57 protein-coding genes and 1 pseudogene (2 of these 58 only partly in view) are annotated in these 54,225 nt (G+C 67.7%); 32 read left to right on the forward strand and 26 right to left on the reverse strand.

The features are described from left to right. A protein-coding gene (locus tag IEY14_RS13060; protein ID WP_188909075.1) for an FAD-binding protein crosses the window boundary here: on the forward strand, window positions 1-841 show its 3' portion. 779 nt of this gene lie to the left of the window's left edge; the window shows 841 of its 1,620 coding nt (coding positions 780-1,620); the start codon falls outside the window, past its left edge; it ends in the stop codon at window positions 839-841. A gap of 16 nt (window positions 842-857) precedes the next feature. On the opposite strand, the gene IEY14_RS13065 is transcribed toward IEY14_RS13060, so the two are convergent. The 4 genes from IEY14_RS13065 to IEY14_RS13080 all read right to left on the reverse strand — a co-directional run bounded on the left by IEY14_RS13065 (window position 858) and on the right by IEY14_RS13080 (window position 4,941). Further along, window positions 858-1,664 (reverse strand): aspartate dehydrogenase, encoded by an 807-nt coding sequence (locus IEY14_RS13065; RefSeq protein WP_188909076.1) that lies wholly within the window; start codon window positions 1,662-1,664, stop codon window positions 858-860. 69 nt (window positions 1,665-1,733) lie between these two features. Next, entirely contained in the window at window positions 1,734-3,005 is a 1,272-nt protein-coding gene (locus tag IEY14_RS13070; RefSeq protein ID WP_188909078.1) for an alpha/beta fold hydrolase, read from the reverse strand. A gap of 10 nt (window positions 3,006-3,015) precedes the next feature. Beyond that, window positions 3,016-3,990: an alpha-ketoacid dehydrogenase subunit beta gene (locus IEY14_RS13075; protein ID WP_188909080.1), complete on the reverse strand. Its 975-nt coding sequence runs from the start codon at window positions 3,988-3,990 to the stop codon at window positions 3,016-3,018. Window positions 3,991-3,993: 3 nt separating this feature from the next. Next, window positions 3,994-4,941, reverse strand: a complete 948-nt coding sequence (locus IEY14_RS13080; RefSeq protein ID WP_210318395.1) for a thiamine pyrophosphate-dependent dehydrogenase E1 component subunit alpha — start codon at window positions 4,939-4,941, stop codon at window positions 3,994-3,996. Between the two features lie 265 nt (window positions 4,942-5,206). Here IEY14_RS13080 and IEY14_RS13085 point away from each other — a divergent pair, with 265 nt between their 5' ends. Genes IEY14_RS13085 through IEY14_RS13110 form a run of 6 tightly spaced genes read left to right on the forward strand, consistent with a single transcriptional unit; the run spans window position 5,207 to window position 9,471 of the window. Continuing rightward, window positions 5,207-5,530: an NIPSNAP family protein gene (locus IEY14_RS13085; RefSeq protein WP_188909084.1), complete on the forward strand. Its 324-nt coding sequence runs from the start codon at window positions 5,207-5,209 to the stop codon at window positions 5,528-5,530. A gap of 37 nt (window positions 5,531-5,567) precedes the next feature. Next, window positions 5,568-6,473 (forward strand): hypothetical protein, encoded by a 906-nt coding sequence (locus IEY14_RS13090; RefSeq protein WP_188909086.1) that lies wholly within the window; start codon window positions 5,568-5,570, stop codon window positions 6,471-6,473. A 4-nt stretch (window positions 6,474-6,477) separates the two neighbouring features. Further along, window positions 6,478-6,984 (forward strand): cupin domain-containing protein, encoded by a 507-nt coding sequence (locus IEY14_RS13095; protein ID WP_188909088.1) that lies wholly within the window; start codon window positions 6,478-6,480, stop codon window positions 6,982-6,984. Beyond that, window positions 6,981-7,793: an alpha/beta fold hydrolase gene (locus IEY14_RS13100; RefSeq protein WP_188909091.1), complete on the forward strand. Its 813-nt coding sequence runs from the start codon at window positions 6,981-6,983 to the stop codon at window positions 7,791-7,793. Before IEY14_RS13095 ends, IEY14_RS13100 begins: the two co-directional genes overlap by 4 nt. Beyond that, a complete protein-coding gene (locus IEY14_RS13105) occupies window positions 7,790-8,722 on the forward strand; it encodes a 3-hydroxyacyl-CoA dehydrogenase NAD-binding domain-containing protein (protein ID WP_188909093.1) in 933 nt (310 codons plus the stop codon). Before IEY14_RS13100 ends, IEY14_RS13105 begins: the two co-directional genes overlap by 4 nt. Then, on the forward strand, window positions 8,722-9,471 hold the full coding sequence (locus tag IEY14_RS13110) for an SDR family NAD(P)-dependent oxidoreductase (RefSeq protein ID WP_188909095.1): 750 nt from the start codon (window positions 8,722-8,724) through the stop codon (window positions 9,469-9,471). The genes IEY14_RS13105 and IEY14_RS13110 overlap by 1 nt, the downstream gene beginning before the upstream one ends. Here the strand turns inward: IEY14_RS13110 and IEY14_RS13115 are convergent. Then, window positions 9,463-10,224, reverse strand: coding sequence for a pyrroline-5-carboxylate reductase family protein (locus IEY14_RS13115; protein ID WP_188909097.1), 762 nt, complete (start codon window positions 10,222-10,224; stop codon window positions 9,463-9,465). The two genes, IEY14_RS13110 and IEY14_RS13115, sit on opposite strands and share 9 nt — an antisense overlap. 144 nt (window positions 10,225-10,368) lie before the next feature. Between IEY14_RS13115 and IEY14_RS13120 the strand changes: the two genes are divergently transcribed. From IEY14_RS13120 to IEY14_RS13150, 7 genes are all read left to right on the forward strand, one after another. Beyond that, window positions 10,369-11,115 carry a GntR family transcriptional regulator gene (locus tag IEY14_RS13120; protein ID WP_188909098.1) on the forward strand — a complete coding sequence of 249 codons (747 nt, stop codon included), beginning with the start codon at window positions 10,369-10,371 and terminating at the stop codon, window positions 11,113-11,115. A 265-nt stretch (window positions 11,116-11,380) separates the two neighbouring features. Continuing rightward, window positions 11,381-12,490: a branched-chain amino acid ABC transporter substrate-binding protein gene (locus IEY14_RS13125; protein ID WP_188909100.1), complete on the forward strand. Its 1,110-nt coding sequence runs from the start codon at window positions 11,381-11,383 to the stop codon at window positions 12,488-12,490. 85 nt (window positions 12,491-12,575) lie between these two features. Beyond that, window positions 12,576-13,526: a branched-chain amino acid ABC transporter permease gene (locus tag IEY14_RS13130; RefSeq protein ID WP_188909102.1), complete on the forward strand. Its 951-nt coding sequence runs from the start codon at window positions 12,576-12,578 to the stop codon at window positions 13,524-13,526. Continuing rightward, entirely contained in the window at window positions 13,526-14,521 is a 996-nt protein-coding gene (locus IEY14_RS13135; protein ID WP_188909104.1) for an ABC transporter permease subunit, read from the forward strand. Before IEY14_RS13130 ends, IEY14_RS13135 begins: the two co-directional genes overlap by 1 nt. After that, on the forward strand, window positions 14,518-15,363 hold the full coding sequence (locus IEY14_RS13140) for an ABC transporter ATP-binding protein (RefSeq protein WP_188909106.1): 846 nt from the start codon (window positions 14,518-14,520) through the stop codon (window positions 15,361-15,363). The genes IEY14_RS13135 and IEY14_RS13140 overlap by 4 nt, the downstream gene beginning before the upstream one ends. Next, window positions 15,272-16,024: an ABC transporter ATP-binding protein gene (locus tag IEY14_RS13145; protein ID WP_188909108.1), complete on the forward strand. Its 753-nt coding sequence runs from the start codon at window positions 15,272-15,274 to the stop codon at window positions 16,022-16,024. The genes IEY14_RS13140 and IEY14_RS13145 overlap by 92 nt, the downstream gene beginning before the upstream one ends. A gap of 9 nt (window positions 16,025-16,033) precedes the next feature. Continuing rightward, window positions 16,034-17,332 (forward strand): NAD(P)/FAD-dependent oxidoreductase, encoded by a 1,299-nt coding sequence (locus IEY14_RS13150; protein WP_188909110.1) that lies wholly within the window; start codon window positions 16,034-16,036, stop codon window positions 17,330-17,332. 239 nt (window positions 17,333-17,571) lie between these two features. On the opposite strand, the gene IEY14_RS13155 is transcribed toward IEY14_RS13150, so the two are convergent. The 5 genes from IEY14_RS13155 to IEY14_RS13175 all read right to left on the reverse strand — a co-directional run bounded on the left by IEY14_RS13155 (window position 17,572) and on the right by IEY14_RS13175 (window position 20,985). Continuing rightward, entirely contained in the window at window positions 17,572-18,066 is a 495-nt protein-coding gene (locus IEY14_RS13155; protein ID WP_188909111.1) for a DUF427 domain-containing protein, read from the reverse strand. Continuing rightward, window positions 18,063-18,557, reverse strand: a complete 495-nt coding sequence (locus IEY14_RS13160) for a hypothetical protein (protein WP_188909113.1) — start codon at window positions 18,555-18,557, stop codon at window positions 18,063-18,065. The genes IEY14_RS13155 and IEY14_RS13160 overlap by 4 nt, the downstream gene beginning before the upstream one ends. A 232-nt stretch (window positions 18,558-18,789) precedes the next feature. Continuing rightward, entirely contained in the window at window positions 18,790-19,293 is a 504-nt protein-coding gene (locus tag IEY14_RS13165; protein WP_188909115.1) for a hypothetical protein, read from the reverse strand. A gap of 151 nt (window positions 19,294-19,444) precedes the next feature. Next, window positions 19,445-20,347, reverse strand: a complete 903-nt coding sequence (locus tag IEY14_RS13170) for an alpha/beta fold hydrolase (RefSeq protein ID WP_188909117.1) — start codon at window positions 20,345-20,347, stop codon at window positions 19,445-19,447. After that, on the reverse strand, window positions 20,344-20,985 hold the full coding sequence (locus tag IEY14_RS13175) for a pyridoxamine 5'-phosphate oxidase family protein (RefSeq protein WP_188909120.1): 642 nt from the start codon (window positions 20,983-20,985) through the stop codon (window positions 20,344-20,346). Before IEY14_RS13175 ends, IEY14_RS13170 begins: the two co-directional genes overlap by 4 nt. Window positions 20,986-21,101: 116 nt before the next feature. Here IEY14_RS13175 and IEY14_RS13180 point away from each other — a divergent pair, with 116 nt between their 5' ends. Together IEY14_RS13180 and IEY14_RS13185 are read left to right on the forward strand one after the other, a co-directional pair. Further along, window positions 21,102-22,028 carry a LysR family transcriptional regulator gene (locus tag IEY14_RS13180; protein WP_188909122.1) on the forward strand — a complete coding sequence of 309 codons (927 nt, stop codon included), beginning with the start codon at window positions 21,102-21,104 and terminating at the stop codon, window positions 22,026-22,028. 317 nt (window positions 22,029-22,345) lie between these two features. Then, entirely contained in the window at window positions 22,346-23,320 is a 975-nt protein-coding gene (locus IEY14_RS13185) for a sugar-binding transcriptional regulator (RefSeq protein ID WP_188909124.1), read from the forward strand. A gap of 13 nt (window positions 23,321-23,333) precedes the next feature. On the opposite strand, the gene IEY14_RS13190 is transcribed toward IEY14_RS13185, so the two are convergent. From IEY14_RS13190 to IEY14_RS13200, 3 genes are read right to left on the reverse strand one after another with little or no spacing between them, the layout of a single operon-like run. Next, the gene (locus IEY14_RS13190; RefSeq protein ID WP_188909126.1) at window positions 23,334-24,320 is read right to left on the reverse strand and encodes an ABC transporter permease; all 987 of its coding nucleotides are present in this window, start codon (window positions 24,318-24,320) and stop codon (window positions 23,334-23,336) included. 5 nt (window positions 24,321-24,325) lie between these two features. Next, a complete protein-coding gene (locus IEY14_RS13195; RefSeq protein ID WP_210318397.1) occupies window positions 24,326-25,810 on the reverse strand; it encodes a sugar ABC transporter ATP-binding protein in 1,485 nt (494 codons plus the stop codon). A 41-nt stretch (window positions 25,811-25,851) separates the two neighbouring features. Continuing rightward, a complete protein-coding gene (locus IEY14_RS13200) occupies window positions 25,852-26,877 on the reverse strand; it encodes a sugar ABC transporter substrate-binding protein (protein WP_188909129.1) in 1,026 nt (341 codons plus the stop codon). Between the two features lie 268 nt (window positions 26,878-27,145). Here IEY14_RS13200 and IEY14_RS13205 point away from each other — a divergent pair, with 268 nt between their 5' ends. The 6 genes from IEY14_RS13205 to IEY14_RS13230 all read left to right on the forward strand — a co-directional run bounded on the left by IEY14_RS13205 (window position 27,146) and on the right by IEY14_RS13230 (window position 33,532). Beyond that, window positions 27,146-28,129 carry a dihydroxyacetone kinase subunit DhaK gene (locus tag IEY14_RS13205; protein ID WP_244639465.1) on the forward strand — a complete coding sequence of 328 codons (984 nt, stop codon included), beginning with the start codon at window positions 27,146-27,148 and terminating at the stop codon, window positions 28,127-28,129. Then, a complete protein-coding gene (locus IEY14_RS13210; RefSeq protein WP_188909131.1) occupies window positions 28,129-28,734 on the forward strand; it encodes a DAK2 domain-containing protein in 606 nt (201 codons plus the stop codon). The genes IEY14_RS13205 and IEY14_RS13210 overlap by 1 nt, the downstream gene beginning before the upstream one ends. 197 nt (window positions 28,735-28,931) lie before the next feature. Beyond that, the gene (locus IEY14_RS13215; RefSeq protein ID WP_188909133.1) at window positions 28,932-29,921 is read left to right on the forward strand and encodes an autoinducer 2 ABC transporter substrate-binding protein; all 990 of its coding nucleotides are present in this window, start codon (window positions 28,932-28,934) and stop codon (window positions 29,919-29,921) included. 79 nt (window positions 29,922-30,000) lie between these two features. Next, a complete protein-coding gene (locus IEY14_RS13220) occupies window positions 30,001-31,488 on the forward strand; it encodes a sugar ABC transporter ATP-binding protein (RefSeq protein ID WP_188909135.1) in 1,488 nt (495 codons plus the stop codon). 14 nt (window positions 31,489-31,502) lie between these two features. Next, window positions 31,503-32,489, forward strand: coding sequence for an ABC transporter permease (locus tag IEY14_RS13225; protein WP_188909137.1), 987 nt, complete (start codon window positions 31,503-31,505; stop codon window positions 32,487-32,489). A gap of 14 nt (window positions 32,490-32,503) precedes the next feature. Beyond that, entirely contained in the window at window positions 32,504-33,532 is a 1,029-nt protein-coding gene (locus IEY14_RS13230; protein ID WP_188909138.1) for an ABC transporter permease, read from the forward strand. Window positions 33,533-33,541: 9 nt separating this feature from the next. Here IEY14_RS13230 and mtnA read toward each other — a convergent pair whose 3' ends face one another. From mtnA to IEY14_RS13260, 6 genes are all read right to left on the reverse strand, one after another. Continuing rightward, window positions 33,542-34,648, reverse strand: a complete 1,107-nt coding sequence (gene mtnA, locus IEY14_RS13235; RefSeq protein ID WP_188909141.1) for an S-methyl-5-thioribose-1-phosphate isomerase — start codon at window positions 34,646-34,648, stop codon at window positions 33,542-33,544. After that, entirely contained in the window at window positions 34,645-35,916 is a 1,272-nt protein-coding gene (gene mtnK, locus IEY14_RS13240) for an S-methyl-5-thioribose kinase (protein WP_373288972.1), read from the reverse strand. The genes mtnA and mtnK overlap by 4 nt, the downstream gene beginning before the upstream one ends. Window positions 35,917-36,533: 617 nt before the next feature. Then, on the reverse strand, window positions 36,534-37,559 hold the full coding sequence (locus tag IEY14_RS13245; RefSeq protein ID WP_188909143.1) for a rhamnose ABC transporter substrate-binding protein: 1,026 nt from the start codon (window positions 37,557-37,559) through the stop codon (window positions 36,534-36,536). An 83-nt stretch (window positions 37,560-37,642) separates the two neighbouring features. Then, the gene (locus tag IEY14_RS13250; RefSeq protein WP_188909145.1) at window positions 37,643-38,617 is read right to left on the reverse strand and encodes an ABC transporter permease; all 975 of its coding nucleotides are present in this window, start codon (window positions 38,615-38,617) and stop codon (window positions 37,643-37,645) included. Further along, window positions 38,617-41,184: an ATP-binding cassette domain-containing protein gene (locus IEY14_RS13255; RefSeq protein WP_188909147.1), complete on the reverse strand. Its 2,568-nt coding sequence runs from the start codon at window positions 41,182-41,184 to the stop codon at window positions 38,617-38,619. Before IEY14_RS13255 ends, IEY14_RS13250 begins: the two co-directional genes overlap by 1 nt. Window positions 41,185-41,736: 552 nt before the next feature. Then, on the reverse strand, window positions 41,737-42,162 hold the full coding sequence (locus IEY14_RS13260) for a winged helix-turn-helix transcriptional regulator (protein WP_188909150.1): 426 nt from the start codon (window positions 42,160-42,162) through the stop codon (window positions 41,737-41,739). Between the two features lie 82 nt (window positions 42,163-42,244). Here IEY14_RS13260 and IEY14_RS13265 point away from each other — a divergent pair, with 82 nt between their 5' ends. Then, window positions 42,245-42,976: an SDR family NAD(P)-dependent oxidoreductase gene (locus IEY14_RS13265; protein ID WP_188909151.1), complete on the forward strand. Its 732-nt coding sequence runs from the start codon at window positions 42,245-42,247 to the stop codon at window positions 42,974-42,976. A 205-nt stretch (window positions 42,977-43,181) separates the two neighbouring features. On the opposite strand, the gene IEY14_RS13270 is transcribed toward IEY14_RS13265, so the two are convergent. Then, complete coding sequence (locus tag IEY14_RS13270; RefSeq protein WP_188909152.1) at window positions 43,182-43,775, reverse strand: NADPH-dependent FMN reductase; 594 nt, start codon at window positions 43,773-43,775, stop codon at window positions 43,182-43,184. Between the two features lie 73 nt (window positions 43,776-43,848). Here IEY14_RS13270 and IEY14_RS13275 point away from each other — a divergent pair, with 73 nt between their 5' ends. Beyond that, entirely contained in the window at window positions 43,849-44,253 is a 405-nt protein-coding gene (locus tag IEY14_RS13275) for a winged helix-turn-helix transcriptional regulator (RefSeq protein WP_244639466.1), read from the forward strand. 209 nt (window positions 44,254-44,462) lie between these two features. Here the strand turns inward: IEY14_RS13275 and IEY14_RS13280 are convergent, their stop codons facing one another. Further along, the gene (locus IEY14_RS13280) at window positions 44,463-46,157 is read right to left on the reverse strand and encodes a GMC family oxidoreductase (protein WP_188909155.1); all 1,695 of its coding nucleotides are present in this window, start codon (window positions 46,155-46,157) and stop codon (window positions 44,463-44,465) included. Window positions 46,158-46,365: 208 nt separating this feature from the next. On the opposite strand from IEY14_RS13280, the pseudogene IEY14_RS25905 reads away from it, so the two are divergent. Next, window positions 46,366-46,416, forward strand: a pseudogene (locus IEY14_RS25905) (hypothetical protein); the annotation flags it as partial. A gap of 35 nt (window positions 46,417-46,451) precedes the next feature. On the opposite strand, the gene IEY14_RS25910 reads toward IEY14_RS25905, so the two are convergent. The 4 genes from IEY14_RS25910 to IEY14_RS13300 form a co-directional block, all read right to left on the reverse strand. Further along, window positions 46,452-46,772: a hypothetical protein gene (locus tag IEY14_RS25910; protein WP_244639477.1), complete on the reverse strand. Its 321-nt coding sequence runs from the start codon at window positions 46,770-46,772 to the stop codon at window positions 46,452-46,454. A gap of 75 nt (window positions 46,773-46,847) precedes the next feature. Then, complete coding sequence (locus IEY14_RS13290; protein ID WP_188909157.1) at window positions 46,848-47,171, reverse strand: Atu4866 domain-containing protein; 324 nt, start codon at window positions 47,169-47,171, stop codon at window positions 46,848-46,850. After that, window positions 47,171-47,905 carry an SDR family oxidoreductase gene (locus IEY14_RS13295; RefSeq protein WP_373288973.1) on the reverse strand — a complete coding sequence of 245 codons (735 nt, stop codon included), beginning with the start codon at window positions 47,903-47,905 and terminating at the stop codon, window positions 47,171-47,173. The genes IEY14_RS13290 and IEY14_RS13295 overlap by 1 nt, the downstream gene beginning before the upstream one ends. 51 nt (window positions 47,906-47,956) lie before the next feature. After that, window positions 47,957-48,133, reverse strand: coding sequence for a Rossmann-fold NAD(P)-binding domain-containing protein (locus IEY14_RS13300; RefSeq protein WP_188909159.1), 177 nt, complete (start codon window positions 48,131-48,133; stop codon window positions 47,957-47,959). 415 nt (window positions 48,134-48,548) lie between these two features. Between IEY14_RS13300 and IEY14_RS13305 the strand changes: the two genes are divergently transcribed. Continuing rightward, window positions 48,549-49,457 carry a LysR family transcriptional regulator gene (locus IEY14_RS13305; RefSeq protein WP_188909161.1) on the forward strand — a complete coding sequence of 303 codons (909 nt, stop codon included), beginning with the start codon at window positions 48,549-48,551 and terminating at the stop codon, window positions 49,455-49,457. 262 nt (window positions 49,458-49,719) lie between these two features. On the opposite strand, the gene IEY14_RS13310 is transcribed toward IEY14_RS13305, so the two are convergent. After that, on the reverse strand, window positions 49,720-50,682 hold the full coding sequence (locus IEY14_RS13310) for an NmrA/HSCARG family protein (protein WP_188909163.1): 963 nt from the start codon (window positions 50,680-50,682) through the stop codon (window positions 49,720-49,722). A gap of 99 nt (window positions 50,683-50,781) precedes the next feature. On the opposite strand from IEY14_RS13310, the gene IEY14_RS13315 reads away from it, so the two are divergent. The 6 genes from IEY14_RS13315 to IEY14_RS13340 all read left to right on the forward strand — a co-directional run. Further along, complete coding sequence (locus tag IEY14_RS13315; RefSeq protein WP_188909165.1) at window positions 50,782-51,150, forward strand: winged helix-turn-helix transcriptional regulator; 369 nt, start codon at window positions 50,782-50,784, stop codon at window positions 51,148-51,150. Between the two features lie 256 nt (window positions 51,151-51,406). Further along, window positions 51,407-52,174 carry a helix-turn-helix transcriptional regulator gene (locus IEY14_RS13320; RefSeq protein WP_188909167.1) on the forward strand — a complete coding sequence of 256 codons (768 nt, stop codon included), beginning with the start codon at window positions 51,407-51,409 and terminating at the stop codon, window positions 52,172-52,174. Further along, a complete protein-coding gene (locus IEY14_RS13325) occupies window positions 52,175-52,546 on the forward strand; it encodes a DUF1330 domain-containing protein (protein WP_188909169.1) in 372 nt (123 codons plus the stop codon). A 339-nt stretch (window positions 52,547-52,885) separates the two neighbouring features. Next, window positions 52,886-53,101, forward strand: coding sequence for a hypothetical protein (locus tag IEY14_RS13330; RefSeq protein WP_188909171.1), 216 nt, complete (start codon window positions 52,886-52,888; stop codon window positions 53,099-53,101). Between the two features lie 66 nt (window positions 53,102-53,167). Then, window positions 53,168-53,383: a hypothetical protein gene (locus tag IEY14_RS13335; RefSeq protein WP_210318399.1), complete on the forward strand. Its 216-nt coding sequence runs from the start codon at window positions 53,168-53,170 to the stop codon at window positions 53,381-53,383. Between the two features lie 58 nt (window positions 53,384-53,441). Beyond that, window positions 53,442-54,225: the 5' portion of a helix-turn-helix transcriptional regulator gene (locus tag IEY14_RS13340; RefSeq protein WP_188909175.1), read on the forward strand. 722 nt of this gene lie beyond the right edge of the window; 784 of the gene's 1,506 nt are visible here — the first part of the coding sequence; the start codon lies at window positions 53,442-53,444; the stop codon falls past the right edge of the window.

Raw genomic sequence — 54,225 nt, forward strand, 5'->3', positions numbered from 1 at the left:
ATGGGACGAAGCGATGCGCCGCAAGCATTTTCCCGGGCCCCTCGACCGGCTCGGCTCGCCCCGCACCAATACGGGCGACGGGCAGAAGCTCGCCGAAGCGGCGGGCGCGCGGCTCGACCGGATGGACCAGGCCAATATCCATCCCTGCCTGCCGACGCGCTACGAGGGCCAGCCGCACGGCCTGCCCATGGTCTTCCAGGCCGAGCCCCATTCCATCGTCGTCGACCGGCATGGCCGGCGCTTCGTTTCCGAAAGCGACTTCAATATCGGGGAAGCGATGGATCGGCGCGATCCGGCGACGGGCGAGCCGCTGCATCTTCCCGTCTGGCTCATCGCCGACCGGCGCTTTCTGAAGCGCTCGGCGCCCTTCCGTTGGTACGCCGCCTACGAAAAGGACTGGATCGTGGAGGCGCCGACGCTGCGGGAGCTCGCCGCGCGGATCGGCCTGCCGGCGGAGGCGCTGGCGGAGACGGTGGCGCGCTTCAACGGCTTCTGCGATGCCGGGCGCGACGCCGATTTCCGGCGCGGCGAATCCGCCTGGGAAAGCTATAAGAGCCACGGGCCGGAGGGTAAGCTCGGCCGGATCGAGGAAGGCCCCTTCCTGGCGCTTTCCATGAACCGCTCCATCCTCGGCACCAAGGGCGGGGCGCGCACCAATGCGAAGGGTCAGGTGCTGAGGCCCGACGGCTCTGTGATTTCCGGCCTCTATGCCGCCGGCCTCGCCATGGCCAACCCCTTCGGCACGCGCTCCATCGGCGCCGGCACGACGATCGGGCCGAACATGACCTGGGGCTATATCTGCGCCGAGACCATGCTGCGCGAGAACCGGGGTGCCGGCTGAACGAGCGTCATGCCGCTCAGCTTCCGATACGCAACGGGCCGGATAGACCGCGCAGGCAGGCAAGGACGGAAAAGGCCGTCAGCCGGCTGGTGCGCGGATTGTCGGGATCGGGCATCGCCTCGATCGTCAACGCGACATGGGCCGCGTCCGAGCGGATCTCGACATGATGGACATTGCGCAGGAGGGCGGGATCGGCGACGAGGCGCACGCGCGTCCGCTCCGGCCCGATGCCGGCGAGGGCGAGGGCGGCCGCGACATTGACATTGGCCGGAAAGCCGGCCGCCGCCGCGAGAACATCGCCTTCGAAGAGCGTGAGCGGCGCCGCCAGGCCCTCCAGCGAGACACCCGCCGTTTCCAGATAGGGCGCGCCGCGCCAGGCGGCGGGCGGCTTGCGCGTCTCGATCAGCGCCGCGTCGATCCGACCCTCCGCCGCCGCGCGCACCACGTCGAGCCCGCCGAGCGCGCCGGTCGGCACGAGGATGCGCGCGCCCCGCATCCGCGCCGCCTCGACCAGATCGGGCTGGCGCAGCAGCGCGCCCCCGGAACAGGCAACGAGGAGGCGCCCCCGCGCGATCGCGGCCTCGGCGATCGGGCGGAAGGCGGCGGCCGGTGCCGCCTCGACCACGATGTCCGCCGCCTCGGCCAATGCCTCCGGCCCCGCCACGACGGGCGGCGGCATGATGAGATCTGAGAGGAGACGCCGCGTCTTCTCCGCATCGCGCGACAGGACGGCGGCGAGCGCGACGCCCGGCAGCGCGCCGGCATCGATCCGCCGGGCGAGCGCGAGGCCGATGGCGCCGAGGCCGGCGAGGCCGAGCCGCATCGGGGCGCTTCCGTCGGGTCCCCCGGATGGCGGACGGGCGTCAATCGACATCGAGCCTCTCCCGTTGCGTCAGAGCGTGAAGGCCCCGGCCCGCATATTCTCCATGACGAGTCGGGCGACGAGGTCCGGCGCTTCGAGCTGCGGCATATGGCCGGTGCCGCCCAGCCGATGCAGCGCGACGGCACCAGACAGTCGCAGGGCCCCGTCCGGAGGAATGATCGCATCCGCGAGGCCGACGATCACCTTCACCGGCATGGCGAGGCGCGCGAGATCGGCGCGGATGTCGAAGCCCTGCGTCCCGTCCGGGAAGAGGCTGGCGGCGAGCCGCTCCTGATGCGGCAGGAGGCCGAGCTCCCCCCGCTCCCGCAGCACGGCCTCGGCGAAGCCCGCCGGCAGGAGGGCGGGATCGGCGACCAACCGGGCGAGCCAGGGCCGGAGGCTGGCGGATTCCCGCGCTCGAAGGAAGCCCGACAGGAAGGCGCCATCGATCTCCGGTCCGAGGCCGGCGGGCGCCAGAAGGCTGAGCGAGGCGACGGGCAGGCGTCCCGTCGCCGCGAGCCGCGTGGCGAGCGCGGCGCCGAGCGAATGGCCGAGAAGATGCAGGCAGGGCGCGGCCTCCGCCTCGATCCGCTCGGCGAGCGCGTCGACGATGGCGTCGAACTCGCAGAAGGCGGCACCGTTCGCCCCATGGCCCGGCAGGTCGAGGGCGAGCGGCCGGGCGGCGGCGGCAAGGCGCGGCAGGAGACCGGACCAGGAGAGACGGTTCGCCCCGAAGCCGTGCAGGCAGACGAGGAGCGGCCGCCCATCCGCGCCGCCACGCGCGGGCGTGGAGGCGGGAGAGACGGTGGGCGGAGCGAGGGCGCGCGCCGCGGCCGGTGGCGGCAGATCGCGGCTCTTGATGCGGCCGCCCGGCCCCGAGCCGCGGATTTCGGCGAGGTCGAGGCCGCGCGTGGCCGCGAGCCGGCGCGCGAGGGGACTGGCGCGGATCCGATCCGGCCGCTCGGCGGATTCCGGCGCGGCCCCCGGCGAGGTCGCGGCCGGGATCGCTGCGGCGGCCGGCACCGACGGTTCGGCACCGAAGGCCCCGGCCTCCGCCTCGCCCGGCGCGGCGATGCGGCCGAGCACCGTTCCGATGGCGATCTCGGCGCCGATCTCGGCCAATGGCCCGAGAAGGACGCCGCTGGCCGGCGCCTCGATCTCCGTCGCGGCCTTCGCCGTCTCGACCACCGCGAGAAGGGCCCCCGCCTCGACGCGCTCGCCGGGCTTCGCGCGCCATTCCACCAGCGTCGCGCTTTCCATGTATTCGCCGGCGCCGCCGGTCAGGGTGATGTCGATCGGCATCGGCCGGCCCTCAGCGCAGCGCGCGGCGCGCGGCCGCGGCGATCTTGGCGGCGGAGGGCAGGACCGCCGTTTCCAGCGGCTCCGAATAGGGGATCGGCATGTCCTCGCAGCCCAGCCGCTCCACCGGGGCGTCGAGATCGTCGAAGCCCTGTTCCATGATCGAGGCGGAGAGCTCGGCGCCGTAGCCGCAGAAGCGCCAACCCTCGTTGACGACGACGGCATGGTGGGTCCGCGCGACGGAATCGAGCACCAGCGGCAGGTCGAGCGGGCGCAGGCTGCGCAGGTCGATCACCTCGGCCGAGACGCCCTCCTCCGCCAGTTCCTCGGCCGCCTTGAGCGATTCATGCACCATGCGCGAGGAGGCGACGAGCGTCACGTCCGCGCCGGCGCGGGCGATGCGCGCCGCGCCGATCGACACCACATGGTCGCCGTCCGGCACTTCGCCGCGCAGATTGTACAAAAGCTTGTGCTCCAGGAAGACGACGGGATGCTCGTCGCGGATCGCCGCCTTGAGCAGGCCCTTGGCATCGGCGGGCGTCGCGGGCGCGACGACCTTGAGGCCGGGAATATGGGCGACGAGCGCGTCGAGGCTCTTGGAATGCTGGGCGCCCGCCCCCGCGCCGCCGCCGCCCTGCGTGCGCAGCACGAAGGGCATCGTCACCGCGCCGTTCCAGACATAGTTGTAGATCGAGGCCTGGTTCATCAGCGCGTCGATGGAGAGCGGCAGGAAGTCGGCATACATGATCTCGAGCACCGGGCGCGTGCCGCTCATCGCCGCGCTGGCGGCCATGGCGGTCAGCGCCTGCTCGCTGATCGGCGTGTCGCGCACCCGGGCCGGGCCGAATTCGGCGAGAAGATCGCGCGTCACCTTGAAGACGCCGCCATAAACGGCGATGTCCTCGCCAAAAAGCCAGACCATCGGGTCGCGGCGCATTTCCTCGATCAGCGCCTCGCGCAGCGCCTCGGCGTAACGGAGCGATGCCATGGATCAGGCCCTCTCGCGATAGGGCGCGCTCGGCGCGTGGGGGACGAAGGCGGGCAAGGGCGCGGCAAGCGCGGCCTCGAAGGCGGCGTCGACCTCGGCCCGCGCCTCGGCCTCCAGGGCGTCGAGCGCCTCGGCTCCGAGAGTCTCCGACAAATACTCGCGCGAGCGCCGGATCGGGTCGCGGGAGCGCCAGGCCTCGATCGTCGCCGGGTCCTGATAGCCGCCGACATCGCTCGTCGAGAAGCCGACCATGCGATAGGTCTTCGCCTCGATCAGCGTCGGCCCCTCGCCCCGCCGGGCCCGTTCGACGGCCTCGGCCGCGGTGCGATAGACGGCCGCGACATCGTTGCCGTCGACGCTCGCGCCCGGCATGCCGTAGCCGGCCGCGCGCCGGACGAGATCGGCCACCGAGGACTGCGTCGAATGATGGGCGGTCAGCCCATATTCGTTGTGCTCCAGCACGAAGACGACCGGCAGCTTCCACAGCGCGGCGATGTTCATGGATTCGTGGCAGATGCCGGTCTGGGCCGCGCCATCGCCGAAGATCACCATGGCGACGTGGTCCTCCCCGCCCGCCGCCCGCCGCATCTGGAGCGAGACCGCCATGCCGGTCGCCGCCGGAATGCCGGCGCCGACGATCGCATTGCCGCCAAGGAGGCCGTTCGCGGCGTCGGCCACCAGCATATGGCCGGCGCGCCCGCCGCAAAGGCCGCTTTCGCGCCCGAAGATCTCAGCGACGATGCCGGGGATCGGCGCCCCCTTGCCGACGTAATGGGCATGGCCGCGATGGGTGCTCGTCAGGAGATCGCCCGGCCGCAGCATGGCCGTCGCGCCGATGCCGACCGCCTCCTGCCCGTCGCAGCGATGGATCGGCCCACGCGTGCGGCCGGCCTTGTGCAGCTCGCCGAGCCGCTCCTCCATGTGACGCACGGCGACCATCAGCGCGTGCATTCGCCGTTCCTCGGCGGGACTGGGCGTGTTCCTCATGCCGTTCGGAATCCGTTCTGGCATGCCCGGCGGCGGCGCGTCGCGCCGCCGGATCGGGCCTTGGCAAAAAATCTCGCCGCAAGTGTCGACACAAGAGCATGCACTATGCAAGTCTGTTTTTCGAAAGCGAGGTCAGCCGCGTCCCCGCCCCGTCCGCCGCCCTTGTCGCCGCGATCGAAGGCGCGGCGCCCGCCGATCCCCCTCGCCCGCCTTCGCCCGGGAGCCCGCCATGATCTTCGACCACCGCGTCTATACCGCCCGCCCGAACCGGCTCGCCGCCTTCCTCTCGACCTACGAGGAGGTCGGTCTGCCGATGCAGCGCCATTATATCGGCGAGCCCTTCGGCTTCTTTCAGACCCATATCGGCGAGTTGAGCCGCATCGTGCATCTCTGGGGTTATGAGAGCCTCGCCGACCGCGAGGCGCGGCGCGAGACGATGGAGGCCGATCCCACCTGGGTCGATTATCGCCGCCGCGTCGTCGCCGAGGATCATCTCCTCGACATGCGCAACCAAATCCTGAAGCCGGTGTCCTTCTTCGACCCGAAGCGCTGATCCGGCCAGCCGCCCGTTCATCCCCACAGGTTCCGCAATGCAACTCGAATTCGCGCTCGGCGGCGAGCGCTGGCAAATCCGCTGCGCGACCGAGCGGGCGCCCCGAACGCTCGCCCGCCTCGCCGCCCATCTGCCGATGGATCTCCAGCTCCACACGCCGAAGATCGCGGGCAGCCACATCTACTGGCACGCGCCTTTCGTGGAAGGGGTGGAAGGGGCGGTGAACGTCCTCGACGCCGCGCCCGGCGCCTTCATCTACTGGCCGGTGCGCCAGTTCCTAGAGATCGTCTTCGCCCCGCTCCAGGCCGAGACCGCCTCGATCACCGTCCTCGGGCAGCTCGAAGGCGGGGTGGAGCGGCTCGCCGCGCTCGGCGCGCGGCTGCGCGAACAGCATGGCCGCCGCCTCTTCGCGGGCATCCTGACGCGCGCCGACGGCGCGGGTCCGGCCGCGCCGGACGCGGACGGAGTCTTGCCCGCCGCGCTGGCGGCGCGGGCGCGCGGGCTATGGCGCGCCTGCTCGGACGAGATCCTGGCGCTGACCCGCTCGCGGGCGATCATGCATCCGGCCGGTCCGCTCTTCATGGCGGAATCGGAGGCGCGCGTCCTGCACGAGACGCTGTTCGAGTTGCGTGAGGCGGCGCTGGCGGGCGGCGGCGACGGGCCGATCCGCTTCGCCGCCGTCCGCGCGCTCGATCGCGCCGGCCGCCGCCTCGCCGATTTCTGCCATCTCACCGAGACGGGCCGGCTCTTCGCCGATCTCGCCGCCCTTCTCGATGATCCCGCCCGGCCGCTTCCGGCCGTTTTGGAGGCGGCGATCCTCGCAAGCGGCCGCACCGCCGCCTGGCTCGATCTCCAGATCCCCTGGTTCGACGTGAACGAGGCCCTGCGGGCGGCGCTGCCGAGCCCGGCCAGGCCCCGGCTCGAACCCCAACCCGGAGAATGATGCGATGGCTGAGGCAGAACGGGAGGCCGGCTTCGTCCTCGGCCCGGAGGACGGCGAATCCTATTGGCAGCCGGTGCCGGCGAACGGCCATGTCGTCAACAAGCTGACGAGCCGCAACTGGTCCGGCGGCTTCTGCGCCGTGGTCCAGGTCGTCGCGCCGCAAAGCTACATCCGCAAGCATATCCACGACCGCCATCACGAGATGGTCTTCGTCTGGCGAGGGCGCGGCAAGGCGCTGGTCGACGGTGTCGAGCACCCGATGGAAACGGGCTCCCTCGTCGCCCTGCCGCCGGGCGTCGAGCATATGTTCGTCAACGAGAGCGACGAGCCGCTCCACCTCTTCGCCGTTCTCGCCCCGGGCGGGCTGGAGGACTTCTTCGCCGAGATCGGCCGCCCGCGCGAGGCGGGCACGCCGGCGCCGGAGCCGTTCGCGCGGCCGGCGAACATCCTCGAGATCGAGGCGCGCAGCGTCTTCAAGCCCGGCTCGACGCAGGAAGTGCCGCTGGCGTGACGAGAGGTCCGGCGCGGCTCGCCGATGGCGGGCATCTCTATTTCGAGGACGAAGGCACGGGACCGCCCGTCGTCCTCGTGTCCGGCCTCGGGGGACTGGCCGGCTTCTTCGGCCCGCTGGCGGAACGCCTGCGGGCCCGCGGGCTGCGCACCCTTCGCTACGACCATCGGGGGGTCGGCGGATCGAGCCCGCTCGGCGGCGCCGAGACCTCGATCGACGCCATGGCGGCTGATCTCGCCGGGCTCCTGGCGGCGCGCGGCATCGAAGCGGCGGCGATCCTCGGTCATTCGACCGGCGGCGCCGTCGCCCAGCGCCTGGCGCTCGACCGCCCGGACCTCGTCCGCCGCCTCGTCCTGTCCGCGACCTTCGCGCGACCCTGCGCCTATATGCGCCTCCTCTTCGCGAGCCGCCTCGAAATTCTCGAAAATCTCGGCCTCGCCGCCTATCGCCGCCATGCGGCCCTCGTCCTCCACAGCCCCACCTTCGTCGCGGCGAATGCCGGGACGATCCTGCGGGACAGCACGGCCGCCCCGCGCCCCGGCGAGGCGGAGACGGTCGCCGCGCGCATCCGCGCCATTCTCGCCCACGATACGCTCGCCGCTCTTCCCGCCCTGTCCGGCCCGACGCTAGTCCTCGTCGCGGAGGACGACATGGTGACGCCGGTCCATCTGTCGCGCGAGATCGCCGCGGCGGTCCCGGAGGCGGAGCTGTGCCTTCTTCCCTTTGGCGGCCATTACGCCCTGCGCGCCGCGCCGGAAGTCTATGCGGACGCGATCCTGCCCTTCCTCCTCGCCGGAGTTCCGAGATGAGCGAGCCCCTTTTCCGCCGCGTCGGCATCGTCGGCTTCGGCACGATCGGCCAGCGCTGGGCGGCCGTCTTCGCCCATCAGGGGCTCGCTGTCGGCGCCTATGATCCCGATCCCGGCCGCGCGGCGGAATTCGCCGCGCTCCGGCCGGGTCTCGAAGCCGATCTCGCGGCGCTGCTCGGGCCCGCCCGGCCCGGCGGGCGCGTCCGCGTCGCGACCGATATGGGGGCGGCGCTGGCGGGCGCGCAATTCGTGCAGGAATGCGGGCCTGAACAGCTGGAAATCAAGCAGGCGCTCCTAGCCGAAATCGAGCGCCATGTGGAGCCCAGCGTCACCATCGCCTCCTCGTCCTCCGCCCTGTCCGTCAGCGCGATGCAGGCGCTTTGCCGCCATCCGGGACGCGTCGTGCTCGGCCATCCCTTCAATCCCGCCCATCTGATGCCGCTCGTCGAGATCGTCGGCGGCGAGGCGAGCGAGGACGCCCATGTCCGGGCCGCGCGGGCCTTCTACGAGGCGATCGGCAAGAAGCCGGTGACGCTGAACCGCGAGATCACCGGCCATCTGGCGCTGCGGCTGATGGGCGCGCTCTGGCGCGAGGCGATCGCCCTCGTCGAGGAGGGCGTCGCGAGCGTCGAGGATGTCGACCGCGCCTTCATCTACGGCCCGGGCCCGAAATGGACGCTGCAGGGCAGCTTCATCTCCAACCATCTGAACGCGGAGGGGATGGAGAGCTTCCTCGCCAAATATGGCGCGACCTACGAGGCGATCTGGGCGGATCTGAAGACGGCGAGCCTCTCGCCCGCAACGCGCGCCGCCGTCGCGGCGGGCACGCGCGCCGCGATCGGGGAGCGCAGCGACGAGGCACTCAGGTCGGCGCGCGACGCCGGCCTCGTCGAGATCCTGAAGACCGTGGCGAGGAAGGGAGCTCTGTGATGGACGGCAAGGGCCGGGCGCTGGTGACCGGCGCCTCGAAGGGCATCGGCGCGGCGATCTGCCGGCGCCTGCGGGCCGAGGGCTACGAGGTCTACGGGCTGGCGCGCGGCCGCCCGGCGCTGGAGGCGCTCGCCGAGGACTGCGGGCTGCGCCCCCTCGTCGCCGACGTGCGCGACCACCAGGCGATCGGAGCGGCGCTCGGCGATCGCGGCGTCGACGTCCTCGTCAACAATGCCGGCCTCGTCACCAGTCTGCGGCCTTTGCAGGCGCAAAGCGCGGCGGAGATCGAGGCGATGGTGACGGTCAATCTCCTCGCGCCCCTCCTGCTCCTGCGGCTCCTGCTGCCGGGCATGGTTGCGCGCGGGCGGGGCCATGTCGTCAACGTCACCAGCACGGCCGCCCATCACGTCTTCGCCGCGACCGCCGCCTATGGCGCGGCCAAGGCCGGGCTTTCCCGCGCCGGCTCGGTGCTCCGCTACGATCTCGCCGGCACCGGCGTGCGCCTCACGGAGATCGCGCCGGGCCGCGTCGAGACCGACGTCTATCTCCAGGCCTTCGCGGGCGACGGCGAGGCGCTGCGCCGCACGCTCTATGCCGACGAGCGACCGTTGCAGCCGGCGGATGTCGCCGAGGCGGTGGCGCTCGCCCTGGCATTGCCCGACCATGTCGACGTGGCGATGATGGAGCTCTCGCCCACCGACCAGGCGACGGGCGGCCACGTGATCCGCCGGCCGAACGCCTCAGTCTGACCCACGCAGCTTGGCGAGGACGGCGGCGCAGGCCGCCTCCCAGGCCGCCATGGCGCCTGCCTCCTCCAAGACGCCGAGACCGCGCTCGGTGATGCCGCCGGGCGTCGCCAGCTCGCCGAGAAGACGCTCCATCGGCGTCTCGCTCTCCGCCACCATTCGCCCGGCGGCGACGAAGGTGAGGGCCGAAAGGCGTCGCGCCGTGGCGGGATCGAGCCCTTGGGCGGCCTGCCAGGTCGCGGCGCGGGCGATCAGAGCCTGCGCGAAACCGTAGACGGCGGCGCTTACCGTCGCCGTCTCGAAATCCGCCTCGCGGGCGAGCGGCAGGATCGGCCCGAGCGGCGCAAGAAGCGAGCGCAGGCGCGGCTCGTCGGGGAAGAGCGCCGTCGGGCTCGCCCCGAGGCTCGCCGCCGTCAGCGGCATGATCCGGCAAAGGCGCGCCGGAGCCGCCGCTCCCCGCAACCGGTCGAGCGGCAGGCCGGCACAGGCCGAGACGAGCAGCTGGTCCTCGCGGAAGGGCAGGCCCGCGACGGCATCCGCGGCGTCGCGCGGGCGCGTGGCGAGGATCACGATGTCGCAGCGCGCCACGAGGTCGCGATTGTCGGCGGCGACCGGAACCGCGAGCCGCGCGCCCAGCGCCGCGCCCTGACCGCGCGGCGAAAGCAGGAAGTCGCCACCCGGCCGCCCGCCGGCCAGCAGCCCTTCGAGCAGCGCGGCGGCGAGATGGCCGACGCCGAGGAAACCGATCATCGTCATGGACAACCTCACGCAACGGAACGGGGAAGCGTCGGCGCCTCGGCGGGGGCTGGCGCCGGCGATCCGCACAGCCTATGGCGGCGGGCGGATCGTGATAGGGATTGGACGGGCGGATTGCGTGCCGCCCCCAGCAAGGACGCCAGCATGTCAGAGGAGAAGCCGAAGCGGAAGACGCCGAGCCTCACCCGCGTCGCGGAACGCTCCGCCGACAGCGCCGAGCGCGCCTATCACGCCATCCGCCGCGAACTCGTCGAGTTCCGCATCCCGCCGAAGGAGCGGATCAACGAGGTCCATCTCGCGCGCGACCTGCAATTGTCGCGCACACCGATCCGCGAGGCGCTGAACCGGCTGGCGAGCGAGGGCTTCGTGACCTTCTCGCCCAATCGCGGCTTCTTCTTCAGGGGACTCGATATCGAGGACCTCATCGACCTCTTCGAGATGCGCATGATCGTGGAGACCGGCGCCTTCGCCCTGCTTTGCGAGCGCGCCGACGCGGAGGGCCTCGCCCGGCTTGAGGCCTTCTGGACCGAGGCGAAGCATCGCTACGCGGCGCGCGATGCCGACGAGATCCTCGACCTCGACGAGAAGTTTCACATCCTCCTGGCCGAGCTGTCCGGCAATCCGGAGATCGTGCGGGTGCTGACGGCGCTCAATGCGCGCATCCGCTTCATCCGCCGCGTGCAGATCGAGCACGATCCCTTGATGTCGAGCCTCGTCGAAGACCATTCGGCCATCGTCGCGGCGGCGCTGGCGCGCGATGGCGCCGGCGGCATCGAGATCCTGCGCCGGCACATTTCCATGACCGTCGCGGACGCCAAGATCGCGTTGAAGGAAGCGCTGCTGCGCCTGTTCACGGCAGAGGCGCCGCGTCCCGAACGTCGGCCGGGCTAGGGGCCGGAACGCGCGCCGCGAGTTTCGCACCATCTGAACGCAGAAATGTCGACACTTGCCTTGACGGACCGCGAAAGGGCTGTTTTCATTCCCTTGCCCGGTGACTGAAGCGGCCGGCGAGGCCGCGCCGGCAAGGGTTCCGCGCTCGGCCGACGCCATGGCCGGAGCCGCGCTCGGGCAGAAGCGAGAAGCCGCGACCGACCGGCTCGAAGGTCGGTGGACCATGGCCTGCGGTCATCCCCACGACAGGCAAGGAAACTGCTTCATGAAGATGCTCATCACCGCCCTTCTCGGTTCCGCCCTTCTTGCCGGCCCCACCCTCGCCGGGGAGATCACGATCGGCATGACGGGACCGCTGTCCGGTCCGCAGGCCTTCTTCGGCACGACCTGGCACAATGGCTTCAAGCTCTATGTCGACGGCCTGAACGCGGCCGGCGGTGTCAACGGCACGACCGTCGCCTACGAGCAGGAGGACGATAAGGCCGATCCGCGCGAGGGCACGCTCGTCGCCCAGAAGCTCTGCGACAACGAGGCGGTCGTGCTCGGCCTCGTGAACTTCAACAGCGGCGTTGCCCAGTCCACCCTGCCGATCTACGAAGATTGCGGGCTGCCCACGATGAGCTTCGCCTCCAATCCGAAGCTGACCCAGCAGGGCTACAAGCTGATGGTGCGCCCCGTCGCCAACGACAATGCCGGTGCTCTCCTGCCCGCCCAATACGCGCTGAAGACGCTCGGCGCCAAGACGGCCGTCGTCGTCAACGACAAGCAGGTCTTCGGTCAGGGCATTTCCGAGATCTTCGCCGACAACTTCAAGAAGGGCGGCGGCGAGGTGCTGTCGACCGTCGCCGTCAATCCGACCGATCTCGACTTCACCGCCGTCCTCACGCAGATCAAGACGCAGAAGCCGGACGTCATCTATCTCGGCGCCGTCATGCCGCAGCTCGCCCTCTTCGCGCGGCAGATGAAGGATCAGGGCGTCTCGGCCCGGCTCATCGTGCCGGACGGCGGCTACACGCCGGAGCTGATCCAGCAGGCCGGCGAGGCCAATGTCCAGGGTGTCATCACCGCCATCCAGGTGCCGCCGATGGATGCGAGCCCGGCGATCAAGGCCTTCGGCGAGGCCTATAAGGCGAAATATGGCGAGGAGGCCGGTCCCTATTCGATCTACGGCTATGTCCAGGGCCAGATCCTGGAACAGGTGCTGAAGACGACGAAGGGCCTGACGCGCGAAGACATGGCAGCGGCGCTGCACGCCGTGAAGGTGGACACGGCGGTCGGCACGCTGGAGTTCGACGCGACCGGCGAGTTGAAGGTCGCGCCTTCCTATCTCTACGAAGTCGACGGCAAGACCTTCAAGCTCGTCGGCTCGATGTAGATCGCGCGGCGCGCCGTCCGTCGCGGCGGCGCGCCCTTCCGTTCTCCATCCTCCCTTTCCCGACGCTCGAGACCGGAGGCGCAGCATGCTCGGCACCGTCGTCCAACAAATCTTCAATGCCTTGACGATCGGCGCGATCTACGCGCTCATCGCCCTCGGCTATACGATGGTCTACGGCGTGCTTCGGATGATCAATTTCGCCCATGGCGAGATGTTCATGCTCGGCGCCTATGCCGCCTTCGCGGGGCTCGCCCTTCTCGCGCCCGGCCTCGGCGGGCTCGGCGCCTTCGTCCTGGCGCTCGCCTTCTTCGCGGCGGTGCTGGTGGTCGGCGGCGTCGGCGTCGGCATCGAGAAGCTCGCCTACAAGCCGCTGCGTGCCTCCTCGCGCCTCGCCCCGATGCTCTCTTCGCTCGGCGTCTCCCTGGTGCTGCAGACCGCGATCCAGATCCTGGCGGGGCCGCAGCCCCAGGCCTTTCCGAGCTTCTTCCCGAACCTGCGCATCGAGCTTCTCGGCGGCTCGATCACGACGGTGCAGATCGGCATCATCCTCGCCGCCGTGCTCCTGATGCTGGCGCTCAACACGCTGGTCAACCGCACGCGCATGGGCGTTCTGGTCCGCGCCGTCTCCGAGAGCCGCGCGACGGCCCAGCTCCTCGGCATCAACGTCAACGGCGCGATCAGCCTGATCTTCTTTCTCGGCCCGGTGCTCGGCGCGGCCGGCGGCATCCTCTATTCCAGCTATTACGGCATCATGACGCCGACCATGGGCGTCGTCGTCGGCCTGAAGGCCTTCACCGCCGCGATCCTCGGCGGCATCGGCTCGATTCCCGGCGCCATGCTCGGCGGCTTCCTCCTCGCCGCCATCGAAGTCGCCGGCACGGCCATCCTGCCGGCGGTGACGAACGGCGTGATCGGCAGCGAATATCGCGACGTCTTCGCCTTCGCCGTGCTCATCGCCGTCCTTCTGTTCCGCCCGGCGGGCATTCTCGGCCAGCCCGTCTCCGAGGAGACGATGGTCTACAAGCGGGAATTCTGATGAGCGACCAGGTCCTTTCGGCCGTCCCCGCCCGGCGTGCCTCGCGCGTTCTCGGCCTTCTCATGCTCCTCGGGGCCGGGGCGGCGCTCCTCGCCGTGCCGCTCCTGCCGAACTACTACGTGCGCATCGCCGACAGCCTTCTCATCTACATCCTGCTCGGCATGGGGCTGAACATCGTGATCGGCTATGCCGGCCTGCTCGATCTCGGCTTCGTCGCCTTCTACGCCGTCGGCGCCTATACCTACGCCCTCCTCGCCAGCCCGCATTTCGGCCTGCACCTGCCGCTCATCCTGATCCTGCCGATCAGCGCGGCGCTGGGCGCGCTTGCGGGCATTCTGCTCGGCATTCCCGTCCTCCGGCTGCGCGGCGACTATCTCGCGATCGTCACGCTCGGCTTCGGCGAGATCATCCGTGTCCTCATCAACAATGCCGATCGGGTGACGAACGGGCCGCAGGGCATCACGCGCCTCGATAAGGCGAGCCTCTTCGGCCTGCCCCTCGCGACACCCGGCGAAATCTATCTCCTGCTCCTGGCGACCTGCCTCCTCACCGGCATCCTCGTCTGGCGCCTCGAAAAGTCGATCATCGGCAAGGCCTGGGCGGCGATCCGCGAGGATCAGGACGCCGCGCGGGGCATCGGCATCGACACGGTGCGGGCCAAGCTGGCTGCCTTCGCCATCAGCGCGATGATAGGCGCGATCACCGGCTCGATCTTCAGCGCCTTCCAGCGCTTCGTCAGCCCGGAAAGTTTCACGTTCCAGGAATCGGTGCTGATCGTGCTGATGATCGTCATCGGCGGCATCGGCAACATTCTCGGCGTGATCGCCGGCGCGGCCGTGCTTCTCGTGCTGCCCGAACTGCTGCGCGGCTTCGACGAATGGCGCATCCTCGTTCTCGGCCTCACCATGATCGTCCTCATCATCGTGCGTCCCCAGGGCCTCGTGCCGCGCAGCCTGTCGCCGGAACGCCTCCTCGGAGCCCTGTTTTCCCGATGAGCCTCGTCTTCCGCGACCTCACCAAGAGCTACGGCAAGCTCGTCGCCATCGACGCCGTCTCGGCGCGCTTCGAACCGGGTCTCGTCTATGGTGTGATCGGGCCGAACGGCGCCGGCAAGTCGACGCTGATCAACATGACCGCCGGCTCCTATGCCGTCTCCTCCGGAACCATCGAGCTCGACGGCCGGCGCCTCGACGGGCGCAAGAAGCACGAGATCAGCCTTGCCGGCGTCTCGCGCACCTATCAGAACATCCGCCTCTTCGATCAGATGACCGTCCTCGAGAATCTCGAGGTCTGCCTCTATCCGCTCGACGCGCCGCGCATCTGGCAGGAGGTCTTCTGGCCGCCGCATGCCCGGCGGCGCGGGGCGGAGCGGCGGCGCATCTGCGAGGCGCTGCTGGCCGATTTCGAGCTCCTTCCCCATGCCGACAAGGCGGCGGCGAGTCTTTCCTACGGGCGCCAGCGCATGTTGGAGATCGCCCGCGCCCTGATGCGCGGCCCGCGCGTGCTGCTGCTCGACGAGCCGGCGGCGGGGCTGAACCATGCCGAGACCGAGGACCTGACCGACCGCCTGCGCCGGCTGCGCGATCCGGAACGCATCATGATCGTCGTCGAGCACGACATGGATCTCGTGATGTCGCTCTGCGACCGTATCCTGGTGCTCCATCACGGCAAGCTGCTCTTCGAGGGGACGCCCGCCGAGGTGCAGGCCGATGCCGCCGTCCAACAAGCCTATCTGGGGACCCATGATGACCTCGACGAGATCCGGGCCGCTGCTGAAGATCGACGGCGTCAGCGCGGGCTGGGGCCGGACGAGCGTCCTGTCCGACATCACGCTTGAGGTCGCCCCGGGCGAGATCGTCGTGGTGCTGGGGCCGAACGGCGCCGGCAAGACGACACTGCTGAACGCCATATCGGGCGTCGCCCGCGTCACCGCCGGGCGCATCCAATTCGACGGGGCCGAGATAACCGGCCAGCGTCCCGAGGCCGTGATCCGCCGTGGCCTCGCCCATTGCCCGGAGGGGCGGCACATCTTTCAGCGCCTCAGCGTCGAGGAAAATCTCGTCGCCGCCCATATCGGGCGCGGCAGCCGGGGGTTCGAGGCGCTGCGCGAAGAGGTCTACACGCTCTTTCCCGTCCTGAAGGAGCGGCGCAACCTGCCGGCGAGCCGCATGTCGGGCGGCCAGCAGCAGATGCTGGCGATCGGCCGGGCGATCATGGCCGAGCCGAAGCTCCTGATGCTGGACGAGCCCTCGCTCGGTCTGGCACCGAAGATCATCCATCAGATCTTCCGCATCGTGCTCGATCTGTCGCGGGCCGGCATCGCCATCCTGCTCGTCGAGCAGAACGTACAGCTCGCGCTCGAATGCGGCGACTATGCCTATCTGCTGAATGCCGGGCGGCTGCGGCTCGAAGGCCCGGCGCGAGGGGTCGCCGCCCAGCCCGATCTCGGCGAACTCTATCTCGGCCAGCCCTCGGCCGCCCCCGCTCTCCACGCCTGAGCCCGGCCGATGTTCGCGATCGATTGGAAGACCCCGCATCTCTGGCGCAGGACCAACGGGGAGCGCCGCGCCGTCGCGCCAGCGCTCGCCGGCGACGTCGAGGCCGATGTCGCCATCGTCGGCGGCGGCTTCACCGGCCTGTCCCCCGCGCTGACGCTCGTGGAGGCGGGCGTTTCCGTCGTCCTTCTCGAAGGCAACGAGATCGGCTCGGCCGCCTCCGGCCGGAATAACGGGCTCGTCATCCCGCATCATTCCAAAGCGACGCCGGCGGAAATGGCGGAAGCGGTCGGGCCGGTCCATGGCGAGCGCTACAACGCCCTCGTCGCGGGCGCGGCGCGCCAGGCCTTCGCGTTGATGGAGAAACACGCCATCGCCGCCCATGGCGTCCAGCGGGGCTGGATGCAGCCGGCCCATACGGAGGAGGCCCTGGCGCGGGCGCGTCGCTTCCATGACGAGTGGAGGGCCTTCGGCTGCGACGTCGAATGGCTGGACGGGGACGCGATGAGTGCCGCGCTCGGCACGCCCTATCGCGGCGGCTGGCGGGCGCGGGAGGGCGGCCATGTGAATCCCTTCGCGCTGGTGCAGGGTCTGGCGCGGGCGGCGGAGGCGGCGGGCGTCCGCCTCTTCGAGAATTCCAAGGTGACGGCGCTCGTCCGGGAAGGAGAGCGCTGGCGGCTGCGGAGCGGGGCCGGCTCCGTCCTCGCTCGCAAGGTGCTTCTCGCCACCAACGCGCTGACGGGCCGCATTTGGCCGAAGCTCGGCGAGGCGGTCATCCCGCTCCAGGTCTATCAGGTCGCGACGAAGCCCCTGTCCCATAATCTCCGGGCGGCGATCCTGAAGGACGATCCCGCCGTCTCGGACATGCGGCGCGACATGCGCTACTTCCATTACGACGCGGATGGCCGGCTCGTGACCGGCGGCACGCTCGCCACCTGGCGCGACGCCCGCCGGCGCGGTCTCGCCCAGAGTTCTGCCATGGTGGGGCGCGTCTTTCCGCAGCTCGGCGAAGCGCCGGAGCTCGAGGACTATTGGGAGGGCGTCTTCGGCCTCGTCCCGGATCGGAAGCCACGTCTCATGCGCCTCGCGCCGGGCCTCGTCTTCGCCGGGATCTATTCGGGCCGCGGCGTCGCGCTATCCCTCGCCCTCGGACGGGAGGTCGGCGCCTGGCTCGCCGAACAGCGCCGCGATGCCGACATGCCGCTGCCGGTGACGGACCTGCGCCGCGTGCCCGGCCATGCCCTGGCCGTCGAAGTCGCCCGGCGCATCCATCCCCTGCACAAGCTGCGCGACCGCCTCGACGGCGTCTGAAACACTCCGCCATGCCCGAAGTTCATGACGCGACGGCGGTTCGAATCAGGGCGGACCGGCGACCGCGATGCCGCTCGTGCGGCGGATGTCACCGGCCTGAGCGGCGGCATCTTCGGCGAGGATGGCGAGGAGGGGACAGCCTCCCCGGGCTCCGCTCCCCGAACGATAACCGAGATCTGCTCGATGCCGATGTCGGGCAGCGTCGGGTCGAAGATATTAGCACCGGCTCGGGCGTCCGATCACCAGAGCCTGCTGCCGGGAATGCCCTTGAACGGGCCGACGATGTCGCTCGTGATCCATCCGCCGTAGAAATCGCCCGGCTGCGGTGTGACCTGTTCACCATCGACCCGGCATTCATCGAACGGCCCGGGATAGAAGGCGATATGCTCGCGTAGAGAAGCGAATGGCGCGGTCGGCTTCGGGTAGCTCCAGGCAATGTCGGTCAGCGTCTCGCCTTCGATCACGACATCGAAATAGGTGGCCTCCCCTTTCCATTCGCAGACCGATCGACGCGCCTTCGGTCGGAGCTTCGCCATATCGATATCCGTCCGGGGAATATAATAGCTCGGCGGATGGCTGGTCTCCAGCGTGCGGACGGCGCGCACGGTGGCGGCGAGGATGATGCCGCGATGGACGATCAGGATGCGTTTCGATGTCGGCTCGGCGATGGCGGGGCGCGGGTAATGCCAGACACTCTCTTGGCCGGGCGAAGCGGGATGCGGAACCGGTTTCATTGCCAGCCCCCTCTCCGCCGGGGACGAAACAGCTTTCCTGATAAGTCGCTGCCGAGAGCAAGGCCGACCGCCAGCGCAGTATAGGCCGCCAGCATCGAACGCTTCGAGAGGACAAGGTCCCAGCCGGGTATGAAGCGGCGTGGCGTCGCCCCGTAGTCGACGACGGCCGCGATCGCCGACATCACGGCGGCGTCGCGCAAGAGTTCAGGCCCCGAACGGGCCGGTCGGCGCCCCAGCCAGAGCTGGAAGGGCAGCGCCCAGAACAGGCACGAGGCGTGGTGCGTGACATAGCCGACCAGAGTGTGCGCAATGTCCATCTTGCGGACTTCGGCAGCGGCGTCCCCATGCAGCCAGTGGCTCGTAGCGTTGAGCGGACGGGCTGCGTCCTTGCTCTCGATGCTCGCGAGCAGGAGGAGCGCTGCTGCGGACACCGCACTTGCGACGCTTCCGGTCGCGAGGATCGACAGGCCGGTCCGTACTCCCGGGGTCATGCGTTCGTCCTCCTCGGTTCCAAAGCGACCGAAAATGCGATGTCGGTCCGACGACGCGTCTAACTATGGCCCGGCTGTCGCTTGCCGAGCCGAGCTTGGTGCGCCCTGTCGCCGCTCCTCCGCAATACCGAACGAAGTCCGTCCGCTGGCGACGGCGCCGCGAGCGCTAGAGCCCGGCAGGCATTCGGTTCCGCCCGGCCGAACAGACGGTCGAGCGGAATCGGAGCGGCGATCAGTTCGCCTCGACGGGCTCCTCGGGGCCGTGATGAGGCGGCGGCGGCGGATCGAGCTCGTCGACGCGTTGATCGGCATGGCGGATGGCGGCGGCATGCAGGAAGCCGTCATGGAAGCGGCCCTGCACCGTCACGGTCTCGTTCGGCGAGACGAGCCGGCCGCCTTCCCCTGCCGGCCCTGTTTCGACGAGCGCTCGCGCCGTGCCGTCGGTCACGACGAACTTGTTGCCGTAGATCTCGGCCACCTGACCCGTGACGCCGACGGAGGAGGCGTCCGCGAGTTCGGCGATGGGGGTCGCGGCGAGATTCGTGTCGAAGGAGAAGTCGGAATGCCGTGAGGCGCTCCAGGCCGCCGCGCCGCTCACCAAGGAGAGCGCCAAGATACCGAGCGCGCCAGCACCGAGCAGGGCGTTGCGCGGCCAGAAGGGTCGGCGGGATTCGCTCGCTCGATGCTCGATCTGCGGCGAGTCGGGGTTCGAGATGTGGTGGTGGACTTCGGTCATGGTTGTCACCGTGTTCGTTGCGATGACCGGTTTTTAACTTCCCCATGGCCTCGGCAGCCTGAACCGCCCGGTTCAGTATCGGTTCAGGGGATACGGACCGAAAGCGGAAGGTCCGCTTCAGTGCCCGCGTCGCAAATAGCTGCCGTTTTATTCACGCCCCGTCTGAGACTTTCACGGCTCGGGCCGGAGTGCCCGGAAGCCGATGGTCCAGGAAAGCCCCGATCAGACGGGCAATCTCATCCGCATGCGTTTCCAATGCGAAGTGGCCGGCATCCAGAAGGTGGATCTCGGCGGCCGGGAGGTCGCGCCGATAGGCTTCAGCACCCGCCGGCAGGAAGGCGGGATCGTGCCGGCCCCAGACGGCGAGGAGCGGCGGTCGATGGTCGCGGAAGTAGCGCTGGAAGTCCGGGTACAGCGCGACGTTGCTCTTATAGTCGCCGATCAGGTCGAGCTGGATCTCCTCGGCGCCCGGCCGGGCCATATAGGCGATGTCCAGCTCGTAGCCGTCGGGCGAAAGACGCGCCCGGTCGGCGCCCGTGCCGTACTGCCAGTCGCGGATCGTCTCGGGCGCCAGCGACGGCCGGCAGGCGTCGCGGTTGGCCTCGCTCGGCTCCTGCCAATAGGCCTCCCAGGGACCCCACTGATCGCTGAAGCCTTCGAGATAGGCGTTGCCGTTCTGCGAGACGATCGCCGAGACGCGCTCGGGGTGGCGCGTGGCGAGGCGCAGACCGACGGGAGCGCCGTAGTCGAAGACATAGAGGGCGTAGCGGTCGAGCGACAGGGCCTCGGTAAAGCCTTCGATCACGTCGGCGAGGCGATCGAACGTGTAGTCGAACACGCCGCGCGGCGGCGCTTTCGTCTGGCCGAAGCCCGGCAGGTCGGGCGCGACCAGATGATAGCGGTCGGCGAGCAGCGGGATCAGGTCGCGGAACATGTGGCTCGAGGTCGGGAAGCCGTGCAGGAGCAGGAGGGTCGGCTGCGATCGGCGGCCGGCCTCGCGGTAGAAGACCTCGACGCCGTCGACGGCGACGGTCCGGTAGCTGACTTCGGTCATGAATGCTCTCCTTTGATGGTATTCGCCGTGGCCGCCGCCCGCAATGCGTGGTTCTCGGCTTCGAGCGCGGCGAGGCGCTCGCGCAAGGGGCGGACCGCATCGGCGATCTCGGCCTCCGTGAAGCGCGGGGTGATGTGCTGCGGGCAGTTCCAGTCGAAGGCTTCGAGCCGCAGCCGGAAGATGCGCTCGATCCGGGCGCGGTAGCCGGGCACGGCGACGCGGTCGGCAAGGGCCGGGTCGGCCGCCGGCGCGACGGTCTCGGCATGGGCGTAGATCTTCAGGCGCGCCCGGCGCGGATAATCCATCAGGAACAGGCAGACGCGATCGTTGGCCGCGAGATTGCCGAGGCTGATATATTGCCGGTTGCCGGAATAATCGGCGAAGGCGAGGGTCCGGTCGTCGATCCGCTTCAGGAAGCCGCGCGGACCGCCGCGATGCTGGACATAGGGCCAGCCCGTCTCGGAAACCGTCGCCATGTAGAAACTGTCTCGCGCGGCGATGAACGCCGCCTCGTTCTCGGTGAAGCGGTCGAAGGCGCGATGGCCCGCAAAGCCCTGCCAGTGGTGGTCGGCGCCCATCGACTGCTGCGCAGCGCGAACGCTCGGTGTCACGGCGATGTCGAGAAAGCCGTAGGACATGGCGGAGAATCCTCCCTGCTGGCGGGTTGGCCCTTCGCCGGGAGAAATGATCCTTTTCACCCGCTGGCAGAATAATGCAAACTCGCAAACCACCTGACCAGAATCTGGAAAGACGGATGGACCGCCTCGAAGCCATGGCCCTTTTGCGGGAGGCGGTGGACCGGGGCAGCCTCTCGGCGGCCGGCCGGGCCCTGCGCGTTCCCGTGCCGACGCTCAGCCGCAAGATCTCGGATCTCGAAACGCGGCTCGGCACCAAGCTGCTCGTTCGCACCACCCGCCGCCTCACGCTGACCGATGCCGGCATCGCCTATCTCGCGGCGGCCCGGCGCATCCTCGACGAGGTCGAAAGTGCCGAGCGCGAGGCGGCAGGCGAATTCTCCGAACCGAAAGGGGAACTCGTGCTGACGGCGCCGATCCTGTTCGGCCGCCTCCATGTCCTGCCGGTGGTGACGGAGTTCCTCGAGCGATTCCCGCAGATCGACGTCCGACTGCGTCTCGCCGACCGCAATGTCCATCTCGTCGACGACCATGTCGACATGGCCGTGCGCATCGGCCGGCTGGCGGACAGCGCGATGGTCGCGACGCGGATCGGCACCATGCGCGTCGTCGTCGCGGCGAGCCCGGCCCTTCTCGCAAAGCACGGCGTCCCTGCGGTGCCGGAGGACCTGCGAGGCCTGCCGGTCGTCGCGGTGGAAGGCCCGATGCCAGAGGCGGACTGGCGCTTCCATCCTTCAGGCGGCGCTACGCCCGTCGACATAGCGCTGCGACCACGCCTTTCGGTGACGACGACGGAGGCGGCGGCCGACGCGGCGATCCGCGGCACCGGGATCGTGCGGCTGTTGCACTATCAGGTGGTGGATGGGGTCGAGGAGGGTCGGCTGCGGCTGGTTCTGGAGGACTTCGAGCCGGAACCTGTGCCCGTGCATCTCATCCATGCGACGCGCGGACAGATGCCGCTGAAACTGCGCCGCTTCCTCGATTTCGCCGCACCGGCCCTCCGTCAACGGCTCGGCAAGCTTCCGCCACGCAAGGGTCAGGGGTGACCGATCGGATCCGCGCGGTGACGCCCCTCCTCGATCCGTCCACAGTTCGGCATCGCTGATGCTGTCTTGCCGGTGGCCCCGGATACCGGGCAATCTGGACAAGCCGCCGCATCCCATAAGCGGCGGACCGGATCGGTATGGTTGTCGTCGTGTGGTCGTGCGCCCTGAAACCGGACTTCTGAGTGGAGGCCGATCAGTCCAACCTTGAAAATGAGATTCTCTAGCGCTGTGTGGACTGGATTCACTGGAACCCGAGCGCGCTTCGTGAGACTCCCTCGCTAGAACTCGGTAAAAGAAGTGCGAATACGAGAGTCCCGATGACGACCGATGTCCAGGATCTCTACCTGATCACGCTCGTCGCCAAGCAATATTACTACGAGAACCGGACGCAGGACGAAATCTCGCGTTCGCTCGGCCTGTCGCGCACCAAGATCGGGCGCATGCTGAAACAGTCGCGCGACCTCGGCCTCGTCACCATCCGCATCAATCTCAACCCCTCGGAACTTTCCGATCTCGAGCAGGAGCTGAAGCGCCGCTTCGGCCTGCAAAGGGCGCTGATCGCGCTCGACCACGACGACGAGAACAGCCAGCGCCGCAGCGTCGCGCAGCTCGTCTGCGACAACCTCGCCGAGATCCTGACCGATGGCGCGACCGTCGCCGTCGGAATGGGCCGGAACCTCAGCGAGGTGACGATGCATCTCGGCGGTCCGAAAGGGCGCGACTGTCTTTTCGTCAGTTCGATCGGAGGCTCGCTGCGCGCCGGCGAAGGCTTGAACTCTGACCATATCGCGCGCCGCTTCGCCGCCTCCTTCAACGGCCGGAGCGAAACGCTCTACGCGCCGGCCCATGTCGGGGCGCCGCATCTGCGCGAACTGCTGCTTGCCGACGAGACCGTCCGGCAGACCTTGAACCGCGCCCGCCGCGCCGATGTCGCCCTGATCGGCATCGGCGACTGCAGCGAGTCGAGCTACCTCGTCAAGATGGGCTGGTTCACGACGCCGGAGATCGCCGGCGCCCGCATGAAGGGAACCGTCGCCGACGTCTCGGGCTATGACTTTCTCGACATCGACGGCAATCCCTCGGCGCCGGAACTCCAGGGCCGGGTCATCGGCCTGTCGCACGAGGACTTCCGGCATATCCCCAACGTCATCGCGGTGGCGAGCGAGCGCAGCAAGACCCTGTCGCTCCTGGCTTCCTTGCGCTCGGGCATCATCAACACGCTGGCGACGAGCGCCGGGATCGTGCGCGCCATCATCGAGATCGACGAGGCGCGGCCCCGGCGGCAAGGCTGACGACGCCGACCGTTCAGCTTCGGCGGCGGCGCTGGTTCAGGGAGTCGAAGAGCACGGCGAGGAAGATCACGCCGCCCTGGATGAACTGCACCCAGAAGGGCTCGACATTGTTGAGGGTCAGCCCGTTGTTGATGACGCCGATGAGGAGCACGCCTAGGATCGTGCCGAGCATCGATCCGCGTCCGCCGAAGAGCGAGGCGCCGCCGATCACCACCGCGGCGATGGCGTTGAGTTCCAGCCCGCTCGCCGCGATCGGCTGAGCGGAATCGAGACGGCCCGTGAGGATGATGCCTCCAAGACCCGAAAGCGCTCCCGAGATCAGATAGACGGCGATCAGCGTCCGGCGAACCGGGATGCCCGCCATCATCGCCGCTTCCCGGTTGCCGCCCACGGCATAGACCTCGCTGCCGAAGACGGTGCGGCGCAGGACGAAGGCGCCGAGCGCGAGGACGCCGAGCGAGATCAGTCCGGCGACAGGGAAGTACCCGACCAGGCCGCCGCCGATGGCGTCGAAGGCGTCGTCGAAGCCGAAGATCGTCTGACCGTTGGGGATGATGAAGGCGAGACCCCTCGCCATCGCCATCGCGGCGAGCGAGACGATGAAGGGATTCATGTTCAGATAGGTGACGGAGAGGCCGATGAACAAGCCGCAGCCGAGGCCGACCAGGATGCCGAGAGCGACGGCGAGCGGGATCGGCACGCCGGCATGGAGCGACAGCCCGGCGATGACCCCGGAAAGCGCCACCACCGATCCCGACGACAGGTCGATGCCGCCGGTGATGATCACGAATGTCTGGCCGCAGGCGACGAGCCCGATCAGCGAACTCGCCACCAGGATCGACATGATGTTCGCCGTCGACAGGAAGGAGGAGGTCGTCAGCGACAGGTAGGCGACGATCGCCAGGAAGACGAGGACGATGGCGATCTCGTTGATGTCGCCGCCAAGCCGGCGCCGCTTCGGCTCGGATCTGGCGACGAGGGCATCGTTCTTCGAAGTCATTTCGGTCATCCGACGGCGGCAAGCGACATGATGCGGTCCTGGCTGAACTCGCCCCGCGGCACCTCGCCGACGAGCCGGCCGCCCCTGAGGACGCCGATCCGGTCGCAAAGGCCGAGAAGTTCGAGGAGATCGGAGGACACGATGACGACCGCCGCGCCCTCAGCCGCGAGATCGCCGATCAGGTTGTAGACCTCGACCTTCGCGCCGACATCGACGCCGCGCGTCGGCTCGTCCAGCATGAAGACGCCGGGCGCGACGCTAAGCGCCCGCGCCAGCACGACCTTCTGCTGGTTGCCGCCGGACAGGCGCCGCACCTCCTGCGCGGACGAGGTCGCTCGGATGCGCAGGGCCGCGATGGAATCCTCGGCGAGCTTGCGCGTCGCGCGGGCCGAGACGAGGCCGAACCGCGACAATTTCTTCAGCGTCGAAAGCGCGACATTCTGCCGGATCGGAAAATCGAGGATCAGCCCTTCCAGCTTCCGGTCCTCCGGCGTCAGGACGATGCCCTGCGCCAGTGAGCGGCGGGGCGAATGGGGCAGGAAGGGCTGGCCGGACACGCGGATGGTGCCGGCGCTCATCGGCAGGGCGCCGAAGAGGGTCTTCAGCACTTCCGTCCGTCCGGCGCCCATCAGCCCGGCCAAGCCGTAGATCTCGCCCGCCCGGACCTTAAAGGACACGTCCTCGAAGCGCTTCGGCGAGGCGAGCCCCTCGACGTCGAGAACGACGGCGCCGGGATCGATCCGGCGTTTGGGAAAGAAGCTGTCGATCGGCCGGTTCACCATGGCGCGGACGAGGCCCTCTTCCGTCCAGTCCGGCGTATTGCGCGTTTCCACCGTCCGCCCATCGCGCATCACGGTGATGCGGTCGCAGACGGCGAAGACTTCTTCCAGATGATGACTGATGAAGATCAGGCCGACGCCTGCCGCCTTCAACCGGGCAATCGTGGCGAAGAGGACCTGGACCTCGTGGGCGGTCAGGCTCGCCGTCGGCTCGTCCATCACGATGACGCGCGCGCGGCGCGACAGGGCGCGCCCGATCTCGACGAGCTGACGCTGGGCGAGCGACAGTCGCGACACGCGCATCGAGGGGGCGATGTCGAGCCCGACCTGCGCCAGGATCTCGACTGTGCGGCGGTGGAGCGCCCGCTTGGCGATCATGCCGAGCGTCCTCCGGGGCAGGTTGCCGGCGAAGATGTTCTCGGCGACCGTCTGGTCGGGAAACAGCGACAGTTCCTGATGCACGACGATGATGCCGGCATCCAGCGCCTCGCGCGGCGTCTGCGGCGCGAAGGCCTCGCCGTCGAGAAGGATCTCGCCGCCATCCGGTCGGTGGATGCCGGCGAGGATCTTCATCAGGGTCGACTTGCCGGCGCCGTTCTCGCCGACGATGCCGTGAACCTCCCCGGCGTCCAGCGCGAAGGAGACGCCGGACAGGACCTTGACGCCAACGAAGGACTTCGAAACCTCAGAGATCCGAAGCAGTTGGGGCATCGTCATTTCTCTCGGCCGTTGTCTCGGCTGTCCGGGCGCGGTCAGCCCTTGGCGACCTCTTCGGCCCAGAGGCCGTAGGACTTCACTTCGGCGCTGTCGATATTGTCCTTCGTCAGGAGGATATGCGGCCAGAACTGATGCGCCGGGATGGCGCTCTTGTCGCCGTTGAAGAAGGTATCGACATACTTCACCGCCTGGCTCGCCATGGTCAGCGGGTTCTGCGACAGCGTCGCGTCCATGTCGCCCTTGCGGATCGCGGTCAGCGCCTGCGCCGTTCCGTCGATGCCGATGATGACGATGTGCTTGGGATCGTCGAGAGGCGCGTTGCGCGAGGCCTGCCGGATGGCCCGGAGCGCGCCGACGGCATTGTCGTCATTGCCGTTGAACACGGCGTCGATCTCGGGATTGGCGGCCATGATCTGGCTCATCAGGTTGAAGGCCTTTTCCTGGTCGAACTGGGCCTCCTGCCGCGCGACGAGCTTCAGTTCCGGATTCTCGGCGGCGATCTTGCCGAACTCTTCCATGAAGCCGCGATCGCGGTCGTCGCCCGCCGTGGTGCCGAGAAGGCCGACGAGGTTCACGACATTGCCCTTGATCGAGCCGTAGCGCTTCTTCAGCCGGTCGGCGATGAATTGCGCGCCTTCGCGCCCGAGCGCGACATTGTCGGTTTCGAGGAAGTTCGCCTGGCAATCGCCGCAGGCGGCGCCGCGATCCAGCGTGAAGACCGGAATGTTCTTCTTGCGCGCCTGCTCCACCACCGGAACGATCGAATTGGCGTTGATCGGATTGAGGATCAGCGCGCTGACGCCCTGGTTGATGAGGTCGATCACCATAGTCGACTGCGTGTTCGCGTCGCCATTGGCGTTGGTGTTGAGGAGAGTCATGTCGGGGAACTTCGCGACGGCGTCGACGACCCCTTTCGTCATGCCCTGGAAGAAGGGATTGGCGAGGGTCGCGACATTGTAGCCGATCTTCAGCGGCTGGGCGGCACGCGCGCCCGGCAAGCCTGCGAGAAAGGCAGCGGCGGCCATCGAACCGCCGGCTGCGATAAGTTCACGACGATTCATGGCAAGCCTCCCGAGCATTGCGAAAATGCCGGACGGATGACGATCTCCCCATCAGTCATCCGTGCGTCCGGCGCGCATATGGGATATGCAGACCCGGCCTCCGTCAAGCAATAACCGGCCGTCTAACGTAAATTCCCGTGTCATCTCGGCGGGCGATTGACAAGGAACGCGCGGTTCACGTCTGATGCCTTCGCGCAAAAGAGCATTGAGCGCGCATATGTCCGCGCTCGACAGCCGTGCCGATGAGGGGGACGTCGTGAAAAAGGTCATGAACGCGCCGGTCGACTATGTCGACGAGATGCTGGACGGGCTTTGCGCCGCCCATCCCGGCTATTTCGCCCAGCCCGAACGGCGCGTGATCGCCCGCCAAAGCGGCCCCGTCCAAGGCAAGGTCGGCATCGTCACCGGCGGCGGTTCCGGCCATCTGCCGATCTTCACCGGCTATATTGGGCCGGGGCTGCTCGACGCCTGCGCGATCGGCGACGTCTTCGCCTCGCCCTCGGCCGAGCAGATGGCCGGCGCCATGCGCTGCGCCGATGGCGGCGCGGGCGTGCTCCGCCTCTACGGCAATTACGGCGGCGACGTCATGAACTTCGACATGGCCGGCGAGATGCTGGAGATGGAGGACATCCGATCGACCACGGTGCTGCTCGCCGACGATGTCGCCTCCGCGCCGCCGGCGGAGGCGGCCAAGCGGCGGGGCGTCGCCGGCATGGTCTATGCCTTCAAGGCCGCCGGGGCGCGGGCCGAGGAGCGCGCGAGCCTCGACGAGGTGACGGCCGCAGCGCAGAAGACAGCGGATGCCTGCCGCTCGATCGGCTTCGCCCTCTCGCCTTGCATCGTGCCGCAGGCCGGCAAGCCGACCTTCACACTGCCCGAGGACCAGATGGAAATGGGCATGGGCATCCATGGCGAGCCCGGCATCTGGCGCGACAAGCTGAAGCCCGCCGATGCCGTGGCGGACGAGATGTTCGACCGGCTCCTGGCCGATCTCGGCGCGGGGCGCGGCGAGCGCGTCTCGCTGCTCGTCAATTCGCTGGGCGCGACACCCCTGGAGGAACTCTACATCGTCTACCGCCGCCTCAATGCGCGGCTCGGCGAGGCCGGGATCGGGATCGTCTCGCCGCTCGTCGGCCGCTATGCCACCTCCATGGAGATGGCCGGCGTGACGGTGACCCTGTGCCGGCTGGATTCCGAGATCGAGCACCTGCTTCTCGCGCCCTGCGACTGCCCGTTCTGGACGGTCCGGTGATGGGCGGGACGATCGATCGGGCGGACCTGAAGACGGCCCTTGCCCGCATCGCCACGGCGATGCAGGGGGAAGCGGCGGCCGAACTCAACGCCGCCGACGGGGCGCTCGGCGACGGCGATCTCGGCATCACCGTTTCGCGGGGCTTCGCGGAAGCGGCGGCGGCCGATCTGCCGGCCGATCTCGGCCTCGCCTTCATGGAATGCGCCAAGGCGATGCAGCGCGTCTCGTCGTCGTCCTACGGCACGCTGCTCGCCACGGCCGCGATGTCGGCCGCCAAGGCGCTGAAGGGCCGCGAGACCTTCGAGACGGGCGAATGCCGCGTTCTGATCGAGGGCGCGCTTGCCGCGATGATCGCCCGGGGCAAGGGCTCGCTCGGCGACAAGACGGTGCTCGACGTCCTCGACGCGGTCGCCAAGGCCATGGAGGGGACGGAAGGCGCCGCCCTCTACGACCGGAGCCTTGCGGCGGCGCGCGCGACGCTCGAGGACTTCAAGAGCCGGCCGAACAAGCTCGGCCGCGCCCGGATGTTCGGCGACGGGAGCATCGGCCTCTACGATCCGGGCCAGCTCGCCATGGTGCGGATCATCGAAGGAATGCGATCGTAGGCAAGGAGATCGCGGTGCGGCACCGTTGATTCCCGCTGGCGGACGGGTGTCGCTTCGGCGACGATCGGTGCGGGAACGGGAATTCGAGAAGGACGCGTCCGATGCGGGAAGGGCATCGGACACCGTCGTCGCCGCGAGCGGGAGGCTCCGGGGGGCGACGGCGCGGCAAGCCCCAAGAACAATCGGGAGGAACAGGCATGTCCAGGAAGTTCGCTTACATCGCCGGTGCGGCGGCGCTCGCCGTCACCGCCGTCCTCGGCAGTGCCGAGGCGCAGGACAAGAAATACACCATCGCCACGGTGGTGAAGATCAGCGGCATCCAGTGGTTCAACCGCATGGAGGAAGGCGTCAAGAAATTCGCCGCCGATACGGGCAACAACGCTTATCAGGTCGGCCCCGCCAAGGCCGACGCGCAGCTCCAGGTGCAGATCATCGAGGACGCGATCGCGCAAGGGGTGAACGCCATTGGCGTCGTGCCCTTCTCGCCGGAAGCCGTGGAACCGGTGCTGAAGAAGGCGATGGACGCCGGGATCACCGTAGTCTCGCACGAGGCCTCCAACATCCAGAACGTCCAGTGGGACCTCGAAGCCTTCCGCAACGAGGCCTTCGGCGCGCATTTCATGGAAAAGCTCGGCGCCTGCATGGGCGGCAAGGGCGAATATGCCGTCTTCGTCGGCTCGCTGACCTCGAAGACCCACAACGAATGGGTGGACGGCGCGATCGCCTATCAGAAGGAGCATTTTCCCGACATGAAGCTCGTCGGCTCGAAGAACGAGACGGCGGACGACCAGCAGCAGGCCTATGCGAAGACGCAGGAACTCCTGCGGGCCTATCCGAACGTGCGCGGCTTCCAGGGCAGCGCCTCCACCGATGTCGCCGGCATCGGGCTCGCTCTGGAGGAGCGCGGCATGGCGGACGACACCTGCGTCGTCGGCACCACGCTGCCCTCCATCGCCGGACAATATCTGGAGACCGGCTCGGTCGACATGATCGCCTTTTGGGACCCCTCGCTCGCCGGCTACGCCATGAACAAGCTCGCGGTCATGCTGCTCGAGGGCAAGCAGCCGACCGACGGCATGGATCTCGGCATTCCCGGCTACGAGAAGGTGAAGATCGAGGGCAAGGTGATCTACGGCCAGGCCTGGGTCGACGTCACCAAGGACAACGCGAAGGACTATCCGTTCTAGGCGCGAAGGAACCGCAATCCCGGCCGGGTCGCCACGCCCGGCCGGGCTTTCGCATCGTCTCCTGCCCGCAAGCGTCCCCATGTCCCGTTCTTCGTTCATCCGGCTCGACGCCCTGTCCAAGTCCTTTGCCGGCGTCCAGGCGCTTCGCGGCGTCAGCTTCGCCATCGAAGCCGGCGAAGTCGTGTGCCTGGCCGGCGAGAACGGCAGCGGCAAGTCGACGCTGATCAAGATCCTGGCCGGTGCCGAGAAGCCCGATGCCGGTACGATCGGCATCGATGGCGCAGATGTCGCGGCGCTCGATCCGCGGGCTTCGGTCGCCCACGGCATCCAGGTCATCTTCCAGGATTTCTCGCTCTTCCCGAACCTTTCGGTCGCCGAAAACATCGCCTTCAGCGCGGAACTCGGCTCGAAGCGCCGGCTCGTCGCGCGGCGGCGGATGCGCCGGATCGCCGAGGAGGTGCTTCAGCGCATCGCGGTCGACATTGATCTCGACCGCCGCGTCGAAACCCTGCCCGTCGCCGACAAGCAGCTCGTCGCCATCGCCCGCGCGCTCGCGCTGAACGCGCGCCTCGTCATCATGGACGAGCCGACCACCGCCTTGACTGAGCGCGAGGTGCGCTCGCTGCTCGGCATCATCCGGCGGCTGAAGGCTTCCGGCGTCGCGGTGCTCTTCGTCAGCCACAAGCTCGCCGAGGTCTTCGAGGTCTGCGAGAAGATCGTGGTGATCCGCAACGGCGCGGTCGTCGCCGATGCGCCGGCGACGGAGTTCGATCTCGGCTCGCTCGCCTTCCACATGACCGGCCGCCGTTTCCCGGAGACCTTTCCGGCGCCCGCCCATGGCGGCGACCGCATCCTCGAAGTGGAGGGTCTTTCGCGCGAGGGCACGCTCCACGATGTCGGCTTCGCGCTCCGTCGCGGCGAAGTCCTCGGCGTCGCGGGGCTTCTCGGCTCCGGCCGCACCGCGCTCGCCAAGGCGCTCTTCGGCCTCATGCCGGTGGATCGCGGCACGGTGCGCGTCGAGGGGCGCGAGGTGCGGTTGCGCTCGCCCGCCGAGGCGGTCGCGGCTGGCATCGGCTATGTCCCCGAGGACCGCCTGACGGAAGGGCTGTTCCTGTCGCAGTCGATCGAGCGCAACGTCTCGGTCGGCCGGCTCGACGCCTTCGCCAATGCCGTCGGCGTTCTCGACCGGCCGGCACTCGGGCGCGAGGCCGCCGGCTGGCTCGCTGAGTTGACCGTCGCCGCGCCCGATCTCGGCGCGCCCGTCAAATCGCTGTCCGGCGGCAATCAGCAGCGCGTCGTCCTCGCCCGCTGGCTGGCCGGCCGGCCGAAGATCCTCATTCTCAACGGCCCGACCGTCGGCGTCGATATCGGCTCGAAGGCCGACATCCATGCCGTCATCGCCTCGCTCGCGGCGGACGGGCTTGGCATCGTGGTGATCTCCGACGACCTGCCGGAACTCATCGCCTGCTGCCACCGCATCCTCGTCATGAAGGCCGGCCGCATCGTCGATGAGATCGGCGCCGAACGGATCGGCGAGCAGGAGCTGGCGGCGAGGCTCGCATCGTGAAGGGGAAAGCGTTGATGCGCGTCGATTGGGCCCGCAACGAGACTCTGGTCGCCGCGGTGATCCTCGTATTCTGCGCGGTGGCGACGGCGTCCGATCCGAACTTCCTGTCGCTGACGACGCTCTTCGATCTGCTGCGCAATTCCATCGTCACCGGCATCTTCGCGATCGGCGTGCTGCTCGTCCTCGTCTCGGGCGGCATCGACGTGAGCTTCACCGCCATCGCCGCCTTCGCGATGTATTCGACGACCCTCGTTCTCGTCGGCGCCGGCGTGCCGGTTCCCTGGTATGCCGCCTTCGCGCTGTCGATCCTGATCGGCGCCGCGCTCGGCCTCGTCAACGCCGTCTTCATCGCCGGCTTTCGCCTGCCGACGCTGATCGTGACGCTCGGCACCCTGTCGGTGATCCGCGGCTTTCTCCTCACCTTCGTCGGCTCGAAGCTGATCTCCAACATCCCGCCCGGCATGCGCGACTTCTCGCGCCTGATGATGATCCGCGGGACGACGGAGGCCGGCTATTTCTACGCCCTGCCCTGGGCCTTCGCGGCGCTCGTGCTCGTCGTCGCGGGCACCTGGTTCCTCCTGCACCGGACGCTTCTCGGCCGCCAGATCTTCGCGCTCGGCGGCTCGATGGAGAGCGCGCGGCGCATCGGCATCAATGTCCGCAGCATCCAAGTCTTCGTCTATGTCTATGTCGGCGCCCTGTCCGGCCTTGCCGGCATCATCCACGCCTCGCTGGCGCGCGTCGCCAATCCCTTCGATCTCGTCGGCCTCGAACTGTCGGTGATCGCGGCGACGGTGCTCGGCGGCGCCCGGCTCGCCGGCGGCACCGGCACCATCACCGGCACGCTTCTCGGCGTCGCCCTCATCGTCCTCGTTTCGAACAGCCTGATCCTGCTCGGCATCCCCTCGACCTGGCAGAGCGTGGTGATCGGCGCCCTGATCCTCGTCGGCACGGGGCTTCCGGCCTATCAGGCGCGCCGCGCCGCGTTGCGAGCCGGATAGGCAGGAAACCGGATATGGACAGTTCCGCGCCCCAGAGCGCCCCGCCCTCCCCGCCGCCCGCGACGCGCCGCCGCAGCTTCCTCGCCTCGGATATCGTGCGCCTCTCGATCCTGACCGTCGCGATCTTCGCGCTGATGGCGGCGCTGGCGCCGGCGCGCTTCCTGTCGGCCGGCAATCTCGGCTCGATGGCCTTTCAGTTCCCCGAATTCGCGATCCTTGCCCTGGCGATGATGCTGGCGATGCTGACGGGCGGCATCGATCTCGCGATCATCGGCATCGCCAACTTGTCGGCGATCGTCGCCGCGCTCATCATGGCGGCGCTGGCGGGGCCCCAGGGCACGGGGGCCGTGGCCGGCTTCGCGATTCTCGTCGCGGTCCTCGCGTCGCTCGGCGTCGGCGCGCTGGCGGGTCTCTTCAACGGCATCGCCATCGGCGTCTTCGGCCTGCCGCCGATCCTCGCGACGCTCGGCTCCGGCCTCGTCTTCACCGGCCTCGGCGTCGCGATCACCGGCGGCAGCGCCGTGCTCGGCCTGCCTCCCGCCTTCGCCGTGGTCGGCAACGGCTCGCTTGTCGGCATTCCCGTGCCGCTGATCATCGTGTCCGTGCTCGGCATCCTCGTCGCCCTGATGCTGGAGCGCACGGCGCTCGGCCTGAAAATGCGGATGTTCGGCACCAACCCGTTGGCGGCGCGCTTTGCCGGCATCGACGACGTCGGCTTGACGGTGCGAACCTATCTCATGTCCGGGATGCTCGCGGCGGCGGCGGGCCTCGTCATCATGAGCCGGGCGAATTCCGCCAAGGCCGATTACGGCTCGAGCTATCTCCTGCTTTCGATCCTCATCTGCGTCCTTGGCGGGATCAATCCGTTCGGCGGCTTCGGCCGCGTGTCGGGCCTCGCGCTCGCCGTCCTCTCGCTCCAGTTCCTGTCGAGCGGCCTCAACATGCTGCAGGTGTCGAACTTCGCCAAGGAACTGATCTGGGGTAGCCTGCTTCTCGGCGTCATGGTCGCGAGCAGCGTCCAGTTCCGCCGAAAAGCAGGCTGAGTCTCCGTCTCAGGGCGAGCGGCCGGCCTTTTCGGGGAACAGCCGGGCGATGCCTTCGGGCGAGGCTTCGGCGATGCCGCGCTCGGTGATCAGCCCGGTGATGAGCCGCGCCGGGGTCACGTCGAAGGCCGGATTGCGTGCCGGCGTCAGGTCCGGCGACACGCGCACCTGCGCGATCTCGCCGCCCTCCGTACGCCCCCAGACGGACGAGACCTCCTCGCCCGGCCGTTCCTCGATCGGGATTTCCCGCACGCCGTCGCGCACCGTCCAGTCGATCGTCGGCGAGGGCAGGCCCACATAGAAGGGCACGTTGTTGTCGCGGGCCGCGAGCGCCTTCAGATAGGTGCCGATCTTGTTGCAGACGTCGCCATCCGCCGTGGTGCGGTCGGTGCCGACGATCACCATGTCGATCTCGCCATGCTGCATCAGGTGCCCGCCGGCATTGTCGACGATCAGCGTGTGCGAGATGCCGTGCCCCGCCATTTCCCAGGCCGTGAGATAGGCGCCCTGGTTGCGGGGCCGCGTCTCGTCCACATAGACATGGACCGGAATGCCCGCTTCGGCCGCCAGATAGATCGGCGCGGTCGCCGTTCCGTAATCGACGGTGGCGAGCCAGCCGGCATTGCAATGGGTGAGGATGTTGACCGGCTCGCCGGGCTTCTTGGTCTCGGCGATCCTGCGGATGACCTCCAGCCCGTTGCGGCCGATGGCCCGGCTGAGCTCCACGTCCTCGTCGGCCAGTTCTGCGGCCTTGGCGTAGGCCGCCGCGCGCCGCTCCTCGGGGGGAAGGGCTTTCAGATGGGCCCGCATCGTGTCGAGCGCCCAGCGCAGGTTGATCGCCGTCGGGCGCGTCTCGTGCAGAAGTTCGTAGGCCGCATCGAGCGCCTCGTCGGACGGATCGGCGAGCGTTTGCAGCGCCATGCCATAGGCGGCGGTGACGCCGATCAGCGGCGCCCCGCGCACCCACATGTCGCGGATGGCGACCGCCGTCTGATCGACGCTGGCGAGCGTCGCGACGCGGAAATCGTGCGGCAGCCAGCGCTGGTCGATGATGTCGACCGATTGCCCGTCCTCGTTGAGCCAGATCGTGCGGAAATGCCGGTCGCCGACCTTCATGCGGCATGCTCCTTGCTGATGAGGACCGCCAGGGCGTTCACCTCGTCGATCGAATGGAGGCGGTTGCGGCCGACCGCGATCTGGCGGCCGAAGCGCAGGGCGGGACGCTCGCAGGACGCCCGCCGCGCGGGATCGGCGATGGTCTCGAAATCGGCATTATGCGCGAGCCCGAGAATCCGGCGGTGGATCTCGACGCCGGCGAAGCCGAGGAGATCGACCCAGATGTCGGCGAGAACGCCGTTCAGCGCCTGTTCCGAACCGAGGCTGTCGCCTTGGTCCTCGAAGAGGCTGCGGGGATAGAGGATCCCGTGGCGCTCGCTGTGCCAGAGGCGGGCGAATTCCTCGCGGAACGTCGCCCAGATCTCGTCGATAACGCCGAGGAGATAGGCGCGCATCGCCTCGCGGTCGTCGCCCGTCTCATGGCCGGGCTGCGCGAAGAAGCTCATCCAGAAGTTGGCGAGCAACATGCCGATGTCGAAGGCGATCGGCCCGTAGACGGCGAATTCCGGATCGATCACGCGCGTGTCGCCCTCGGTCACCATCACCGAACCGGTGTGAAGGTCGCCATGCAGCAGCGTTTCGGCCTTGGCCGTAAAGAGCTGCTTCAGCCGCTGGGCCTCGATCTTGAGATCGCGGTCGGCGCGCAGCTCCCGCACCAGCCCGTCGAGCTCCGGCGTCGTATGCCGGTTCAAGGCCGCGTCGAAATAGGGATCGGTGAAGACGAGGCTTTCGGTGATGTCGCAGAGTTCGGCATTGTCCGCGAAGAGCGCAAGATCGGTCTTGCGCTCGCGCGCCGGCATGGAAAAGTCCGAGCCGCGAAACAAGGTGCGCGCGGTGAAGAGACCGAGGTCGCGGCCGATCCGCGGCAGTTGCCGGCCGTCGATCAGGGCGCGGCGCAAGATCACGTGCGGCGACAGGAACTCCATGACGAGGAGGGCCTGCCGCTCGTCGAAATGAAGGACTGACGGAACGGTGCCGGCGCCCGCCCGCCGCTCCTGCCGGATCAGGGCATGATACTCGAAGAACGAGCGCTTCAGGGGCAGCGGCCAGCTTTCCCCGACGAGGCGCACATAGGGCAGCGCCTGTTTCACCACGACCGAACCGACAGGTCCCGAGACGACGAAAACGAGGTTCAGGTTGCCGTCGCCGATCTCGCGCACCCGCCAGTCCGACGCGATCGGCCCGACCCGATCCGCGACGGCCGCGATCCGGCCGAGCCTTTGGCCCACCGTCTCGATATCCAGAGGCTCGAACCGACATGTCATCATGGAATCGTCCACGGCGCGACTTGCTCCCCCATTCCGCTGCCGCCTGAAGTCTTCGAGCCCCCTATTCCATCGGCGTCCTGGAACAGGGTTCGGCGGAACGGCGGGCGCCCCTCCTCGCGGCCGCCCTCGCCGGTCGACGACGATCTCAGCTCAGATGACGGACATCCTGCTTCCCGTAGACGTCTTGGCCAGAAGGGACCGGATGGCCTCCCGGCCCTCGAAGGTGCGGAGATTCCAAGTCGAGGCGACGAGGTCACGCCAGTCGCATTCGTCGCCGAAACGGGCCGTTGCGTCATCCACATCCCGGCGTTCGAGCGATGCCCCGAAGGCATCGATCCACGCCGAGAGGAGATGTCTCGCTCCCGTGACATCCATCAATCCCTCCCTGGCGAGCGAAGCCGCTCACCATATCCTCCAAGTGCCGACTTTCCTTTGCATTTCAGGAAAAGACAAGGTGTCTGCGGCCTGCCACTGCGAGGGGCGCGGATCGAATCGAAGGTACGGAGTTCGCCGAGGCCATGGGGTCGTGAATGCGACGACGCGGTCGCGGGAAGGTCGGCGACGACGAGGCTGGAGCGTCCCGAGGGACGCTCCCAAAGGAGGTTAAGTCCTCCGGCTCAGAACTTGAACTCCTCGACATTTGCGGGAGTCACGATCTTCGCCGGGCCAAGCACCACTTCGCCGGACGGACCGACCTTGTAGTCGCCGAGCCGGCCGGCCGTGAAGGTCTCGCCTTCCTTGCCGGTGACCTTGCAGGAGGCGACGGCCTGGGCGGCATAATAGGTGAGGTAGCCGAGATCCTTGACGTTCCACCAGATGTCCTGGACCGTCCCGGCCTGGATGTATTTCTTGATGAGCGTGGCGGGGGCGAGGCCCGTCAGCTTGATCTTGCCGAGCAGCCCCGCCTGATCCAGCGCCCGCGCGGCGGCGGGCTGGCTGATGCCGGTCGGGCTGATGATGCCCTTGAGATTGGGGAAGGCCTGCGCGAGGCCGAGGGTCTGCTGCTGGCTGACCTGCTCGTTCTCCTGGCCGTAGGCGACCTGGACGAGCTTCATCTTGGCGTATTTCGGGTCCGAAGCCAGCCGCTTCTTCATGAAGTCGATCCAGGCGTTCTGGTTCGAGGCGGTCGGCGTCGAGGAGAGGATGGCGAAGTCGCCCTCGTAGCCGATCATGTCGCCCATCGAAGCCAGCATCATCTCCGCCAGACTGTCGCCGCTCGCCTGGTTGAGAAAGAGTGTGCGCGCCGCTGGCGCGACGTCGGAATCGTAGGATACGACATGGACGCCCTGCTTCATCGCCCGCTTCAGCGCGGGTGCGAGCGCATTGGCGTCGTTGGCCGAGATGGCGATGGCGCCGACCTTCTGCGAGACGAGGTTGTTGATGAACTCGATCTGCGCCTCGGCCGTGTTCTGCGAGGGCGCCTGCTTGATGGCGCTGCCGCCGATCTCCTTCTGCGCCTCCTCCGCGCCGGTCTGGGCGACCTGGAAATAAGGGTCCGTATCGAGCTTCGGCACGAAGCCGACGGTCACCGGCGCGCTGGCGCATTCGGCAGCGGCTGCCGCGCCGCCGGCCAGAAGCAGGCTCGCCAGCGCCAGCGCGGATGCCGATGCGAGGCCCGCCGCCCTTCCTAAAGTTCTTGCCATCTGATCCCTCCCATGGGGTCGTCTTGCGCCGGTTTCTCGTTTCGCGATCGGCGGACCGCCCGGCCTGCGGACCGCCAATTCCGTCATGCGGCGCGCCGCCCCTTCCAGCGTCCGGCGAGCCATTGGCCGGCATTGCCGAGAAGGAGGGTGCCGATCAGAAGCAGGCCGATGGTCATGGCCTGCGCGTCGCCGCCGATCTGCTGAAGCCCGAGGACGTTGCGCACGAGCGCGATGAGCAGCAGCGCCCAGAGCACGCCGCTCAGCCGCCCGCGTCCGCCGAACACGTGGATGCCGCCGAGAAGCACGATGGTGATGACGTCGAGTTCGAGGCCGAGCGCATTGTCGGCGCGCGCATTGGCGACGCGGGCGGTGAAGACGATGCCGGCCAGACCGCAGACGAGGCCGGACGCGACGAAGAGGCCGAACCGGATGCGGTCGATCCGCACGCCGGAATAGAGCGCCGTGTCGGGATTGCCGCCGATGGCATAGATGCGCCGCCCCGTGGCGCTCCGCTGCAGGAGAAGGAAGAAGCAGGGGGCGAGGACGAGAAACGGCAGGATCGTTTCGGGCAGAACCCCGCCGCCCACCGTGTCGATGCCGAAATCGGTGAAGGCGTCGGGAAAGAGATTCACCGAGGCCGGGCCGAGCAGGATGTAGCCGATGCCCCGGAACATCGCGAGCGTGCCGAGGGTCACGACGAGCGAGGGCAGAGCGAGGCGCGTGATGAGCAACCCGTTGAAGGCGCCGCAGAGCCCGCCCGTCGCGAGCGCCGCGCCGAGCGCGAGCGACATCGAGCCGCTGTCCCGCACCACCACGCCGAAGACGACACTGGACAGAGACAGGATGCTGGCGACCGAAAGGTCGATCTCGCGGGCGATGACGAGAAGCGTCATGGGCAGGACGATGAGCGCGCGTTCCGAGACGCCGGCGATCGCCTGGGAGATATTGAACTCGGTCGGGAAGTTGGGCACCGCGACGAGCGCATAGGCGATCAGCGCGAGGCACAGGACTGAGAGAAACGTGTCCCAGCCGAGGAAGCGCAGGAAACCGGGCCGCATCAGGCGATCCTCCGGCCCGCGGCGCCGAGACGCCGCGCGGCATAGGCGTCCACCGTGACGGCGGCGAGGATGACGAGGCCGTAGACCCCCTGGAGCCAGAGCGGATCGACACGGGCCAGCGTCAGGGCGTTCTGGATGACGAGCAGCAGCACGGCGCCGAGCATGATGCCGAGAATGCTGCCCGAGCCGCCGCGCACCGCGACGCCGCCGACGACGACGGTCGCGATCACGGTGAGTTCGAAGCCGATCGCGACGCGCGCGTCGATCGTCGCATAGCGCGATGCCCAGAGCGCTCCGTCGAAGCCGGCGAGAAGTCCCGCCAGGCAGAAGGCGCCGAGCACGAGACGCCCCGCCGCGATGCCGACCAGCGCGGCGCCCTCGGGGTTGGAGCCGACCGCGAAGAGCTGGCGGCCCTTCGGATGGCGCGAGAGAAGAAGGGCGAGCAGCGCCAGGACGACGAGCGCGATCACGATCACGGTCGGGATGCCCGCCAGCCGGCTGCCGGAAAGGTCGAGCCACGCCTGCGGCACCTGGTCGGCGCTGATCTGCCGCCCGCCCGCCCAGATGCTGTTGAAGCCCCGGAACACCGCGAGCGTGCCGAGCGTCACCACGATCGACGGCACGCGGCCGAGCGTCACCACGAGGCCGTTGATGGCGCCGCAGAGAAGGCCTATGGCGCAGCCCGTCAAGATGCCGAGGGCGACGGACGTGTCGGGATAGGCATGCATCACGCTCGCCGAGCCATAGGCGGCGAGGCCGATGACGGAGGCGACCGACAGGTCGATATTGCGCGTCAGCATGACCAGCATCTGCGCGGCGGCTGCGATCATCAATAGCGCCGCATCCATCGTCAGGGCGGTGATGTTGGCGGCGCCGAGGAAATGCGGATTGACGAAGGCCGCCGGGATCGCCACGGCGGCGATCGCGCAGACGAGGCCGAGTTCGCGCCGGGCGAAGATCGAGGCCGTCGCCGAGACCGGCGCCGCCGCCTCGTGCGCGCCGGTGGAAGCGCCCGCGCGGTCGGACACGCTTTCGACGTCGGTCGCGGCGCGGATCACCTGTTCCTGATCGACGCTGCCGGACGCGAAGCTGGCCGTCAGCCGGCCCTCGCGCAGCACCAGGATGCGATCGCACATCCCGATCAGCTCGGGCAGTTCGGAGGAGATCAGCAGGATCGCCATGCCGCGCTCGGCGAGCTCGGCGATCATGGCATGGACCTCGGCCTTGGACTGGACGTCGATGCCCTGCGTCGGCTCGTCGAGAATGAGGACGCGCGGCGCCGTCGCCAGCCATTTCGCCAGCACGACCTTCTGCTGATTGCCGCCGGACAGCGTCTTCACGGGCTGATCGTAATGGTCGAACTTCAGGCGCATCCGCTCGAGCTGTGGGGCGACGCAGGCGATCTCCCGCAGGCGTCGCACGATGCCGCCCGTGCTGGTCCGCTTCAGCACCGGCAGGACGGCGTTGGAAAGAATGGAGAAGTCCATGACGAGGCTCTGCCCCAGCCGGTCCTCCGAGACATAGGCGATGCCGGCGCGCATGGCGTCGTCGGGCCGGCGCAGGGTCACGGGACGGCCGTCGACACGGATCGTGCCGTCATCGGGCCGGTCGATGCCGAAAAGGACGCGGGCGATCTCCGTGCGTCCGCTGCCGACGAGGCCGCCGAGACCGACGATCTCCCCCGCCCGCAGCGAGAAGGCGATGTCGGCGAAGGCGCCCTGGCGCGACAGGCCCTCGACCTCCAGCGCGACCGCGCCGGGCGTGGCGGTGTGCCGGGGATAGATCGAGGTCAGCGGCCGGCCGATCATCAATTGCACCGCCCGGTCGCGCCCCAGGGAGCGGGCCGGCTCCACCGCCGTCACATGCCCGTCGCGCAGGACCGCGATCTCGTCGGCGATGCGGTAGATCTCCTCCATGCGATGGCCGACGAACATCATCGCGACGCCGCGCGCCTTCAATTCGGCGACGACGCCGAAGAGACGATCGACCTCGCGCTGCGACAGGGCGGCCGTCGGCTCGTCCATGATGAGGACCCGGGCGTCGAGCGACAGGGCCCGGGCGATTTCGACGAGCTGCTGCTCGGAAGTGCGCAGCTGTCCGAGCCGGGCGTCGAGATCGCAGCGCAGGCCGACCGCGTCCAGCACCTCGCGCCCATGGCGGCGCATCCGGTCGCCGTCGATCGTGCCGGCGCCCGTCAGCGGCATATGGCCGAGAAAGACGTTCTCCACCACCGACAGATCGGGAAAGAGGCCCGGATGCTGGTGCATCACGGCGATGCCGCGCCGCCGCGCGTCGAGCGGCGACTGAAGATGAATGGGCTGTCCGCCCAGAACCACCTCGCCCTCGTCCGGGCGATGGACGCCGGCGAGAAGCTTCACGCAGGTGCTCTTCCCCGCGCCGTTCTCGCCGAGAAGCGCGAGCACCGAACCGGCTTTGAGATCGAAGGAGACCGACGACACGGCGACGGTGCCGCCGAAGCGCTTGCTGGCCGCTCTCAGGCCGGCAACGGCCGCGCCCGCGGTCTCGGCGCCCGCATCCGCCGAGCCATCATGAGAGGACCGCCTCATGCGGCGCCCTCGGCAGAGGCCTGGAACCAGCGCATCCCGGACTCAAGGGCGTAGCGGAGTGCCGCAGCCGACAGGCATGACGCGTCGCATGCCGAAATCGGCACAGGGCCGCACGGCCATGGCCAATCGCTTTCCATCGATCCCTCCCCAGGGCACTCCCGTTCCCCCCTTCAGATTGCGAAATCAGAAAGAGTTGTCAACGACATTTGTCTATCTGAACCTTCAAATGTGAAAGCTATGCCGACGCGATTAGGGTCTCGATCAGCTCGCAGTTCAACCCCGTCGGATACGGGGCGGAGACAGGCCGTCGGCTCTTGGACGTAACGCCGGCAAAGCTGCCCGTGGAATTCCGAATGGCGAAATCTTCTGCAACTTTAACGAGGCCTGGATCTTCATCGGGAGTCGGAGCCGGCACCAAAACACGCGCCGCCCATATTCCGCCCTCGGCTACAAACCGCCGGCACCCGCCGCTGTGCCGTGGCCGGCTCCGCCACCCCAACCGGCTTCTCCGGCCACCCTGAACGTCGCCGACAAGCCCGCCATGCATTAGCTTTAGCTTTGAACCGGGCCACCTGATGGGGACAGGCCACCATCGGCTCTGACCCGATCGAAGCAGGCACTTGCTCGCTCGATGTCGGGACCATGCGCGAGCGCCCAGGCGCAAAGCGCTTCGAACGGCTGGCGCAACGAGTGACCAAGCGGCGTGATCGCGTATTCAACACCGATCGGCGCTGTCGGCAAAACGGTCCGCGTCACCAAACCGTTGCGCTCCAATCGCTTCAGAGCATCCGCCAGCGCCTTATGCGTGATGCCGTCCAGCCGTCGCTTGATTTCGTTGAACCGCGCCGGCTTGGGACAGAGCACGGTCAGAATCAGAATCGTCCACTTGTCCGCGATCCGATCCAGAATCGGCCGGACGCGGACCATGTCGCCGCATGCCTTTTCCGACAAAAGCGCGAGCTCGGTATCGTCCATCATATCTAGGCTCATCAAAGTGCGTTCTTGCGACTAGATACCCGTCGTATATCTGGATGCCGTCGCTGAACAGGGAGCCTTTGCGATGGCAAGAGTTGAAAACAAAATCGCGCTCGTGGTCGGGGGTGCCAAGGGCATCGGGCTGGCGATCGCGGAGCGCCTGTCGAGCGAAGGGGCAACCGTCTTTCTGACCGGGCGACGGGCCGACGAGGTCGAGGCCGCCGCGCGAGAACTCGGCGGCGATGCTCGCGGTCTTGTCGCGGATGCCGGTGCGCCGGAGGACTTGTCGCGCGTCGTCGCAACTGTGAGGGAAGCGCGGGGGCGCCTGGATCTTCTCGTCCTGAATGCCGGCCTGTCCGAGCCCGCCGCAATTGCGGATCAGACCCTCGAGCATTTCGATCGTCATTTCGCGGTGAACGTCCGTGGAATGGTGTTCGGCCTTCAGGCGGCTCTGCCTGCCATGAGTGACGGCGCCTCGGTGGTCCTGATGGGATCGATTGCGGACGCGATGGGCATCCCGCCCTACAGCACCTATGCGGCCACCAAGGCTTCGGTCCGATCCTATGCTCGCAGTTGGGCCGCCGAGCTGGCGCCTCGAGGGATCCGCGTCAACGTCGTGGCACCGGGCCCGACGGATACGGACATGATGGCGGCTGTGTCCGAAGAAAGTCGTGCGGCGCTGATCGCGCCGATCCCGATGGGCCGCATGGCGCGTCCCGACGAGGTGGCGTCCGCGACGCTGTTTCTTCTGAGCGACGAGGCCAGCTTCATCACCGGTGCCGAACTCTGCGTCGACGGTGGCATGCGACAGGTCTAGCCCGACCGCACCTCTCCGAACGGATCTGCTTCCGACGTCTTCGGCCCGGAAGCGGTCCTCTGGGTACCCACACCGTGGAGCACGTGTCACGAAAGAGGTTGCGGAAACAGGACGTATCTCGGCCTGCCTGCGGCAGGCTTGTTGGAGTGGCCGGCGACCGCGATGTCACTGACGCGGCCGCTCTCTTCGTTTGAGCAGGCGGCTGCTAGGCTGCTGCGGCACGCGCGGTCATGGTCGCTTTGGCCCACCAAACCAGTTCGTCCAACGCAGCTGTCGCCGATGCCAGCAGGTTCGCCTCGATCGTCTCGATCGGCTGCTTACCGAAGTTGGGATGGATCGCCATGAAATCACCTCCACCGATGTGGACGGCCGACTTGGTCGAGACCATTTGCAACTCAATCGCGATCCCGCGCAGATGCTCCAAAGCCCTCGCGGCTCCAGTGCCGCCATAGCCGATTGCGGTGAATGGCTTGCGGTTCCACTCCTTGTAGGCTTGGTCGAGCGCGTTCTTGAGGACGCCGGTGATCGAGTGGTTGTATTCGGCGACAACGAAGATGTAGCCGTCGAACTGCGCGATCCTTTGCTGCCACCGGACAGCCTCGGCGTTTTGACTCGGCGCCCATAGATTGGACGCCGCTTCGTCGAAGAATGGCATGGGGTGGTCGCGCAGGTCCACCACTTCGACATCCATGTCTTCTCGTGCTCGCGCCTGCTTCAACATCCACTGTGCTGGCGTATCGGCGAACCGTGTCGGGCGGGTTGATCCGATGATGAGGGCGATTCTCGGCTTGTTGGCCATCAGTGTCTCGCGTTCAGCAGTTTCTAGAGGTAACCTGCTTACTTCAGGTATTCGGGCGCGAGAAGGAGGCACCTTGCCGACACCAGATAACCACACGGAAACTGCGCCTGCATGCGATGGCGGCGGTAGCGCAGCGTGCGAGCACATCAGCCGGACGCTGGCGCGGATCAGCGACAAATGGTCGATGCTCGTTGTTCGCATGTTGGGGCGAGGACCCTGTCGGTTCAACGCGCTGCGCCGGGAGATCGGCGAGATCAGTCAGAAAGTGCTCGCTTCAACGCTCCGCGACCTCGAGGAGCACGGGTTTGTCTCACGGACGGTCACGCCGGTGACCCCGCCTCAGGTTGAATATGCGCTGACGGATCTGGGTCGCGAGTTCCTCGATCCGGTTAGAACATTGGCGGAATGGGTGATGGCGAACTCATCACGCATGGAGGCGGCGCGCGTCGCCTATGCAGCAAGACGGGCTGGCAACTGATCGCGAAGGAGGATGCGCGATAACGTCCGGGCAGAGCGTACGACGACACCCGCCTGGACGCGGCTATTCCGGAGCGGCCCGGTCGGGGGATCGACATGCACGGCGGTCGCGGAGGATCATGGCGACGGCTGGGCCCGCAATGGACTGGCCGAAGTCGGCGACCTTGACGCAGAAGAGCGGGAGGGCAGAGCGGTCCAGGGTCTGTTCGCTCATAGTTGCGTCCTCGCGTCGTTCAGGATCATCCGTGCCGCCTTCTCGGCGATCATCATCGTCGGCGCGCTCGTGTTGCCGCTCGTAATCGTCGGCATCACCCCGGCATCGACGACCCGCAAGCCCCGGATGCCTCGCACCCGCAGCCGGCTGTCGACGACGGCCATGGGGTCGTCGTCGCGACCCATGCGGGTCGTGCCGACGGGATGGAAGATCGTGGTGGCGATATCGCCCGCGAGCTTGGCGAGTTCCGCATCCGTTTGAAACTCGATGCCTGGTTTCCATTCGATCGGCTTGTAGCGGGCGAGCGCGGGCTGCGAGACGATGGTGCGGATCTGGCGGATACTGTCGGCGGCGACCTTGCGGTCTTCGTCGGTCGCCAGATAATTCGGGGCAATCGCCGGGGCATCGACGGCCCGCCCGGATCGGACGCGCACGCTGCCTCGGCTGGTGGGCTTCAGGTTGCAGACGCTGGCGGTGAAGGCGGGGACGCTATGCAGCGGCTCGCCGAAGGCATCAAGGCTCAACGGCTGCACGTGATATTCCAGGTTGGGATGTGCCCGGCCCTCGTCCGAGCGCGTGAAGGCGCCGAGCTGTGAGGGCGACATGCTCATCGGGCCGCTCCGCCGCAGGGCGTATTCGAGCCCGATCATGGCCTTGCCAAAGAGATTGCTCGCCAGGACGTTGAGCGTCCGGGCGCCCGTGATTCGATACACGGCACGGATCTGCAAGTGGTCCTGAAGGTTCTCGCCGACGCCCGGCAGATCGACGGCGACGTCGATCCCATGGCCGGCGAGCAGCTTCGCCGGACCGATCCCAGAGAGTTGCAGAATCTGCGGCGAACCGATCGCTCCGGCCGATAAGACGACCTCGCGGCGCGCCTCGATCGATACGTTCCTGTCGCCCTGTCGAAACACGACGCCGACGCAACGCAATCGGCCATCCCCACCCCACTCGATCTCAAGTTTCTGGACTTCGGCCCCGGTGCGGACGACGAGGTTCGGTCGCGAGCGTACCGGGCGAAGGAACGCCTTCGAGGTATTCCAGCGCCAGCCCGACCGCTGACTCACCTCGAAATAGCCGACACCCGCCTCGTCGCTGTTGCTGAAGTCCCTGGATCGGGGAATCCCAGCCTCGACCGCCGCTTCGGCGAAAGCTTCCAGGATTTCCCAACGCAGCCGCTGCTTTTCGATCCGCCATTCGCCGCCATGTCCGTGCGTATCCGAGAACCGGCTGTTGCCGCCGGTGGCGGGGTCAGCGCCTCCGTCCAGGCGGTGGTGGTCCTCATGGGCCATGAAGTCCGGCAGGACGTTGTCCCACGACCAGTTGGCATCCCCGGTGACGGCCGACCACTCGTTGAAGTCGTTGGCTTGGCCGCGCATGTAGATCATGCCGTTGATCGATGAGCAGCCGCCCAGCGTTCGGCCGCGCGGGTAGCGTAGACTGCGACCGTTCAGGCCCTGCTCCGGCTCCGTCTGGAACAGCCAGTCCATGCGGGGATTTCCGATGCAGTAGAGGTAGCCGACGGGTATGTGGATCCAAGGATGGTTGTCCCGGCCGCCGGCTTCCAAGAGGAGGACCCGGTTCGCGGGGTCTCGGCTGAGCCTGTTGGCGAGAAGACAACCGGCCGAACCGGCACCGACAATCACGTAGTCGAACGCCTCACCGGTGGTAGAAGAAGCGCGCTTATTCATAGCGCCAACTCATGATGGCCGAGTTGGTGCGGCATCCTCTCGGAGACCGATGCCGCAAGGCCCGCGGCCGGCAAATCCTCTATATTCGCCATCCCTTTGCCTCCCATCCGGGAACGGGATAGCAATCGAGGACGCGACGATCCAATGAGAAACACGTCGTCCCGTTAAAAGCTTGCCTCATACGAGCGCCTTGATTGACATCAGAGCCTTGCGAGCCTTCGTTGCGGTCGCTCGCGAGGGAAACGTCACTCGTGCGGCGAAGCAGCCCGGTCTCAGCCAGCCCGCTGTCAGTCTTCAGCTCAAGCAGCTCGCGGCGGGAACGGAGTCGCCCCGGTTCGTCGCACCACAGGCGGTCTCGAACTCACGCGCGACGGGGCGCTTCTGGCCGCAAAGGCCGAGCAGGTCCCGGCGGCGGCCGCGGATTTCGGGCAGACCACCCGACATCCTACCTCCCAGGCTCGCGGCAAGCTCCGGATCGGAACCATCATCGATCCCGAGTTCACCCAGCTCGGCTCGTTCCTCAATGCGATCGTCGAAAACGAGCCGGGCATCGAAACCGAGCTGCGTCATGGCATGAGCGCCGACGAACCTGGCGCCGCAGAATCGATCTTCCATCTGCCCGAACTCTCGCCTCGCTGCTACCGGCGGCAGTCGCGATGTTCAAGGTGATGCTGGACCTCCTGGCCGATCTCAACGAGCGGACCGTCGCAGCACCATGCCGGCGTGATGGAGCGTGTTGGCGTCGACGAAGTCGCCATCGGCGGTAAACCCCGTGTCGTCCCAATATTCGATATGAGTCCCGGTCACCTCGTAGCGCCCGCGATAGGCGCTCTCGCGCGTGCCTCGCGCCTCATCGTAGCGGTTGTTCGGCAACAGTTCGTGCCGGATGTGGCCGTCGTCGGTGACCCACATACCGACATAGGGGTAAGGCATGGGCGTCATGGCCGTCTCTCCGAAAGCGAAGGATGGAGGTGTCGCGACGAGCGTCGCTGCGGCGAAGATGCGCAGCCGCATCAGTTCGAGGCCCTGGTTGGCCGGACGACGATCTCGTTGACATCGACGTCTTCGGGTTGCTCGAGTGCATAGCGTACAGCCCGGCCGATCGCGTCCGGCTTCAAGGCGATCGAGCGATAGATTTCCATCAATTCCGCGGCCGCCTTATCGGTGATGGTGGAGGCAAGTTCACTTTCCACCACGCCGGGATGGATGCAGGTGACGCGGATGTCCTGGCGTTCCTGGCGCAACCCTTCGGAGATGGCCCGCACCGCGAACTTCGTCGCGCAGTAGACGGCCGCTGTCGGCGAGACGGCGAGCGCCCCGATCGAGGCGATGTTGACGACGTGGCCGGAGCCCCGCGCAGTCATCTCCGGCAGGACGGCCGCAATGCCGTAGAGCACGCCCTTGATGTTCACGTCGACCATGCGGTCCCATTCGTCGATCTTCAGGGAAGCCATCGGCGAAAGCGGCATCACGCCGGCATTGTTGACGATCGCGTCGACACGGCCGAACTTGGCTCGCGCGGCATCCGCAAAGCTTGCGACGTCGGCGCAGTCGGTGACGTCGAGGCGGCGGGTGACGACGGTGGCGCCTGACTCGCGCAACTCGCTGGCCAGCGCATCCAACCGGTCGGTGCGGCGGGCGCCGAGCATCAGCGTTGCGCCGGCCGCCGCCAGTTCGCGGGCGATGCCGACGCCGATGCCGCTCGACGCGCCGGTGACGAGGACGACTGCATTGTCGAGACTGATCATGAGAGCTCCTGGAGATCGTGGATGTGGGAAAGCGGTTGCCGGCGCTTTGCCTCACCAAGGCAGCGTCCGGTCCTGGTAGTCGCGGTATTGAATTGAGCCCGAGCTCCGATGACGCTCGACCACGTCGGGGATGCCTTCGACGCTTTCGGAGAGCTCGATTTCAGCTTGGACCCTACCGGCGAGCGTTCCCATGTCAGCGGCGACCCAGCCGGGATGCAGGAGCAGCACGGTGAGGTTCCGGTCGCGGTTGAAAACCCTGGTGCTCTTCGCCAGCGTGTCGAGCGCCGTTTGCTTGGCCGATAGAGGTCATGCCGCCGTCCTCGTTCAGCGCCAGGCTGGCGCGGTGCGAGGTCGTAACGTCGGCGATAAGGGTTGCGACGGTGTCCGAGGCAAGCGCATGGACCGCTTCGGCGCGGTCGGTCGCGACGATCTTGGCGCCCCGCTCGTGCAGCAGCCTGGTGGTCGCGAGGCCGATGCCGCGCGAGCGCCCGTCACCGCCGCGCCCTTTCGATCGAGGTCCCAGCTCGTCGGTAGAAGCGTCATCGTCGCGTCTTTTCCAGGTGATCTCGCCGAACAGGTAGACGCCGGGGCTTGTCGAGATAAGCTGTCTTCTCGTAACCTCGCTGTTCAGCTGCGCTAACTTATGTCGATCGATCTCTCCGGCGTCGCGGTCTTCCTTGCCGTCGCACAGACCCGCAATTTCCGAGCCGCTGCCGAGCGGCTGGGCGTCACGCGTTCGGCCGTCAGCCAGTCGCTGCGCAAGCTGGAGGACCGGCTCGGCACCGCCCTCTTCCGGCGCACGACCCGCAGCGTCTCGCTCACCGAAGCCGGCCGCGATCTCCATGAGCGTATCGCGCCCGCGATCGACGAGGTGGCGGCGGCGCTGAGCGCGACCGGCGACCGGCCTTCGCAACCCTCGGGTCACTTGCGGCTCGCCGTCTCCTCGATTGCCGAGCGCTTCCTGTCCGGATCGCTCATCGTCGGCTTCGCCAAGGCTTATCCCCGCGTCGAAATCGATGTCACGGTCACCGACGAGGAATTCGACATCGTCGCCGAAGGTTTCGACGCGGGCGTCCGGCTCGGCGAGGTGATCGACGTGGACATGATCGCGGTGCCGGTGTCTGACGACCAGCGGCAGATGGTGGTCGGCGCGCCGTCCTACGTGGCGAGGTTCGGCGCTCCGTCGCACCCGCGCGACCTCGCCGCGCATCGCTGCATCGGCTGGCGACCTTCCCCGACCGTCGCGCCCTATCGCTGGGAGTTCACCGAAGGCGGCCGCGACTTCGACGTGGCGGTAAAGCCGCAGATCACCACGAATGACATGCGACTGATGCTGCGCACCGCGGTTGTGGGCGGCGGTCTGACCTTCGGCATGGAGGAGACCTTCCGCCCCCATCTCGATCGGGGCGAGCTCGTCGCCATGCTGGAAGACTTCTGTCCGCCGTTCCCAGGCTTCTTCCTCTACTATCCGAGCCGTCGCCACATGCCGGCAAAGCTGCGCGCCCTCGTTGACCACGTCCGCCGCGAACGCTCAAGCGGTAGAACGGATTGACTTTCGCGACAGGAATAGAGAGCGCCCTCAGCCGCTTCTCCCGCCCCTCGCCAGTTCGTCGCGTTGCCCGGCGGGCGGACGGGCGTCTCGAAAGCGGACATTCATCGGCCGTCTGGTTGAGTTCGATCCATCGCCGGAGGCAAACAGGCGGCTAGTGAACGCCGCGGACCGTTACACTCGGGTCCGGTTCAGTAGGTCGGCGCTGTCGGACGGGATACCAGAGGCCTCACCTAGCGCACGTCCCGCCCTTGCTGGCATTGCGTCAACGCAGGGCAACAGCGACGCCTTTCGTCTCGGTCGCGGCACGTAGGAGCGGCTTGCCGGGACCCGCGAGCCATTCGTCGAAGCGGGTCAGTTTTCCGAACTCCCGCTCGAGCGCGGCAATGTCCGCGTTCGCGGCTAGCCGGCCTTCATCGAAGAGGTCTGCCAGCCTTCCGAGGAAAGCGTTCTCTTCGAGCAACGCGTCAGGGAAACGGTGGTACTGGATCGGCCGGCCCGCAGCGTGCGTCAGCTTCTCCCCGATGTCCTTACCTGTCAGTTCGTCGCTTGCGATCTCGATGGTCCGCCCGGTGAACCGCTCCGGGTCGGCGAAGATTGCCGCGACGATCTTGCCGATGTCGCGGACGGCGATGACCTGCCCTGCTTGGTCCGGCCGCAGGAAGAAGTTGTAGGCGCCTTCATCCAGACCCATGCCGGGAAGCAGGAGAAGCTCCATGAAGCTCGCCGGACGCACGATCGTGCTGGGCAGGTCGAGATTGCGGACATGGTCCTCGATCTCCAACTTGCTGTCGAAGTGTCCCATCCCGGTCGGCCCCGCTCCAGAGATCGCAATCGAGGTGTAGACGAGATGCCGGACCCCTTCGGCCAACGCGAGGTCCGCCACCGCCTTGCCGTAGCGCACCTCCTGTTCGTCGGTGATTCCATACGCGGCACCCTGCCCTGAGCTCGGCTGAACGCTGAATACGCCGTGGACACCTTTCATTGCGGCCTGGATCGACGTCGGATCCGCGAGGTCGCCCGCAAACAGGGTCACCCCGAGACTTGCCAGATCCTTCGCCTTTCCTGAGGACGGGTCGCGGACGAGCGAGCGAACCGACCATCCGTTGGATAGAAGCGCGGCAGCGACGGCGCCGCCTTGCTGCCCGGTGGCTCCGAAGACGAGTACGGTGCGGCCCTTGTCCCCGCCGGCCGATTGAATCGTCGTGCTTTCGGTCGATGTCGACATCTCGGTCTCCCTTTCGGCTGAGACCAGCTAGGTATACATATGAAACCTGAACGCAATTAGGCACCATCGAGCTACCAGGTTGCCTGGAGTATCCTTTCCATGTCGACCTCGTCGCCCGAAGACCTCGAACTCAACCGAGCGGTGCTGGAGGAGATCACCAGCAAGTGGACGCTGCTCGTGCTCAACGCCCTTTGCAGCGGACCGATGCGCTTCAATGCGTTGCGTCGCGCCAACAAGGGCGTCACGCAGAAGGCGTTGACCCAGTGCCTACGCCGGCTGGAGGCGAGCGGCTTCATCACGCGCCGGGTGGTCAGCACCGCTCCAGTCGCCGTCGTCTACGAGATCTCCCCGCTCGGACGCTCTCTGGAGCCCCATCTCGGCGGTATCCTGGCATGGGCATCCGAGCACAGGCATGAGGTCGTCGCGGCGCGGGAGGCGTTCGCCAAGTCCGCCGGCGGCACCGGATGAAGGCGCCGAGGCCGAACGCGTCCCACATTTTCTGGCTCGCGCCTGGCGGGCTTTGGCCGGTTCGCTCGTCATTCCGCCGTGCGTTGGCCCCATTCGGCAACGTCGCTGCATCGATCGAAGCGCCGAACGGATTGATCTGCCGCGCTATCGAGGGCAGACGGCCGCTCGCCTGCCATTCTCGCGGCCGATCGAGGAACGCCGGGCGATCCGTTCGGACCGTTCCACCGCAACGCAGACGGAATGGGATCCACGCGTCATGGCGAGAACCGCACGCATCTTCGAACTGCTGGTCGTTCTGCGGGCCCGGCGGGCGCCCGTCACCGCCTCCGAACTCGCGCGGGAACTCGGTGTCTCGCCGCGGAGCATCTACCGGGACATCGAGACCCTTCGCGCGATCGGCGCCCCCGTCGATGGGGAGGCGGGCGTCGGCTACCTCCTGAAGCAGGGCTTCTTTCTCCCGGAGTTCGCCTTCTCCATCGACGAGCTGGACGCCTTGGCGCTGGGGCTCGGATGGGTCCAACAGCGCGCCGATCCCGTGCTCGCGCGATGCAGCGAAAGCGCGCTGGCAAAGATCCTCGCCGTCAGAGCCAACGGGCCGCCACCAAACGAAGGCCCACCGGCCATCGTCCCGGCGGCCTCGGTCTCCGAGCGTCTCGACCCGCCACAGGCCGCCGTGCTGCGCGAAGCGATCCGCCGCCAACGCAAGGTCAGAATCCAATACGCCGACGCGTTCGCTTCGCCATCGGAGCGCATCGTCTGGCCCATCGTCATCGTATACTTCGACGACGTGCGCGTCCTTGCGGCTTGGTGCGAACTCAGATCCGCATTTCGCCATTTCCGCGTCGACCGTCTGGAAGTGCAAGAGACGTTGGACGAGCGCTACCCCGGGCGACGACAGTCGATCATGACGCGCTGGCAGCAGCAGGATCGGGACTGGCGCACGTTGCTGACAGTTTCTGACGCGGCGCAAAGCTACCCATCCGCAAGCTCCGTAACGAGCGCTGCCATGTCCAAGGAAAGTTAGATGGTCGCATTCTCGCCCACTGCCTACGACGCCTTCCTCGCGGAAGTCGACGACGCGCCCGTCGTCATGCTGAACCTCATCCGCTTCAGGCCGGACGGCGGCCGGCAGAGGTATCTTGAGTATCTGGAGATGGCGAAGCCGATCCTCGCCCGGTTCGGCGCACGGATTCTGTTCGGCGGCGATGGCCTGCCGGTCCTCACGACCGGATCAGACGACGCTTGGGACGCCGTCGTTCTGGTTCAGTACCCCCGACGATCCGCGTTCAGCGACATGGTCGCCGACCCGGACTATCAAGTCGCATTCAAGGTGGGATCAGGGGCGATCGCCGACATTCATCTGCAGCCTTTGAAAAGCAACCAAGCAGCCGCCTGACGTCGAGGCGCGACGGAAACCAAGCGTCGCCTGTCGCCGACGTTGCACGACGCCCCGCTCCCCTGCCGGACTCGACAGAAAGCAGACTTCCCGCTTTCCGGACAACTCGTTCTCAAAGGCAGAGACAGCGGACATGCAGATGCGGTCGGACGGGTTTCAACGCTCGTGCGCCGCTCGTCGCGCCGCGTTCACTTTCCTAAAGCAGCCGTGCGGATCGATACGAATGCATCAGCCAAATGATGCATTGATCACCTAGTCTATCATACGGCGCCTACCACCTATCGGGCGATCAAACGGCCCTACAGCGTGGGGTCGTCTGCATGGATGGGAAGGTGTGTCATGTCGATATTCGAGGCGAATCCGGGCCCCGGTTCCACCAATGCGTCCGTGGCGGCCGGCACCCAGGCGGCTGTGGCCAACGAGGTCTCAGGGGGCGCGATCCTGGCGGGCGTCACGCTGGCACTCGCCGTGCAGGTGGTCCTGACCCTCATCGGTACAGGGATCGGCGTGACGCCGGCCGCAGGCGACTACACCTTCGGTCGCGGTCGATACTGAACAGGACCCGAAAGCGCGGGACGGCTCTTCCGGCTGCCGCGCAGGGAGGTATCGATGGATAGAAACGTGATCGACGAAGCGGCGCGTTTACGCGCGAAAGTCATGAACGAGGGCGCAAAGGCCGCACGGGAAGGCGGCAGGAGATCGGAGAACCCTTACCCCGCCGACACGGAAGACTGGTTGGTCTGGCGCGACGGCTACGAGCAGCAATCGGCTTGGATGGAACTTGGTCGCGGCGAATACCGGGCTAGCGGGGATGCGGACGTCGCGCCCCGGCATTGACGGGAAACGAGAAGGGCCCACCTCGCACCGGCAATGTCCGGCAGGCAAAGGAAGCGCCATGGTCGACACACTCGACGGCCGAACGGTCGAGCGGCGACAGCTCCAGCAGATCATTGGTGGTCTCAGCGAGGGCGTCATTTTGATCGACCCCGACCAGACGATCAACTGGGCCAACGACGCTGCGCTTCGCATGCACGGCGTGGCGACGCTGGAGGGGTTGGGCCGGACCGTCGACGAGTACCGCCATCGTTTCCAACTGCGATATCGCAACAATCACCCGCTCACGGAGGGCGCCTATCCGGCGGATCGCGTGCTCGCGGGCGAAGTCTTCGCCGATGTCGTGGTCGAAGTTGCGCGAACCGGCGAGGCGGAGCCCGAATGGGTTCACCGGGTTCGAAGTCTCGTTCTGACCGATGGCAGGGACCAGCCAGACTGTCTCGTCCTGGTGGTCACGGATGCGACCGATGAGATCCAAGCGATCGAACGGTTCGAGCGTGCCTTCAACGCCAATCCGGCCCCGGCTCTCATCTGCCGAATCTCGGATCTCAGGTTCATTCGCGTCAACCAGGGTTTCTTGGATATGACCGGCTATGCCCGGGAAGCGATCGTCGGGCGATCCGTCTACGAACTCGACGTGATGAGCGGCGCCGACAAGCGCGAGCTCGGCAAGGAGCGCTTGGCGGCCTGGTCGACGATCCCGCAGATGGAGGCCTGCCTTCCGCTGCCGGAGGCCGAGTCGAAGCTGGTGATCGTCGCTGGCCAGCCGATCGAGATCGGCGACGAGAAGTGCATGCTCTTCACCTTCGCCGATCTCGAGCCGCGCCGGAAGGCGGAAAGCGCGT

The sequence above is a fragment of the Aureimonas endophytica genome, from assembly GCF_014642635.1.
In the GTDB taxonomy this organism is placed as follows: domain Bacteria; phylum Pseudomonadota; class Alphaproteobacteria; order Rhizobiales; family Rhizobiaceae; genus Plantimonas; species Plantimonas endophytica.

Bases quoted from the DNA above. Each gene is read 5' to 3' on its own strand.
- IEY14_RS13065 (WP_188909076.1), bottom strand. From the start codon at position 1,664: ATGCGGCTCGGCCTCGCCGGCCTCGGCGCCATCGGCCTCGCGCTCGCC.
- IEY14_RS13070 (WP_188909078.1), bottom strand. From the start codon at position 3,005: ATGCCGATCGACATCACCCTGACCGGCGGCGCCGGCGAATACATGGAA.
- IEY14_RS13075 (WP_188909080.1), bottom strand. From the start codon at position 3,990: ATGGCATCGCTCCGTTACGCCGAGGCGCTGCGCGAGGCGCTGATCGAG.
- IEY14_RS13080 (WP_210318395.1), bottom strand. From the start codon at position 4,941: ATGCACGCGCTGATGGTCGCCGTGCGTCACATGGAGGAGCGGCTCGGC.
- IEY14_RS13085 (WP_188909084.1), top strand. From the start codon at position 5,207: ATGATCTTCGACCACCGCGTCTATACCGCCCGCCCGAACCGGCTCGCC.
- IEY14_RS13090 (WP_188909086.1), top strand. From the start codon at position 5,568: ATGCAACTCGAATTCGCGCTCGGCGGCGAGCGCTGGCAAATCCGCTGC.
- IEY14_RS13095 (WP_188909088.1), top strand. From the start codon at position 6,478: ATGGCTGAGGCAGAACGGGAGGCCGGCTTCGTCCTCGGCCCGGAGGAC.
- IEY14_RS13105 (WP_188909093.1), top strand. From the start codon at position 7,790: ATGAGCGAGCCCCTTTTCCGCCGCGTCGGCATCGTCGGCTTCGGCACG.
- IEY14_RS13110 (WP_188909095.1), top strand. From the start codon at position 8,722: ATGGACGGCAAGGGCCGGGCGCTGGTGACCGGCGCCTCGAAGGGCATC.
- IEY14_RS13115 (WP_188909097.1), bottom strand. From the start codon at position 10,224: ATGACGATGATCGGTTTCCTCGGCGTCGGCCATCTCGCCGCCGCGCTG.
- IEY14_RS13120 (WP_188909098.1), top strand. From the start codon at position 10,369: ATGTCAGAGGAGAAGCCGAAGCGGAAGACGCCGAGCCTCACCCGCGTC.
- IEY14_RS13125 (WP_188909100.1), top strand. From the start codon at position 11,381: ATGAAGATGCTCATCACCGCCCTTCTCGGTTCCGCCCTTCTTGCCGGC.
- IEY14_RS13130 (WP_188909102.1), top strand. From the start codon at position 12,576: ATGCTCGGCACCGTCGTCCAACAAATCTTCAATGCCTTGACGATCGGC.
- IEY14_RS13135 (WP_188909104.1), top strand. From the start codon at position 13,526: ATGAGCGACCAGGTCCTTTCGGCCGTCCCCGCCCGGCGTGCCTCGCGC.
- IEY14_RS13140 (WP_188909106.1), top strand. From the start codon at position 14,518: ATGAGCCTCGTCTTCCGCGACCTCACCAAGAGCTACGGCAAGCTCGTC.
- IEY14_RS13145 (WP_188909108.1), top strand. From the start codon at position 15,272: ATGACCTCGACGAGATCCGGGCCGCTGCTGAAGATCGACGGCGTCAGC.
- IEY14_RS13150 (WP_188909110.1), top strand. From the start codon at position 16,034: ATGTTCGCGATCGATTGGAAGACCCCGCATCTCTGGCGCAGGACCAAC.
- IEY14_RS13155 (WP_188909111.1), bottom strand. From the start codon at position 18,066: ATGAAACCGGTTCCGCATCCCGCTTCGCCCGGCCAAGAGAGTGTCTGG.
- IEY14_RS13160 (WP_188909113.1), bottom strand. From the start codon at position 18,557: ATGACCCCGGGAGTACGGACCGGCCTGTCGATCCTCGCGACCGGAAGC.
- IEY14_RS13165 (WP_188909115.1), bottom strand. From the start codon at position 19,293: ATGACCGAAGTCCACCACCACATCTCGAACCCCGACTCGCCGCAGATC.
- IEY14_RS13170 (WP_188909117.1), bottom strand. From the start codon at position 20,347: ATGACCGAAGTCAGCTACCGGACCGTCGCCGTCGACGGCGTCGAGGTC.
- IEY14_RS13175 (WP_188909120.1), bottom strand. From the start codon at position 20,985: ATGTCCTACGGCTTTCTCGACATCGCCGTGACACCGAGCGTTCGCGCT.
- IEY14_RS13180 (WP_188909122.1), top strand. From the start codon at position 21,102: ATGGACCGCCTCGAAGCCATGGCCCTTTTGCGGGAGGCGGTGGACCGG.
- IEY14_RS13185 (WP_188909124.1), top strand. From the start codon at position 22,346: ATGACGACCGATGTCCAGGATCTCTACCTGATCACGCTCGTCGCCAAG.
- IEY14_RS13190 (WP_188909126.1), bottom strand. From the start codon at position 24,320: ATGACTTCGAAGAACGATGCCCTCGTCGCCAGATCCGAGCCGAAGCGG.
- IEY14_RS13195 (WP_210318397.1), bottom strand. From the start codon at position 25,810: ATGCCCCAACTGCTTCGGATCTCTGAGGTTTCGAAGTCCTTCGTTGGC.
- IEY14_RS13200 (WP_188909129.1), bottom strand. From the start codon at position 26,877: ATGAATCGTCGTGAACTTATCGCAGCCGGCGGTTCGATGGCCGCCGCT.
- IEY14_RS13205 (WP_244639465.1), top strand. From the start codon at position 27,146: ATGAACGCGCCGGTCGACTATGTCGACGAGATGCTGGACGGGCTTTGC.
- IEY14_RS13210 (WP_188909131.1), top strand. From the start codon at position 28,129: ATGGGCGGGACGATCGATCGGGCGGACCTGAAGACGGCCCTTGCCCGC.
- IEY14_RS13215 (WP_188909133.1), top strand. From the start codon at position 28,932: ATGTCCAGGAAGTTCGCTTACATCGCCGGTGCGGCGGCGCTCGCCGTC.
- IEY14_RS13220 (WP_188909135.1), top strand. From the start codon at position 30,001: ATGTCCCGTTCTTCGTTCATCCGGCTCGACGCCCTGTCCAAGTCCTTT.
- IEY14_RS13225 (WP_188909137.1), top strand. From the start codon at position 31,503: ATGCGCGTCGATTGGGCCCGCAACGAGACTCTGGTCGCCGCGGTGATC.
- IEY14_RS13230 (WP_188909138.1), top strand. From the start codon at position 32,504: ATGGACAGTTCCGCGCCCCAGAGCGCCCCGCCCTCCCCGCCGCCCGCG.
- mtnA (WP_188909141.1), bottom strand. From the start codon at position 34,648: ATGAAGGTCGGCGACCGGCATTTCCGCACGATCTGGCTCAACGAGGAC.
- mtnK (WP_373288972.1), bottom strand. From the start codon at position 35,916: ATGATGACATGTCGGTTCGAGCCTCTGGATATCGAGACGGTGGGCCAA.
- IEY14_RS13245 (WP_188909143.1), bottom strand. From the start codon at position 37,559: ATGGCAAGAACTTTAGGAAGGGCGGCGGGCCTCGCATCGGCATCCGCG.
- IEY14_RS13250 (WP_188909145.1), bottom strand. From the start codon at position 38,617: ATGCGGCCCGGTTTCCTGCGCTTCCTCGGCTGGGACACGTTTCTCTCA.
- IEY14_RS13255 (WP_188909147.1), bottom strand. From the start codon at position 41,184: ATGAGGCGGTCCTCTCATGATGGCTCGGCGGATGCGGGCGCCGAGACC.
- IEY14_RS13260 (WP_188909150.1), bottom strand. From the start codon at position 42,162: ATGATGGACGATACCGAGCTCGCGCTTTTGTCGGAAAAGGCATGCGGC.
- IEY14_RS13265 (WP_188909151.1), top strand. From the start codon at position 42,245: ATGGCAAGAGTTGAAAACAAAATCGCGCTCGTGGTCGGGGGTGCCAAG.
- IEY14_RS13270 (WP_188909152.1), bottom strand. From the start codon at position 43,775: ATGGCCAACAAGCCGAGAATCGCCCTCATCATCGGATCAACCCGCCCG.
- IEY14_RS13280 (WP_188909155.1), bottom strand. From the start codon at position 46,157: ATGAATAAGCGCGCTTCTTCTACCACCGGTGAGGCGTTCGACTACGTG.
- IEY14_RS25910 (WP_244639477.1), bottom strand. From the start codon at position 46,772: ATGGAAGATCGATTCTGCGGCGCCAGGTTCGTCGGCGCTCATGCCATG.
- IEY14_RS13290 (WP_188909157.1), bottom strand. From the start codon at position 47,171: ATGCGGCTGCGCATCTTCGCCGCAGCGACGCTCGTCGCGACACCTCCA.
- IEY14_RS13295 (WP_373288973.1), bottom strand. From the start codon at position 47,905: ATGATCAGTCTCGACAATGCAGTCGTCCTCGTCACCGGCGCGTCGAGC.
- IEY14_RS13305 (WP_188909161.1), top strand. From the start codon at position 48,549: ATGTCGATCGATCTCTCCGGCGTCGCGGTCTTCCTTGCCGTCGCACAG.
- IEY14_RS13310 (WP_188909163.1), bottom strand. From the start codon at position 50,682: ATGTCGACATCGACCGAAAGCACGACGATTCAATCGGCCGGCGGGGAC.
- IEY14_RS13315 (WP_188909165.1), top strand. From the start codon at position 50,782: ATGTCGACCTCGTCGCCCGAAGACCTCGAACTCAACCGAGCGGTGCTG.
- IEY14_RS13320 (WP_188909167.1), top strand. From the start codon at position 51,407: ATGGCGAGAACCGCACGCATCTTCGAACTGCTGGTCGTTCTGCGGGCC.
- IEY14_RS13325 (WP_188909169.1), top strand. From the start codon at position 52,175: ATGGTCGCATTCTCGCCCACTGCCTACGACGCCTTCCTCGCGGAAGTC.
- IEY14_RS13330 (WP_188909171.1), top strand. From the start codon at position 52,886: ATGTCGATATTCGAGGCGAATCCGGGCCCCGGTTCCACCAATGCGTCC.